Here is a 43,518-nt window from a genome sequence, read left to right on the forward strand (position 1 = left end):
CGCTTAATTTTAACCACAAGCCATTCGGAAAGGGCGTTGACGACAGATGCACCAACACCATGAAGTCCTCCGCTCGTCTTATAGCCTCCCTGGCCAAACTTTCCCCCGGCATGAAGGACAGTTAATATGACTTCTGGAGTCGGCTTGCCCATTCTATGCATTCCTGTAGGCATTCCTCGTCCTTTATCTTGCACACTAATTGAATTATCTTTATGTATTCTGACAATGATATGATTCCCGTAACCTGCCAGTGCTTCATCGACAGCATTATCGACAATCTCATATACAAGATGGTGCAAACCCCTTGCATCCGTGCTTCCAATGTACATCCCAGGGCGTTTCCTAACTGCTTCAAGCCCTTCGAGTACCTGTATGGCATCATCATTGTAGTCAAAAGCTTCCTGATTTCTTGCCACGAACATACCCCTTTCATTTCCTGCAAAACACTTGCCGCCGAAATCACGGCAATGGAACACCCTAATAAGAAATCGGCATACAGCCAATTTTCTTTGAAAAAAAACCGACGTTCGAACAGGTGTTCTATATTTATATTTTACCATATAATTTAGGATGGTCTATGCTTTATTTTATCTATTTATTTGGTTTTGGCAAATAAGTTCTTGAGATTTAAAAGATTTATCCTGATTATTTCCGTTATTTAAATCCTTTATTTACAGGCTTTCTGAAAAAAATTAAAAAACATGAGATCTTATAGAGACCTCATGTTGTAGTTTACTTTGTCAGAGCATGTTCAACTTTAATGCAGCGGTCCATTATGACAGTGTACCCTTTTTCTCTCAGAAAGTCATATGCTTCCTCGTTTGCCACTCCGAGCTGTGCCCAGAAAATATCAGCATCTATTTCAGCAAATTCCCTCGCGATTTCCGGAAGAAACTCCGATCGCCTGAATACATTAACAATATCTACATGACCCTCGATATCTTTAAGACTTGGCACTGCTTTTACACCAAGTACTTCATCAACAGACGGATTAACCGGAATGATTTCAAATCCAGCTGTTTGCATCGCTTCTGATACCATATAGGATGTACGCTCAGGATTTCCGCTTAATCCTACAACAGCTATCCGTTTTGCCTTTTTTAAAAGGACACCGATTTCGTCCCTGCTTGGGTTTTCAATAGCCATTATGTTCCCTCCATTTTTATCTGGTTAAATATATCTTACCTAATAACACAAAGGCACACTAATTTATTGCTCTTATTCCCGAATATCAAGCTTATAAAAATTCAATGATCTCTCAACTTTAAACCCTGCTTTTTTGTAAATAGATAACGCTTTCTCATTTGTTGTCCCTACACAAAGCTTAATGTTTTGGGCTCCGCTATTTACAAAAAGATCATGGACCGCCATGTCCAGCAAATTCTGTCCAATACCCTTCTTCCGCTTCCCGGGATCCACACCAATGAATTCAATGCTTCCTTCTTTTTCTTCACGATTGTACTCTGCATATAAATAGCCATTTAATCCATCCGCATCTTCAGATGTATAGACTTTGTGATCAGCATTGATTTTTTCGATAATCTCTTTTCCTGAATAATAGGTATGAGGAAACACAGTATCATGCAAATGAATAAATTCTCCATGGCTGCGAAGGGACAATAAATTGACCTCATTTAAATCATTGCATGAATGTTCTTTCAATTCCATGTAGGTTTGAGCCGATTGCAGCCTGAATCCGTTTTTGGATGCAAATCCTGCTGCAGTATTGTTGTATGTATCAGCAAATAAATAGTATGTATGGAGATTTCCTTCAAAATAATGGAGTGCTTTTTCCCATAATAAACTCATTAGTTCTTTTTTCTGTACAAATGGGCCCCATAACTCCGCTGTCCCTTTATTTAGATCAGCATCTATACCCAGATATCCAGCAAGAGCCTCACCCTCCCGGATAATATACGCAGCTGATTCGGGATCATGATACATTTCTTCCAGACTTTGAAAAATATCGTTTTGGCTTGTCCCCAAATACCCTATATGACACTCTGGCAAGGCGTTCATTTCTGTAATAAACTCAGTTGCCTGCATTAGACTTGAATGATCTAAATTTTCAACAGCTTTCATACTATCACCTCCTTTAACTATATTTTACCATAAAAAAAACGGCTGATTTTCGCTGTCAGCCGAATTAGAAGATTAATAAACTGCTGTCTCTAATCTTTTGAGGAGCCTCTTTATGCTGGTGTTCGCTTCTTTTAAAACTATTTCTTTATCAACTGTATTCAGCTTCCGTTTTTCCATCACCATTTTCCCGTTAACAATGGTGGATTCTACGTCTGCACGAGTGGCTGAATAGACAATCCTCGAGATGGTATCGATATCAAAAGACGGATAGACATGAAAATCATTCAGATCAAGAATAGCAAGATCTGCTTTCTTTCCGGGCTCCAGACTTCCGATTTCCTGTTCCATTCCAACTGCCTTTGCTCCGCCAATCGTCGCCATTCTGAAGACGGTTCTCGCGTTCATTGCGGTCGGGCCGTGCACAGGCTTCTGAATGATGGCAGCCAATCTCATTTCATTGAACATATCGAGATTGTTATTGCACGGAGCCCCATCAGCACCAAGACTGACAAATGCCTGCTGATCCAATAAGGAAGGAACCTCTGCCACACCAGATGCCAGCTTCAGATTGGATCCCGGACAATGGCTGACCTTTACGCCTCGCTCTTTGATGATTCTTTTTTCTTCTTCATTAAGCCAAACACAATGGGCAAGTATCAGCCTTTCATTAGCAAGCCCTATGCTGTCCAGATAGACGACATTCCGCATGCCCAGTTCTCTTTCAACAAGGAGAATTTCATTGGCATTTTCAGAAGCATGAGTATGGACCCTCACATTGTATTGTGCAGAGAGGTCCCGGACATTCGTAAGCAATTCCTCTGTGCAGGAAACCACAAATCGGGGACAGAATGCATATTGTATGCGACCGTTATCACGGTTATGCCATCTTTCAAGGAGATCCACGCTTTGCTGGATGGATTTTGAGGTATTTTCCCTTAATGGAACAGGGACCTCATCCCCTTTATCCATCATGACCTTTCCTGCGAGTGCCCGTATGCCGCTTTCGGCTATGGCCTGAAAGGCATATTCGGTATGATTAACGGTTTCCATGTCCACTACAGTTGTAGTTCCGCTCTGGAGCAATTCGCCAATTCCTAGCATGGCAGAGTAATAGATGGAGTCTTCATCATGTGATGCCTCAAGCGGCCAGATCTTCTGCTTCAGCCAATCAAGAAGCTCCAAATCATCAGCCTGTCCGCGGAATAATGTCTGGCAAAGATGGATATGCGTCTGAATGAATCCAGGAATAACCGTCTTTCCGGTGGCATCGATTACTTTATCCGCTTTATGTGATAAGTTCTGTCCAATTTCGGCAATACGGTCATCTACAATATATAAATCTCCGAAAATGATTTCTTCAGCCGCATTCATTGTTATAATTTCAGCGTTTTTTATCAGGATACTGCTCAATTTCTTCCTCCCCCTCGCATCGGACTGACTTCTGACGGCTCCACCTTGCCATAAGTCATAATAAGCTGTCTGTAAAATTGGATGGAGCGCTGATATGCCGCCAGACTAACCCACTCATTTGGCTGATGCGCCAGTTTTTCATCACCCGGGCCATAAATCAAGGTAGGAATTTCACTCCTTGGATTAAGTACGGCACCATCTGTATAGTAGGACACCCCGTAATGGTCCGCTTCCGATTCGCCATTTATCGTCTGCGCAATTTTAATAATATCCCGGGCTGGGTCTGTTAAAATAGCTGGACGATCAAGAAGGGTCTCAACACTGTATTGATAAATCTCACCCTGATCCAATAGAACATCCAGTTTGGATTTTAGCTTGTTTATAAAATGGGAATGGGACTGAGGAGGAACTGTTCGAATATCTGCTCTTATGCTGCATTTATCTGGAATGACATTGGTCTGCACTCCGCCTTCAATCATGGTAACAGCCAGGCTGCTTTTTCCGAGGGGCTTCTTTTCTGTCTTCCATTCAATTTTCATTTCATCCAATACCCGGATTATTTTCAGCATATGATCTACTGCATTGATTCCCTGTTCCGGCATCGAACCATGAGAGGTTTTTCCATAGGCTGTAATCTCAAGCCAAAGAGCTCCCTTATGGCCAATCACAATTTTTTCATTTGTCGGTTCGGCAATGACAAGTGCATCGATTTGTCGACCATCATTTTTTTCTAAAAAAGCCCTGGCACCACAGCTGTCGACTTCTTCGCCGGCAGTTGCCAAAAAGGTAACGCCAACAGGCGGAACAGAATTGGTGAGATACAGATCCTCCAAAGCAAGGAACATTGCTGCAAGCCCGCTTTTCATATCAGAAGCTCCTCTGCCATAAATCCGCCCATTTACGATTTCCCCTGAAAAAGGGGAGTGTACCCATTCTCCTTTCCCAGGTGAGACCGTATCCATATGGCCGCATAAGAATAGCTGTTTACCGCTTTTTCCGGGAAGCGTAACTTCAAAATTGCTTCGGGTCTCATTAAGCATGGTCACCTTAAAAGGCAGACCTTTTTCTTTGCATCTATTAATAAAAGCTTCCGTCACTAAATGTTCGTTTCCGGGCGGATTGGAGCTGTCAATCTGGAGCAGATGCTGAAGAAACTGAATATCATTCATGAATCCGCCTCCATAATTTGCATTTTAATAGGAGTCACTTTATACCCATTAACAGGCGCCATGTCCTGGGAACACGTTGTACAGGCAATGACAACATCACACAATGCTTTCAGCCTTATGTAATCACCAGGCTTGGAAAGAGGTTCTGCAATGACATAATCCCCCGCTTCATCAAGGACATTATTCATAAAGATATTAATAGGATCGGGAATAACTGAAGGATGAATATTATACTTTTTTAAGGCAGAAGCGATATTATCATGGCAATTAGGATGGTCCTCTTTGTCGAAATCAACTTTGTAGCGGTAATAATCACATGCCGGAAAGAAGAAATCATGTTTTCCAACAGTATCTTCCAATAGCTGCATTAAGGGACGGCGGCGGTTGCTGTAGAGCCAGTCTCCCGTTTTAAGGCGTATACTGCTGAGTGAAGCCCGCATATGGACAGGTGATACATGTTCCGAGGGATCTTCATAGTTAAAGCAGACAAAGTCCCCAACCTGTTTTCCTTCCATATCAATAATTATTAGCTCTTCCCCTTTATGAATCAGTGCGCTTCTTCCTTCGTATGGCGGAATAATAATTTCGTCCCGGATTTTGCCTTTGTTAAAAACCTCTTTCATTTAGAACACCAGCCTTTGTTGTTATTCGATGAAAACTGCAACCGCACGAATCGGAGATCCCGTGCCTTTCCGAATTCTGAGAGGGAGTCCGAAATACAGAAATCGCATGCCTGCAATCTGGTCGAGATTGCAGAGGTTTTCCGTATTGGTTATTCCGTATTCTCGGCAAATAAGATGTCCGGAGTACTTTGGATCATCCGGATGATCAATAGCCGGGGCATCAATGCCTATATTGACTGCCCCTTTATCAGCCAGCCACTTTGCAGCCTGATAATTCAGACCGGTATACGTGGTGAGCCATTTGTCAGTACCATAAGACCGATTGTAATGGCCAGTATAGAGGAGAACGATATCTCCTTTTTCAATAAACTGCTGTGATTTCCTCAGTGCATCCTCTAGATCACGGTCTGTTATATATTGATCAGGCTGAATATGGGACACATCAAGGCAAACTGCCGGCCCGTAAAAATACTCAAGCGGCATTTCATCGATGTATTGGCCGTTAGGATCATACTCATAAGTTGCATCACTATGGGTGGGACCATGTTCATTAATTAATAGATTATTAGTTGCAAACATGAATCCAACTTGCTTTTCACTTTCTTCGTGAGACATATTCGGGAAAACCATCGTTTTCTGATGAAGAGGGAAAACAGGCATCCCCTGGTAAATTTCCTGCGTTAAATCGACAAGCTTTACTCCCATGTTATTCCTCCTTAACCTGCTGTATCTTTTACTATATGAAAAGCGGCGTTCTCTGCCGCTTTAATGATCAATTGATAATGGTCGGGATAACCTCAAATTTATCTACATCAATAAGCCCCATATCTGTAATTTTCCATTTCGGGCTTGTGACTAATGACCAGAATGATAAATGCATAAAGGGAACTTCCATACCGCAGCCAAGAACTTCTTTTACAAGATGCGATAATTCGTCAACCTTTTCACTCATTTCTTTTCCAGTTAATTCATCTGTCATTAAACCGCCGATCCGGAGAGGAAGGTCACCTACTACTTTGCTATCTTTTATCATGGCTATTCCGCCATCCATGGCAATGACACGGTTAACCGCCATGGCCATATCTACGTAGTTAGTTCCTGTTACAATAATATTATGTGTATCATGGGCAACGCTTTCTGCTATAGCTCCGCTTTTCAGATCAAAGCCATGAAGAAACGTCTTGCCGATTTTTCCGGTTCGACCGTGGCGTTCTACTACCAGCAACGGCAGAACATCCTGCTTTAAGCACGGCTGCACAATGCCGTCTTTGACATTCAGCATATATTCGCTGCCGCCGGTTAAGTTCTGGAAAGGTATCGCTTCAATTGCCCTTACTTTTGCACGGCTTCCCGGGGCTTCAATGGCGAGTTCCTTGACTGTTACAGACTTCCGCTTCACTGACTTTTTCACACTTTCCGGATATATGTAAGGAGCAATATCTATAGTTAATTCGCCTTTTTCAGCTGCTTTTTTCCCTGCCAAGTATACCTGATCAATTGTCATATTGTTCAGATCGCTGATCACGACGACATCTGCTCTTTTGCCTGGTGCAATTACCCCCACATCTTTAAAACCAAAGTGGGTAGCAGGATTAATGGTCGCCATTTGGATGGCTTCCACTGGATCAATCCCTACAGCAATGGTTCGGCGGATGATATCATTCATATGACCGTAATTTAACAGATCAGCAGGCACCATATCGTCAGATACAAGGATTGCACGGCGGGAATCCAGTCCATCCTCTGTAATCGCCTTGATGCAGTCTGCCATATTTCGCTGGGAAGAGCCTTCACGCATGAATACACTTACGCCATTGCGAAGCTTTTCGACCGTTTCTTCTTTCGTCGTAGTTTCGTGACATGACACATGGTTGCCTCCGCTGATTATATGGGCGGCAAGCTCTTTGCCAAACAATCCCGGTGCGTTCCCTTCGACCGTTTTCCCAATGCTGTTTGCATATGAAACTGCGGCAACAAGGTCGTCTATTAATTCCGGGGCATGCTCATATACCGGACCAATATTGCTGAAACTTTGGATTTCCCCAATGCCCTGCACATATGGGTCTTCCAGGAGTTCCTTCATATCCTTGGATGTCACATCAAAACCGGATGTTTCCAGACCTGGAGCATCAGGTACAGCACAAGGCACCGTGAATAATACCCGGTTTGGAAGTGTCTTAGCTTCTTCAATCATTGCCTGCATCCCGTGAACACCGAGGACGTTCCCTATTTCATGGGGATCTCCTATCAGCGTAGTTGTCCCTGTCGGAATGGATAGCTTGGAGAATTCCGTACAAGTCAGCATCGCACTCTCAAAATGCATATGAGAATCAATGAACCCTGGACAAACGAATTTACCCTGAATATTTTCCACTGTTGTTTTTGGTCCAATTAAGTCTTTTGCGTCTCCCGCCATTAAAATGTATTCGCCTTTCATCGCAACATCTGCTTCATAGATCTCACGGGTGATCACATTAATAAAGTATCCCCCTTTCAGAACTACATCAGCATACTGGCTGGAATCAAGCAACACATCAATAAGTTTGCGGTACTGCACTGCCTTTTTGATATTTTTTGCATCCATTTATTAACCCCCTGTTTCCATTCCTTCTACACTGTCGATAATTCCGATAATGGCAGCATCGATAGGCGCATCTTTATTCTGAACTGCTCTTGATGCCATGCTTCCAGTCACATAGATGACTTTCTCGCCAATGCCGGCACCAACAGTATCAACGGTTATAATGGGGTTCGGTAACATTGAGCCGTCCAATCCTACAGGCTGGGTAATTAATAATTTTGTGCCCACCAGATTATCATCTTTTCTAGTGGCAGTTACACGGCCAACCACTATTCCCATTTGCATAAAGACCTACCCCTTAATGTAAAATAATTTCGATCTTAAGTTCCTTTGCTGTATCTTTTGCCAGGGGGGTTATGATAGCCCCTTTTGGAACAGTCAGCAGATCAAGATTGTTCAAATAGGCAAACCGGACTGTCTCCTCGGATATAACCGTTTTCTTCTGATGAACAGCAAAATCTGCGCTATCATTGAAATCTATTAATCTGATTCCAAGCACCTTCAGCTCTGCCATCTGCTGATTGAGCTTTCTTTTTAATAAGTCCGGACCTTTATCCATTCCTTTCAGTTTCCAATATTGGCTGAAAGGATCACCTCCAGCCTTCAAAGCCGTGACCCGTTTCCCTTTCAATAAACCCATTAAGATGATTTGCACCAATGGCCTTTTTTCGTTAAGATTCAATAGATCTGCTATTAAAGAAAATGATAGAATTGGCAAAAGTATTTCATCAAAATGATCAAGGAACTGATCATTAATCATAGAAACAGAGATCCAATCGTCATTCCCGGTCAGAGAGACTAAGTCCTCAAGCGGAAATTGGGTCAGCATTTCTTCTTCTGCAGCCATTCTAAGTGTAATATCTTCCATTGTTAGCTTTTTCAAGTAAGAAAATCCCGGATCCATTCCTATCAAATGAGAGGTTAATAGAGCCAGGATATGAGGTTTTCTGTCTCTGCAGTTTTCATTCCGCATATAAAGCGCCTGCAGAGTGTTTTTCGCCATAACACTCTGCTTTTTGCTCCTCATGCTTATTCACCGATATTTTTTGATAATAGAGCTCTTTCAACTTCGCTGTGCGGTCTCGGAATGACGTGTACCGAGATTAGTTCTCCTACTCTGCTGGCAGCTTCGGCTCCTGCATCGGTCGCTGCTTTAACCGCTCCCACATCTCCTCTGACCATAACTGTTACAAGACCGAATCCCACTTTTTCATATCCGCAAATCTCCACATTTGCTGCTTTAACCATTGCATCTGCTGCCTCTACTGCGCCGACAAGGCCTTTCGTCTCGATTAATCCCAATGCTTCACCCATTGTGTATTTCCTCCTTAAGTTTATTAAACTGATGGTTTATCATTCTCATTTTCTTCAGGCTCATTTTGTCTTTTAGCTTTCTTTTTGTCATGCGGTTTTTTTACGGATTTAACTTCTTTTTCAGTACCGGCTTCCGGTTGTATGTCTTTCAGTTTAAAATTCGGAAGCAGCTTCCCTGCCACTTCACTGTGTGCACGCGGAATGACATGAGCAGAAATTACTTTTCCTATTCTCTCTGCTGAACTCACACCTGCATCGACTGCAGACTTTACAGCCGCCACATCACCGTTGAAATGGATTGTGACGCCAAGGTAGCCATCCACTCCTATTACTTTTTCAATCCCTACAATTTCTACATCTGCTGCTTTTACGGCTGCATCTGCAGCCGAAACTGCTGTTGAATAACCAACGGTTTCAATCAAACCCAATGCTTGCAACTGAAGAATCCTCCTCCTATGAAATTATCAGAACGGCTAAATTTCCAGGAATTATTGAGCTGATCTGTGACTGTGCTGCTGATCAAGCCTTATTTAATCCTGTCGAATTCCTTACTAAGCAGATCCGTGATTCGGGATACCTCATCAAACTGGCCGAAAAGAAGCAGATATTTTTTCTCTATCAAAAATTTGATAGGTTTTGCTGTATTTTTTTTCATGTGCCGGTCAAGGAGCAAAATGCTGGAATAATAGTCGATTCCTTCAATGACACTGACACCGCCAATTAACGAGTTTAGTCCCAATTGTTTTGTAAGCCATGGACTGGGGGACTTTTCTTTAAGCGCTGTAATCGTTTTAAAATTTTTTTGGGAAAGTTTTTTAAAGAAGCTCTTTAAAGCGTTTAATAGTATTCCATCATCCTCTTCATAAAGCTCAAGCGAAAAGGGTTGCCCGTTGTTTTTGTCCCAAGACAGGCAATATCTTAAAGAAGGAAATTCTCTTAAAAGGTCATTCAGTAAAAATAGCTGTCCGGGCGTACATTTCTCTGAAGTAACTACCCCGATTGAGGCTGTTTTCAATTCCCTCTGAAAGGAACCTTCCAATGCAGGGTGAAGATCTGAGAACATCCAAACTTTAACACCCTCCGAAGTTTGACCGATAAGCTTGCTTTCTCTAGCATTTCGGCCGGGTTTCATTTCAGCGGATTCAGCCCTGCCAGAAACCCTCTGTTTCCCTTGAATCAGGGACAGGGTTTGAAGCTGTGCAATTTTTTCTTTAGCGGAAGGCGCAGGTGAAGAAAGTGAAACTGTCTGCCTCCTCAGGTTGGGTTGTGGATTAGCAGCCTGGGGCAGCTCTGCATGCTTAACAGCTATTCTTTTATTCATTTTTTCTTTCTGATAATTTGGCCGGCTGATGCCCGGTATACCCGACTCCAATACCGGCTGGCTGCGGGGCGTGGAAAAATTGGCAGCTCCCTTAATAGGGTTCATTTTTTGATTGCTGTAGGGCTTCATTACTTCTTCTACAACACTTTTGATAAAATCAGACACACATTATGCACCTCCACTTATGGAACAACTTCTTATAGGATTTTGCGAAGTTCTGAATGAGGACGGGGTATCACATTAGCCGAAACCAATTCTCCTCCAGCCACGGTATGAGCAGTCTTTCCAACCTCAACAGCAGCTGTGACCGCCGCCACATCCCCTTCAATAATGACGGTGATAAGTCCGGATCCCACTCTTTTTAAATCAACTAAGCTGACATTTGCTGCTTTTGCCATTGAGTCCAGCGCTGCAACAGCTGCTGTCAAGCCTCTTGTTTCTATTAAGCCAATTGCCTTCATTTTTGACCTCCTCTACTGCAAAATCTTAAAGATAGTCTTCGAGATTCACTTCAATGGGGATTGAAGTTCTTTTAAATAACTCTTCTTTTCCAAGCGGATAGGTTGCATCGATGCCCATCTTATCACTGACTCCTTTTAAATGATGGGAAGACTCGAGCGGTGATCCCTTCGCACCCTGTACGATGAAAATATCCTCCCCCGCCTGCACTCTTGTCGCTATGGCCCACTCAACATCATCCGAATCAAAAATATCGACGTCATCATTCACAACAACCACATGCTTTAAATCCTTATCACTTGCAAAAGCTGCAAGTGCCGCCTGTTTTCCGTCACCATCATGTTTCTTTTCAATTTGTATGACTGCATGATAGCGAGCGACACCGCCCATCGGAATATGTACAGCTTTAATATTTGGAACAACCTGCCTGACAGTGCTTAATAGTGTAGCTTCCCTGACAAGTGCCATTGGTAGCCTTTCTTCATAGCTTGATGGAAAAATAGTCTGTGAGATAGCGTTATTCCGGTAAGTAACGGCTGAAAATTCTACTATCGGCTGTGGCGTTCTGGTACCATAATAACCGGCCAGTTCGCCAAACGGTCCTTCCAGTTCCCTTTCAAATGGCAGCATTTTGCCTTCCAGAACGATTTCCGCATCAGCCAGTACTTCCAAATCTACCGTTTTGCATTGAACGACATCCAGTGACTGGCCAAGCAGTGCACCTGCTACATCCAATTTGTCGGTATGATACAGATGCGTACTGATCTGGGAACTTAGTACAACAGCTGGAACGACACCAAACATAACAGCAACTTCCATCGGCTCGCCGTTGCTCTCATAATGGGAATATTGCTCCATCAGCTCGGGGGAGGTTATGAGAATGTTCGTTCGATTACCGCCAAGGTATTGCATCCTGCGAATCGAGGTATACCTTTTTCTTCCGGATAAGTCTTTAACCACCAGGATTCCCGCTACATAATAGGCTCCTGAGTCTTCTGCATGATAAGTTGGAATAGGAAACAAATCTGCCAGGTCAAATTCCCCGGTTACAAGATTCTCCTGAACAGGGCCAGTTTGCCTTAAAGTCGTCGGAATAGGATTAACAATTGATTCAATGATTTTAGGAATAAGTTCAGAAGAGGGGATTCCCATGCTGTCTGCCATCAGCTCTCTGTCTCCTCCGAGTCCGGCAGCCATGGAAGATTGGTAACCTTTGATTTTTTCAAATAAAAAAGGCTGGCGACCATTTTTCGTATTAATTACTGCTCCCAATTCGTAAAGTGGATCCACCTCTTTTTTAACCCGATGGAGAATTCCACTGCTTTCCCATCTATCCAGCAAAGCCCTCATTGTTACAGGGTTCATGCCTTTTCCCCCCATCTCTCCAGGAGCTCATGGTCAATATCCAGCATGTCCAATATCCTCGCAACCATAAAGTTTGCCAGCTCCCAAATCTCTGTTGGCTTATGGTAAAAGCCTGGTGACGCAGGCATTATGCATGCACCGCTCTCAGCAAGAAGAGTCATATTGCGCAGGTGTATCAAATTAAAAGGCGCTTCTCTCGGAACAATAATAAATTTTCTATTCTCTTTTAAAACCACACTGGCAGCCCTGCTTAGAAGTGTATCGCCTACCCCGTTCGCAATCGCCCCCAATGTATTCATCGAACATGGCACAATCACCATTCCGTCAGTTTTAAAAGAGCCGCTCGCAACTGCAGCGAAAAGATTTCTGTTGCTGTGGATAGCGGCATACTCCTTCAGCTCGTCCATCTTGACCCCGCATTCAAATTGCATGACTTTTTCTCCCATCTCCGTAGCAATTAAATGCGTTTCGATCTCTAATTGATGAAGAGCGCGGATCAGTGTATATGCATACAATGATCCGCTTGCCCCGGTTATGCCCACTAAAATTCGCTTTTTCCTTGGAACTGATGAAGAATTAGACAACGGATTCGTCTTGGGAGAATTTCTTTTTAGCCAGTTCTTTGTATTCTTCTGTAGATAATATATCTCCGAAAATGTCAATGTCTCTTAGGCCTGATACGTGCATATCATCATCCTGCGAAGCAGTGGCATCTGATACGCAAATCACATTATAGCCATGATACAAGGCATCAGAGGCGGTGCTTCGTACACATACATTGGTCCAGACCCCAGTGAGGACGACCGTATCAATTTCTTCTTCTCTGAGGAAGAGATCAAAATCGGTATAGCTGAATGCACTATGCCGCCTCTTTTGGACCACATAATCTCCTTTGCTCTCGTCCGGCTGAAGCTCTGGAATGAATTCCGAACCCCAGGTTCCCTTTACGGCATGGACAGGCCTTACACGGAAATCACGATCATTTTTTCTGTGAGCCTCCTGAACATGCACAACCTGAATATTATTTTCATGTGCGAACTCAATAAGCTCTTGAATTTTAGGAACAATTTTTTCGCCATTTTCACACCTTAATGCTGCTTTTTCGCCGATAAAGTCGTTTAACATATCAATAATGACTACACAGTGTTTTTTTCCCCTAAGTTCCAATCAGTTCTGCCTCCCTCATAATATATAATTATTGCTGTGCTACTGGATCTTTAGTTTTCACATTTACCGCTTCATATTTTTCATACTTAAATGTTCTCTCAAGCCTCTGGATGCTTTGGCGTGGAACATATTCACCATATCCCGCTTCTCCGACAATCCCTTTGTCTTCCTCATAAACCACGTTTCCGCGGATAATGGTCTGGACTGGTTTACCTTTTAGTTTCATGCCATGGAGCGGGTTGTACTTAGCCATTGATTCTGTTTTCTGCTCATCAATTACATATTCTTTTTCAAGATCTATAACTGTGAAATCTGCATCACTGCCAATTTCCATTGAGCCTTTTTTAGGGTAAATGCCGTAATGAATGGCGGCATTTCGGCTCGTTACTTCTACAAATCTGGATAGTGATAAACGGCCCTTATTTAAGCCTTCACTGACAAGGATTGGCACCATCGTTTCTACCCCAGGGATGCCAGGGAAGGTGTTCCAGATTGTTGCACCTGGATAATCCTTTTCGGTGGCAATTTCATATGGAGCATGGTCAGTTCCGACAAAGTCGATTGTTCCATCAGCCAAAGCCTGCCAGTGAGATTCGTTATCCTCTTTTCCACGCAATGGAGGAGCAATCTTTGCATAAGAGCCTCGTTCTGACATGGAATCCTTAGCATTAAGGACAAGGTAGTGAGGGCAAGTTTCAGCTGTAACCTTGACACCACGCTTCTTAGCAGCTTTAACCAGCTCGACGCCTTCCTTTGTGCTCATATGTACTACATGTACACGTGCGTCTGTAGCTTCCGCGAAGCTGAGAATCAATTCAATGGCCACTTTCTCAGCGAGGCTTGAACGAGCTTCAGCCCATGCCGGTCCGTCAAGGCGGCCTTCTTTTTCAAGCTTCTTCGAATTGAATGTGCAGATGTCATAGTTTTCAGCATGAACACCAATCGGAAGACCGGTTTTTGCCACGTTTTTGAAAATCTCAAGCATTTCTGCGTCAGATACTTTAGGGAAGGTAGGAACTGAAGGAGTCATATAAACTTTAAACGCAACAACTCCCTGGTCTATCTGAGGGTAAATATTATCAATCCAGCCTTCACGTGCATCTTCACCAGTCATGCCGCCCCAGAAGCAGTAATCAATATAAGCTTGATCTCTGATTGGTCCGATTTTTTTATTGAAGCTATCCCCATCGCGAACAGACGGCTTGCTGCAGCATGGCATATCAATAATGGTTGTCAAGCCGCCCGCTGCTGCTGAACGGCTGCCGGTTGCAAATGTTTCTCTGTGGGTAAACCCTGGGTCCATAAAATGTGTATGTGGATCAATACAGCCTGGGACAACTAATTTTCCTTGTATATCAATAACCTTGGAGGCATTTAGAAAAGATATGTCGTTCGTGTAGCCGACAATTTTTCCATCGTTTACTAGAATATTCGTTAAAACCTGACGATCTCCCTGCGGAATATTTGCATTTTTCAGAATTAAATCCATTTACCCTGCTCCTATCTATTAATTTGATTTCTGCCTCTAAATTAGAGGCAGATGGTTACAGCAGCTGCTATTAAATCAATTCAGCTGAGTGGTCTCCTTTCAGCTGCTCAATTCTTTCACTTTCACTTATATTTAATTCTTTATAATTAAATACCATATTTAATAAAATTGCTGTGATGCTTCCCAATACGATGCCATTTTCAACCAGCAGCCGTACACTTGTCGGCAGGCTCTCAAAAATCTGCGGTACAACAGCTGAACCAAGTCCGATTCCGATTGCACAGGCAACAATCAGCAGGTTTTCATTTTTGCTGAAATCCACTGCAGACAACATTCTGATTCCTGATGAAATAACCATCCCAAACATTGGAATCATGGCTCCACCAAGAACAGCCATAGGAATAATCGTTGTCAGAGCAGCCACTTTAGGCAAAAGGCCTAAAGTCATTAATATGAGACCAGCTGCGATAACGACATTTCTCGTTTTTACTTTAGTCAATGCTACCAGTCCAACATTCTGCGAAAAGGACGTATAAGGAAACGCGTTAAAAATGCCTCCTATAACAACAGCCAGTCCTTCTGCACGCAGCCCTTTTTTTATATCTTTAGAGTCCAGCTTTCTTTCACAGACATCTCCGAGAGCAAGAAAAACCCCAGTGGATTCAATCATGCTCACTATCGCTACTAAAGTCATCGTAAGGATGGCTGAAGCATTAAATGTCGGGAATCCGAAATAAAACGGCTGAACGACATGAAACCAGGAAGCCTGGCTGACTTCAGCAAAGCTGACAAGCCCCATAAAATAAGCTGCTATTGTCCCGGTCACCAATGACAGCAGGACAGAGATCGCTTTCATATAGCCTTTAAAAAACCTGTTCATTAAAATAATTAACACCAGTGTAAATGCAGCCAGGAATAGATTCTTCGAACTTCCATAATCAGGTGATCCCAGCCCGCCTGCAGCATTATTCATGGCGACAGGAATTAGTGATACCCCGATAATAGCGACGACTGAACCGGTAACGACCGGCGGGAAAAATCTCATAATTTTACTCATAAATTGTGATAGGATCATGACGATAATACCTGAAGCAATAATTGCCCCGTAAATGGCAGTAATGCCCTGCAAATTTCCGATGGCAATCATCGGGCCGACTGCTGTAAAAGTACATCCCAGAATCACAGGCAGCCTAATGCCAAAATGCTTCCCCCCTATTACTTGAAGCAATGTAGCAATCCCGCAGGTAAACAAATCAATCGATATTAAGTAAGCAAGCTGCTTGGCATTAAGTCCAATTGCCGGTCCCACAATCAATGGGACAATGACAGCACCTGCATACATGGCTAGCACATGCTGAAATCCCAAAGTCCCTACCTTCCAAGGATTTAGCTTTTCCAAAGATTTTCCCCCCAGGTTTAATTCTTTGTTATGCCATAGCCTGCTCCAGTTTTTTTAGAAACGGCATCACCTCCCAAAAGAAATATTTGTATAAAAAAAACCGCAGCAATAGAAAACATCAAAATAAACCATAGATGTTCTATTACTGCGGTCTCATCCAGCTTCCGTTAAACAAAAGACAAAGGAACCGCTCCTATATTCAGGTTTAAGAAAACTGCGTCATGCACAGATCTCCCAAACATAATGTAAAACCGCTATTCTTCAAAATAAATAATAGTGCATGCTTCTTCAGTAACAGGATCATAATCTTTTAAAATCGTTTTGACTTTCAAATGAAGAGCATGTTCAATCAATCCTTTTAAATGCGATTTGAATTCAACAATCAATGCTGAATCAACCGAAATAGTCAGGTGTTGAAAGTTCCGGCTCAGCATCTGCAGTGCCTGAACACGCTTATGCTGGGCAAAGATGATCACTCTATCATCAAAAGTTTCAATACGCTGTTTTTTTACGCCTGTTCCATAGATCTCCTGGTTGACACGATTATAAAGAAAAGCGAGATCTTTTTTGATTGTCTGAGATAATTTTGAAGTTAGTACAGTCATGTAATCCTCCTGTAATCACTATATTAAACAAGGCAATTTTATTAGTCAATACCTTTTTCAGAAAATTCTTACTTGACAAAATATTGACCTAACTATTACACTACAAATCAACTCCCCCTCTATTTCTATAATAGTCCCAATAAAACCTCCCTTCAGCACCATGAAAAATTAAATAGAATTTTCGTATAACCTCAATAATCGGTTTGAGGGTTTCTACTGGGAACCGTAATTCCTATCTACGAAAGGTATATTTTCTGTGTACTTCCCACAGGACCTTTTGTGCAGGAATTTTTTTGTGCTTATTAGTCTATTTAGAAGAAGATGCATAATATCATAATTTAAATACCTCTGCTTGCTCGCCAGGCTAATATCCCTACAAACCGCTATCACTTTTTTCATTGCCATTATAGTTTCTTAATCTATGAGGAGGCGAAGATTTGAAAAGTATTCAATTTGTTGTGAATGGAAAGGAATGTACGGTCCTCTGCCCGCCTGCGAAACCGCTCCTTGATGTTTTGAGGGAAGATCTGGGGCTGACTGCCAGCAAGGAATGCTGCGGAAAGGGAGAATGTGGATCATGCTCTGTACTAATAAATAATGAGGTTGTATGTTCCTGTCTTATCCTCACTGGTCAGGTGGAAAACCAGAAGATCACCACTTGTGAAGGAGTCGGATTATCACCAAATTTGGATGTGATTCAGGAGTCATTTATTGCAGAAGGAGCAACACAATGCGGGTACTGTACTCCGGGAATCATCGTATCAGCAAAAGCTTTCCTGGACGGAATTGACCATGTTCCATCCGTTGGGGAAATCAAAACCGCATTAGGAGGCAATCTATGTCGCTGTACAGGCTATACCAAAATTATCAAGGCCGTTCAGACAGCTGCTTCGAAAAAAAGATCCGAGACGGAAACAATCGGATAATCCATGACACATACAGCTATTTTGCTTGCTGCGGGCAAGTCCAGCAGAATGGGTACTCTAAAAGGACTATTGCCATGGAATGGAACGACATTATTTGAGCATCAGCTAAGCACTCTTAGTAAATCGGTGTTTACTGATCTTGTCGTCGTATTGGGATTTGAAGCTGAAAAATTCTTTCCACACAGAATAAATCATTCTGCAAAAATCATAATAAATGAACATTTTCAAGATGGTAAATGCTCGTCCATTATTGCAGGGGTGAAAGCTGCAGACATTTTATCAAAAACGATTCTGATTACATCCGTGGACCAGCCGCTTCAAGCTGTCATCGCTAATAATCTCGCCGTGAATCTTACAAAAAGCGGCTGCCTGATTGCAGTCCCCACCCATCAGGGCAAAAGAGGCCACCCTATCCTCTTTTCCGCAAAATTGAGACACGAGCTTTTATCGGTCAAGGAAGAGAAAATGGGCTTGAGACATATTATCCAACAACATGAAAAATTTGTTCTAGAGGTGCCAGTGGAAAATGAGCAAATTCATCTTAACCTGAACCGTCAGGAAGATTATAAAAATGCTCTTAAAAAATATACCAGGAGGTAAGTCGATGCTTGTTTCAGAAATTGACATGATTACCCCTTCCTCTCTATCCGAATGTCTGATGCTGCTGTCAAAGAAGGGCAGAATCCATAGAGTGATAGCCGGCGGTACAGATGCTACAGTCCGGATGAAGGAAGGCAAATGGCGGCCGGAGGTTTGGATCAATATAAAAAACTTAAATGAACTGCGGTATATAGAGGAAAGTGATGATTGTATTCATATAGGCCCATTGACCACACATACAGATATTATTCATTCTCCGATTCTGCAAAGAAAAGCGGATGTACTTGTGGACGCTGCACGTGAGGTTGGGGCCACTCAAATGCAGAATATGGGTACAATCGGCGGCAATATTGGCACTGCTTCCCCTGCAGGTGATACCCTGCCTGCGTTATATGTTCTTGGAGCAAGGCTGGAACTCACTTCTATGTCGAATAAACGAACCCTTCCAATCGAAGAGTTTATCTTTGGTCCCGGCAGGACGGTATTAAAAGAAAATGAAATGATCACAAAAATTATTATAAAACCGCAAAGTCCAAATGAAATAGGCATTTTCCAGAAGCTCGGCCCCCGTAAAGCACAATCTATTTCCATTGTGAACGTTGCTATTTCACTCACAATGGAACAGGACCTGAAATGCAGGGAAGGAAAAATTGCCTTCGGATCTGTGGCACCCACTATTATCCGGGCACGCAAGTGTGAATCTATGCTTCCTCTCGGACAGCTTAATGATGAATTAATCCGAAATATCGCCAAAATTGCCTGGAAAGAGGTCATGCCCATCACGGATGGAAGGGCAACCGCTACATATAGAAGGGATATGGCAAGTGCTTTATTGGAAAGAGGATTATACCGTTTAATGAGGAGGTGGAATAACCAGTGAACACCAAATGGGTTGGGAAAAGGGTAAAAAGAATTGATGGCCCGGAAAAAGTAACCGGAGAATTAAAATATATGACGGATTACCATTTTGACAATATGGTTTGGGGCAAAGTGCTGCGCTCTGAATATCCGCACGCAAAAATTAATTCCATTGATATTGAGCCAGCAAAAAATCTGCCTGGAGTTATATGTGTACTAACCCATAAAGATATTCCCGGCTTTAATGGATTTGGGATTGTGGTTCCCGACCAGCCTGTTCTTTGTTCGGATGTCGTCCGGTGCACAGGTGACGCTGTAGCCCTGGTAGCTGCTGAAACACTCGAAATCGCCGAGCAGGCACTGAGTTTAATCAAAGTGGATTATGAGCCCCTTGAAGTTGTTGCAGATGCTGAATATGCACTGACAGATTCTGCTCCAAAGCTTCATCCCGATGGCAATCTGCACAGCCATGTCAAAATTAAAAATGGAAACATGGAGAAAGCCTTCGAGGAAGCTGACATCATTGTAGAGAATACTTATTATTCTCCCCGGCAAATGCATGCTTTTATCGAAACAGAAGGCGGCTGGGGTGTTATGGATGACGAAGGTTTCCTCACCATTCGCTGTCCTGGACAATATGCATATCGCGATCGAATGCAGATTGCGAGGTCCCTGGCTTATAACCCTGAAAGAATTAGAGTCATTTCGAGCCCAATTGGCGGTGCTTTCGGCGGGAAGGATGAAATCACGGTTCAAATATACCTTGCTCTCCTTGCGCTCCATACGAATGGCCGGCCTGTAAAAATTCACTTAAGCCGGGAAGAGTCTGTCATTGCGGGCATAAAAAGGCACCCTTTTAAAGTCCAAATGAAAACCGCTGCCAAAAAAGACGGGACACTCCTTGCCAATCAGGTGAAAGCCATAGGAGATACGGGGGCATATGCATCACTTGGCGGGGCTGTCATCGCCCTTGCGATCGAACATTCATGCGGCCCTTATAAAATTCCCAATGTGGATCTAGAGGGCTTCTGTGTGTATACCAACAATGGCATTGCCGGTGCCTTCAGAGGCTTTGGCGTCAATCAGGTATGCATGGGAATCGAAACACATATGGACATGATTGCAGAAAAGCTTGGAATAGATCCTATTGAATTGCGCAAAAAAAATGTCTATCACCAAGGGGAAGTTTCCAGTGTCGGCCATATTGTCAAATCCAGTGCCGGAACCTTCAAAACCCTGGAAACAGCAGAGAATTGCGATCTGTGGAAGAACCGGGCCAAGTATAAATCCGAAGTAAGTGAGCCATGGAAAAAACGGGGAGTTTCCGTTGCAACCTCCTTTCATGGGATCGGAATGGGTATTGGTCTTCCCGACTATGGAGCCGCCTCTATTGAACTACTGCCGGATGGAACATTCCTTGTGGGTGTAGGATGCGAGGAGATCGGAGGAGGAAACAGCACCGCCTATGCCCAAATAGCCGCTGAGATGCTGAACTGTGATATCAGCAATATCAGCATCGTTCAAGGTGATACACATAGAACACTTGATAGCGGTACTGTAACTGCATCCCGCTCCACCTATACCGGAGGAAGAGCTGTCGCGGCAGCAGCACCCAGGATGACTGAGCTTCTTATTCAAACTGCTGCTGAAATGCTGAATTTGGATTCATCTCAAATTGCCTTAAGACCGAACCATATTTCAGCTCATGGAGAGATCATACCTTATAAGTCTATCTATAAATACCTTCATGACCATCATCAGACTACAAGAGTAGAAGGACACTTCTACCTGCCGAAAGAAAAAGAAGAAATCAAAGGTTCAGGCGGTGCGCCCCACCATTTATACGGATATTTGACACATGTGGTGATGGTGGAAGTTGATACTTTAACAGGTGAAACAGAGGTTTTGCGGGTTGTATCTATCCCGGATGCGGGCAAGGTCATTAATCCGCAAGGGCTGGAAGGCCAGACTGAAGGCGGAGCCGTAATGGGCATCGGGTATACTCTGTATGAAGATATACTGATCGAGAATGGCTATCATAAAACGCGGAATTTCACTGATTATATCATCCCTACTATCCGCGAGACTCCTTTGATTGAGACCTTTCCGGTAGAAGAACCCGAACAATCAGGACCCTTTGGAGCTAAGGGAATTGGAGAAGTGGTGATGATTCCGATTATTGCTGCTATCATGTCAGCCATATATGATGCTACAGGGGCCAGAATTCGCCATCTGCCCGCTACTCCCGAAAGAGTGTTTAATGCCTTAAAAGATCTCAAAAAACAAAAAGTCCAATCCACAAGGTGATCCTATTGATGAGCAGCCATTTATTTTCCAGATTAGAAGAGTCAATCAAAAACCGAAAAGACACATTTCTGCTGACCATAACAGATTATCCTGATGAAAAACTCATTGGAGCGAAAGCTTTATTATGGCCAGGCGGAGATTTCTGTACTGAAGCCTCCCTTCTGCCGCTTGATGTGAGGGATTTAATAACGGTACATTGCAATAAATTAGTCACTAAAAAACGGTCAGGAACTGTGAGATTTATGTGGAAAGAATGTTTAGTTGAATGTTTTGCAGAGTACTTCCCTTCTCCTCTCCATTTGATAGTCGCCGGTGCCGGCCATGTGTGTGAACCCGTGGCAGAAATGGGACGAATGCTCGGATTTTTTGTGACAGTAATAGACGATCGGAAAGAGTATGCAAACAGAGAACGCTTTCCGAACGCGGATGAAGTGGTTTGCCAATCCTATCTGGAATACTTCAGGCATGTCGACATTTCTGAAAAATCGTATATTCTCCTTCTTACCAGGGGACATAAGTATGATGTTATCAGTTTGAATGAACTCTTAAAAAGAGATTGTCAGGCAGGATATATTGGAATGATCGGCAGCAGAAGACGTATTTCGGGTGTATTCGAAGAACTTCAGGAGGATTTTCGGGATGAAAGCTTTGAAAATCTATACACCCCTGTGGGTCTTGATATCGGTTCTGAAACTCCTGCAGAAATTGCTGTCAGCATCATGGCAGAAATTCTGAAAGTGAAAAATCAAAAATCAGGAGATTCCTTAAGTTCGCAAATTAAAAAATTTGCAAAAATGGGTTTCCATGAGGGGGCCGGAAAATGGACCAAATGCAGCTTATAAAGCGCACCCTTGATATCAGGAAAGGAGGTGAGAAAGCAGCACTCGCCACAATTATCCGCACGAAGGGCTCTACCCCGAGAAAAACTGGAAGCCGGATGATTGTGTTCCCCTGCGGAAGAATAGAAGGAACAATTGGCGGAGGCTGCGGTGAAGCAGAAGTAATTGAGAAGGCTTTCCAGGTCATCCAAACAAATACCCCAACTCAAAAGCGCGTAGATTTAACAAAAGGGCTGTTTTATGAAGATGGAGGAATATGCGGTGGAATTATGGATGTATTTATTGAACCCATCTAACCAGGAAAATAGATCTCCCGCCTGTTCCATGGTCGAGTCAGTTCGTGTCTCTGGATGAATCCATGAATAAGGAGTGATCTTTCATGTCGATGATTGAAAAGGATCTTGGGTCGGGCCTCCCGCCTGCCTCTAATGCGAACCTCTTAGAACGGCTCTTTAAGCTTTCCGCACGAAACACAAATGTAAAGACAGAAATTCTGGCAGGCATTACTTCGTTTATGACAATGAGTTATATCATCTTTGTCAACCCGATAATCTTAGCAGATGCAGGGATACCAAAAGAAGCCGCATTGGCTGCAACGATTTACGCAAGTGTTTTCTGTACCCTTCTAATGGCACTTTGGGCAAATTTCCCTGTAGCAGTTGCCCCGGGCATGGGGCTGAATGCCTTTTTTGCCTATACAGTTGTACTTGGCCAGGGTCTTTCCTGGCAAACAGCCCTTGGTGCTGTATTTATATCGGGGATTGTGTTTTTAATTTTGACAGTTACCGGAGTCCGGCAGAAGATCGTAGATGGTGTCCCGGATGTCTTAAAGTCAGCTATAGGTGTAGGGATTGGTTTATTTATTGCTTTCATCGGGTTAAAAAATGCAGAACTGGTAGTCGCAAACGATGCTACATTTGTCGGCTTGGGAAGTATCACCGCCAAAGGTCCGCTTCTTGCCCTATTCGGATTGATTATTGCCGCCCTCCTGATGGCAAAGAAAGTTAAAGGCGCCCTCCTGATTAGTATATTAGGTACAAGTGCAGCAGCAATGATTGTTGGCTTTATTGCCTACCCAAAAGCTGTAGGTGACATCGTGTCCCTTAATCTCCCTAGCATGTCTGAGACGTTTTTAGCTATGGATATTATGGGAGCAATAAAATATGGCATCATCTCAGTCATTTTCTCCTTTACGATTGTAGAATTATTTGACAATTTAGCTACCCTCATCGGATTATCAAGAAAAGCCGGCCTCACAGATGAAAATGGAAAAATTGAAAACCTGGATCGTGCTCTTCAGGCAGACGCAGTTGGAACGATGGCAAGTGCTGCCTTCGGAAGCACTGCCTTAAACGCTTACGTCGAAAACGCCACAGGGATTTCGGAAGGCGGACGCACCGGTTTAACTTCTTTAACTGTAGCAGTACTGTTTTTCCTGTCGCTCATTTTTGCTCCGCTTATCTATTTTATACCGTCCGTCGCAACTGCACCTATTCTCATTCTAGTTGGAGCCTTAATGCTTAGTGAAATTAAACATATAAGCTTTGATGATTTTACGGATGTGATTCCTGTCTTTTTAACGATTGTTCTCATGCCTTTAACGTTCAGCATCGCCCAGGGACTGGCATTCGGCTTTATCTCTTACACACTGCTCAAGCTTCTTACAGGTAAGCATCAGCAAATCCACTGGATCATGTATTTTGTAAGCGCCGCCTTTATTATTAATTTCATTATGGGCGGTCATTAATCTGTTGACTGATATTTTCTACAAAGTGGGGAGTCCATATGAAGCTTAACATTGAAACGTTACGAAAAAGAATTGATGTGGCGGCTAAAAGAACTCCTGCCGATCTGGTTATTAAAAACGGGAAGGTAATAAACGTATTTACACGTGAAATCATCGATGAAGACATAGCAATTGCAGATGGATTCATAGCTGGCTTAGGATGCTATGAAGGCAAAGAAATTATCGATGCTGGGGGCAGCTTTATCGCTCCCGGCTTCGTTGATGGGCATGTTCATATAGAATCGGCAATGGTTACTCCTGCAGAGTTCAGCAATGTTGTCCTCCCACATGGAGTAACTACAGTGATTGCAGACCCACATGAAATAGCCAATGTCAGCGGGACTGACGGCATTGACTTCATGCTTGGATCTTCAGAAGATATCCCGCTCGATGTGTTTTTTATGCTTCCATCCTGCGTGCCTGCTACTCCATTTGAAAATGCCGGCGCTTCCCTCAGTTATACGGATCTCGAAAAATATTACAGTCACCCAAGAGTGCTGGGGCTCGGTGAAGTTATGGATTATCCAGCTGTTATGAATAATGATGAGGGAATGCTGCAAAAACTGGAAGCAGCCTATAGTAAAGGAAAATGCATTGATGGGCATGCAGCAGGACTTAATGCGGATGAAATCAATATTTACTTGGCAGCCGGCATAAGAACAGACCATGAATGCATTAATCCAGAGGAAGCGCTGGACAGGATGCGCAAGGGGATGTATGTAATGCTGCGGGAGGGGTCTGCGGCAAGAGATTTATTGTCTCTTCTCAAATCTGTCAGCGAACAAAACGCACGGCGCTGTTTATTTGTTACGGATGATAAGCATCTGGATGATTTGATCAATGAGGGCAGCATTGACCATAATGTCAGAATGGCCATTAGCGAAGGGATTGATCCTCTCCTTGCCATTCAAATCGCTACTCTGAATGCAGCAGAATGTTTCGGCTTGAAAAATAAAGGGGCAATCGCTCCCGGTTATGAAGCCGACTTGGTTTTTCTTAGTGATCTAAGAAGTGTCAAGGTGGAGAAAGTAATAAAGAGCGGAAGATTTGCTGCAGAAAACGGGGTCATGAAGAATTCTGTTCCCAACAGCATTGCACCTGCAGGACCCATCCTGAACAGTGTCAAAATCAGCAGCATGTGCTATGAAGATCTAAGCATTCGGATTGGGAATGGTGACTGCAATATCATTGGCATTATACCGAACAGCATTGTGACCAGGCATCTGGTGGAAAAGGCAGATGTAAAGAATGGATATTTCCAGCCAAATCCTCATAGAGATCTCTTAAAGCTGGCGGTTGTTGAGCGGCACCACTGCACAGGCAATATCGGTCTTGGTATTGTAAAGGGATTAGCGATTACAAGAGGTGGGATTGCTTCAACAGTTGCCCACGATTCCCATAACATTGTCGCAGCAGGCACATCTGATAAGGATTTGCTGGCTGCCATTAAGCATACCGCAGCCATGGGAGGCGGCCTGGCTGTTGTCCAGGATGGAAAGATCCTTGCGGAACTGCCCCTGCCTATTGCGGGACTCATGAATGATCAGGATTCTTCATTTGTCCTTGCACGTTTATCCCGATTGAATCATGCACTTGTGACAATCGGGTGCAGCATGGAATTCAACCCGTTTTTGACGCTCTCATTTTTAGCGCTTCCGGTTATCCCAGACCTCAAATTAACTGATAAAGGTCTATTCTCCGTGAGATCCTTTAGCCATATTAAAGCCGAGGCAGAAAATTAAGGCAGGATCTTCTTAAGTAGTTCAGATAACGTGGAGAAAACTAAATATAACAGCCCAAAAAACATACGCTTTCGCAACGCAAATAGCAAGTGAACTATCAATACAATTAACGCAACAAAAAGCTTGGGATATCCCAAGCTTTTTGTTATTGAATGTGTTGTTCCAATTTAATTAAACCAGCTAATAGGAGTCAAGAACTTCTTATTAAAATATCTAATCCACCGTGTTATACTTTTGAAAGCAAGCCAAATAACCCTCCAAATTCTTTTTGGAAGGTTTTTCTTAATTTGCTGTTTTCTGTGGATTAAGCAAAATCCAGGAACTGTTCATTCCTTTTTAGCATTGCGTATATCCAGTGTAAAAGCTTGTTTACACAAGCTATCATTGCTACTTTTGAAGGCTTTCCTTCATTTCGTTTCCTATCATAATACTCTTTTAACTTCTTGTTCCTCGAGCTTCTTATACCGCATAAAACGGCCATATACAAAGCGTGCCGTATTCGGCTTGAACCTCGTTTAGTAATTTGATTTATAGTAGCTGTGAACTTACCTGATGAATGGATACTTGGATCTATCCCTGCGTAAGCCACAAGTTTTTTAGGGTGATTAAACCGGTCAATTTCTCCGATTTTGGAATTGATCGTTGCCGCGATTTTTCCTCCTATTCCGGGACTTAACTGATTATCTTACATTCTTCAATTTCTTCTGCTAGGACATCTATCTCTGCCTCTATACTGGATAGGTGTTCTTGATACTGAAGAAGCATAGTGATATACATATCCAAACGGAACAACTGACTTTGATACACACCTTGTTGGAAAGGATTTCGCTTAGCCGAATCTATTAATTTAGCTGCCCTCTCCCTGGCCCAACCCGCAGATCGTTTTATACGCATTTCCACAATTCGCTCCAGTATCTTTGCTTCACCAATCTTCAGAAGTAGGAAACTCCTTTAAAACCTGAAGAGCTTGAAAATAAATCTCCAAATACTCCCCTATATTCCGGAAATACCTGATCAAGAATTGTGTGGAATTGAAGTTTTGCCTGAATGTAAAGGTTCGTAACGGCTTCGTATTGCCTTAACAATGTTCTTAGGTTTAGCAGCCTTGAGCCTCTTTTTTTATAAGGCTCAAATTCTTCTTTGTAATACAGAATACAAAGTTGATATGCATCAAACGCATCCGTCTTTACCCTTCTTAGACTGGTTTTCTTAGCCTGATGAGAAATGATGGGATTTACCAAAATAAATAGATATTGACTTTCCTCCAGACATTGAATAATCGGTGTATGGTAATGCCCTGAAATACTGCTGGTCTAACACCAGTATTTCTTTCTATCTCTTTCAAAAAAGAGATAAAAGTATCTAAACCCTCACTGATATGTTTTATCTTGAAGCTCTTTCCAAATGGCTTGTCTTTATCTAGAAATGCCTGAGCTTCACTTCCCCCCCTTTGGCCACATCCTGGCCAACTACTGGATTCAATAATTATCTCTCCCTTTGTCGTACTCGCCAGTAACCCCTATACCTTCCTGTAGTTCCATAGCCTCGCTTGTTATACGAGATCATTTGTCCTAACCAGCCTCAAACATCATTCTACAAGTAGGGGGCGAACAGTTTAGTTGACGAGATCTAACTCCCACGCACCCGTACGTTCTACCCACGTTCTACCCTGGCTACTGAAATAATAGGTCCTATAAAAAAAGAGCAACAAGTAAAAACTGGTTAACTCAATAATACGAAAGCACCCTTTAGCTTAATATTAATCATTATTCAAAACTATTTTCGTATATATCAAGAAACTTTGATAATTCCACACCTTGTTCTTGAACATTTTTATCCTTCACAGTTATTTGCCACCCATATTTTTTGTATTCTTTATAGTTACTATCACTAAAGGGTTCTAAATCAAACTCCTTAGCTACTGCTTCAAAGGCTTCCTTGTATTCCAGCTTTGCCTGTTTTAATGCTTTTTTAGTATCTTTAAAAATAGGCATTCCTTCAACATTAGCTCCTATTTCGTATGCTTTTTTATTACCAAAATCAATACTTAATTTACTAACATCATATTCATTAACAACTGTTCCTAAGGTTTGGTTATCACAAGAAACTAACAATATGATTGAAAAGATAATAAATAAGCCCCTCATATCTACCTCCATTTATCATTCTAATTTGTAATGACCTTAATAACCTTATAGTATAGACGTATTTCCATAAAATAAGTTTCATAACTAATTTCAAACCTGCTTCGTTAGGTGAAGCACTAAAATTTTCAAGTGCATTTTACTACATAATGTTATAAATCCTTGGTTTTTCTCGAAAACAGACTGATAATAATATAGCAATTTACAAGTAAAATAGCACCATTATTCGCACAATGACAATAGCCATTGTCAAGTTGTTATTTTGGGTGCTATTATTATGATATTTTGTTGTTATTTTCTTATAAAACGTTGATATATCAGTGAAAACAGTTCTGCTAGTTACTGTGCTAAAAGGTATGATAATTTATGTACTATCTACGATGTTTCTCCACAAAAACTAAATTGTTTAAATCCTCTCCGGCCGTTCTTTTATTTTTTAGCTGCTTCCTTATTAGTTAAATTTAATGCAGACCATGCTGTTTCATCTGCAAAGTACCTGCTCCAGCTTGCAACACCGGCTAAATTATACTTCTTTGCTAATTCTGCCCGTTTTAATAGTGAAACTCCATCTTCAAGCCATACCCTGTATGTGACTTTATTTTTTTCGGAATAAGACTCCGCGTAATTTTGCCCGCTTGCCGGATCGTATACCGGAGTAATTTTATTTTTATTGAGCCATTCTTTCACTTTGCCCATTGATAGGGCTTTGGAAGAAACATCCCCATTTGATTTTTGTTCCTTAGTTATTTTAAGAAAGATACTTGATGATCATTTAGTTGACTTCTTCGAATATACAAAAACCATTTTAATGCATTGAAAAAGTTTAAAATAATATAATTATGTAAACTAATATTCGTAATAATTGTATTATACGAATATTTATTCCATTTTTTTACATCATTTGAACATACAGTTCTTTTCTTGCTTCATGATATAAACGAGCATACAGCTGTGTTTTGGTGCAGACCATTATGTCCTAATCGAAATAATGGCATTCCTTCCCGTGCTAAATAAGCAGCAAATGTAGGGCGAAATGTGAACACCTAGCCCCACGCTTCTCGTGTAATGGCACAATTCGCTCTTTTTTACGTTTCCCTTTTGGGATTGTTATCATGCGTTCCTTTCAATTAATATCCTCTTTTTTCATGTCAACTAACTATATAAGGCACACAGCCCTGGCATAATGTCATAATGAAAGTAAGTTGTACGCTAGAATAACGAAAGGAATGTCTCAATTTTGAAGACATTCCTTTTTCTAACTAGAAATATTTAGTTCCCTTCTTAAATAAAAGCACCCTATTGTTTAAGTTCAATTCTTTACAATCTCCTCTTTTGGTTTCACCAAATAACTTTTGATATTTGTATTTCTTATTTTCATTACCATAGTTTGTTTTCTGTCCCTTTTATCAATCTTTTGATATTTTGCCTGTGCAAAAATATCACTAATGCACTAATAAAAAATGAAGGGCAATAATGACTCTTTCCCCGAAAATAAGGCTGTAAATAATTATAGATATACCAGCTAACATTGAACTTAGTGAAACATACTTAGAAACTATCAAAGTTAATATAAATACAACAAAGCCAATCAAAGTCCCAATGGTGTCAGTTGATATTGATGATGTAATTTTAAATTTTATAGGTATTGTTATTGGTTTTTATTTGGTGATTTTATTAAAAAAGTTATTAGTTATTAAAAAATCGGAAAGTAAGGTTTACCAGGGGAAATAAGGTAAAAAATATACTCGTTTTTTAGTTTGACTACTAGTATATGAGTATATTTTTTCTTTTTAAAAATCCAATTCATTGTTTTTTATTAGATAACCATACACACCATACATAGTTTAACTACCTCTTGCAAATGCAACCGGCTTTTAGGGGCAGCCCCAAAAAGCCGACCGTTCCCTCACTTCTCATGAATCGGTAAGATCCATATAGTTAAACTGGTGCTTGAACAGAATATGAGTATATGCTTTTGGGGTAGATATTACTTCTATAGTTATTGGCTATCAAATCAAGAACCTTTAAGTAGTTTATGAATAGTAATTTTGGCGGTACCCATTATTGGGTATGCTTTATGATTTTTGCAGAAGCTTTAATGAAGATTATGACGAATTGCACCTAAACATACTGACACTTTTCCGGAGTAACAAAAAAAGGCCAATTTCGATGAGAAAACTTTGAACATCGGTTGCCTCTTACTTGATTACAAACAAGCGTTAATTCATAAATAAGCGTTAATCCTTCTTAATGCTAAATATGATATAATTATAAAAACGACCAAACCCTTATACACCAAGGGTTTGGTCGTTTACTAAGTCAAATTTATGTCTGCGTTAATTTGTATTATACGAACATTTATTCCGTTATTATACATCCGTTGATATATGATATTAAGTCGTTTCCCTTTTGGAATTGTTATTATGCGTTCCGGTCAATTAATATCCTCTTTTTTCATGATAATCAACTGCCCTGTCATAATGAAAGTAAGTTGTACTCTAGAAAAACCAAAGAAATGTCTCAATTTTGAAGACATTCCTTTTCTAACTAGAAATTTTTAGGTCCCCTTCAAATAAAAGCACCCTATTGTTAAAGTACAATTCTTCACATTGTTTATTGCAAAATAAAAGTGGTTCTTACGGTTGTTTGGTGAAGGCGGTTTCTGGATATTAGGTAAGTATAATATTCAGGAGGTGTAGATTTATAATGATCTTATGGTTATCGCCTGATCCTCATCTGGAACTTATTCATGTTTCTTCTTCAGCTGAATCTGACTCCTTACTCCTCACAGTTCAAAGCACCGTGTCATCTGCTTCTTGTCCACAATGCAATAAAAACACTTCAAAAATTCATAGCCGATATGCACGGATCATACAGGATCTCCCTGTCAGCGGTCAGCCGGTCGAGCTGCATCTCCTTTCAAGAAAATGGTTTTGTGACAAGGCGGATTGTTCGGTTAAGATATTCACTGAGCGGTATGAAGGAATCTCAGCCAATGGCCGGCGCACCTTTCGTGCGGAAGAGCTGTTAAGAAAAATAGCGTTTTCCACTAGCTGTCTAGCAGCTGAAAAGGTGGCGCACGCTGCACACATTCCGATAAGCCACGATACCTTATTAGCCATTGTTCGGCGGACAGCACTAAATCCGGAGGTGTCACCCTTTCCTCGGTTTGGATGATTTTGCTTTCAAGAAAGGGCATACTTACGGTACGATAATCTGCGACCTTCAAACCCATAAACCTTTAATTAAGGCATACAGCCCCTTTAACAAAAGAGGCGATTGTCTATAAGAACAACCGTCTCCCTAATAGCAATCATTTTCCTTTGTATCTTTTGTAAAGAAACATAATTATGACCATTATGAATGTAATAATTATTGAGTTTTTTAAAATCATAAAGAAAAACTCTGGATAAGTTGTTTCTGATGACGAAACCATTCCATTAACATCTTCTGTGGTTCTAACCCTTTGTATCAAAACTATCATTAATGAGAAAGAAGTAATAAAGGAATATATAGCCGTTTTCACTAAAGTTCTCTCCATAAAAATTCTCCTTATCCTAAATTTTGATTTTGCTTCTAACGCAATTGTAACATTTTGTAATTCATTTAGTGCCCGCTTCTTTATTCCACAAAGCTGCCCCGTTTGTTAAATAAGAAAAAGCCAGCTGGTTTGGCAGCTGATTAGCCTGCCCTTTCGTATAATTATGTTTCTGTCAATTGAGAGTATATGTGGTTTCTCGGAGAATTTCTTATTCAGATTATGGATTAATTCCCTATGATTCTGACGCCAATATATTCTTCATTTCGACAAAGAAAAAACGAGGCAGATGCCCTCGTTTTTTCTATTATTGGTATTTGGCTTTAATATATGTTTTCTTGGTATGGTAGGAAGTTTTATATGTAATATATTTTTCGCTACTGCAACCGCCCGTACGGGTTATTCTCTGATATTTTCTCCAAACGTCACCGTAAATTCCTGGACGGGACCATCTAGCAGGGTCTGCCTTGATAAATGTACCATTTCCAGGTGGTGCTACTGATACAGAAACTGAAGCCCCACTTGCTCCACTATAACCAATAGAATAACTTACAGTTGATTGACCAAAAAAGTATCCGTCTACTTTATCCCAGCTTTTAAATGAAGGATGATAGTTTATAAAGGTATTTGATCTATCTAGCTTATCTGAGAGTGTTTCATATTTGTATTGATAGGCACATGAGAATGTAGATACCCCACCGCTTTTAATGATATTTCCATTTTGGTCAGTAACAAAACTATCTGGTAGGCTAGAAGTTTCGGTTATTAAATTTCCCTCACCATCTATATATTGATTAATTATCTCTGGTGAAAATTCAACTTCCGGAACATAGATCGCTTCTTCTGCACTGGCATTAAAAGGTACAGTAAACAAAGAAATTACTAGTAATACAGCTAAGAACCAGTGACTGGTAGTTTTTTCCCTTTGCATTTTTCCAACTCCCTCTATAGTATTAATATTATAGTAAATTTTTCGGAAAAAATGGATTAAATTGGAAGGTTTTTTGATGAAGAAATATTCAATCTATACTTTGGTACTATTAGGGGCTCTAGTAATTGGGCTTGTAGTATATGAACTAGTATTTAAAGAAACAGATCCAAATGGAAACATCCTTTTGAATGCCTATGATGATTATATGAAACACAATGAATATGAAAGCTTAGAATTCCATCCTGATGAAGATCATATATATTCTTTATATGAAAATACTTCTGAGAATACGATAGGGTTAGTTGAGTACCGTAAAAATGGAGAAATGAAAACTGAAATGGGAAAGCAAAGGGGATTAGATTTTTATGTTCTTCTTCTTGAAGGGGAATATAATAATTATGTAGGAGTAAAGTTTGAAAAAGATCCTCAGGAAGTAGGTTATTTTGAGTTAATTTCACAAGAAGGAAAAACAGAAAAATTTGTAGTTAATTCAAAAAAAGAAAAGTCTTATACAGTGAGTTACATAGCTAAAACAGAGTTAGATCCTGACAACATTCAAACTATAAAAGTGTATACTAAGGATGGAGAGACCTTATACCATGAAAATATGTAAATAAGCTCACCATCAAGTTCATTGCTTCATACGTAACCATCAGCGGCACCCCCTTTCCTAATGGATTGGAGGCGGCCGCTGCCCACCCTGCTTATTTGCTGTACATAAAAATTATATCATATTGGTTTGTTCATACCTATATTAAGAAAGCACCCTTTTGTTTTTTGATAAGGGTCTATGAAGGAGTAACTTGCATATAATAAGACTAAAATCCACAATTCATTTGAATGCTGTCTGCCAGGAAAATCGCGGTCCATTAACAAGCCCATTCATTAGGGCACATGTACACCGTGTCCGAAGGACTGCTCAAACGAGATTGTGGATTCTTTATTTTCTCATGAGTATTAAAGCCTTATTTATTATTAACCACACTCTTATTATTGGAGATTAGCTGTTGGTCACTTTTGTAACAAACGCATCTGTCTCTGAATCCCAATAACCAAGTAACTCAATAATTTTATTTGAAAGTGTCTTATCAAACTCCATTTCATTAAGCCAGCTGCAATTATCATCATTATAATAATCCCCCTGTATAAATGCAGCGTACAGTTTAGAATTAGGATATAACCTTGAGTAATCTGCCATTTTATTTAAGTCATCGTAATAATCTTTAAATACGTTTGCTGCCTTATACTTTATTTCAATTAACGCCTCAATCCCTATTACAGAATCTTTCAAATGGGACGTTTTAGCTTTTTCTAAATCTATTTTTAATATAGCAATGTCTGCTCTTCTTCCACAAGGAAGTCTATATTCGGTATAAATTCGTAAATCATAGATGAATCCTCCATTGTTCTCTAGTTCAGTCCTAATATGGTAATAGAGTGCGCTTTTTAATGAATCTTCATATAAGAAGAATTTATAACCATAATCTCGTTTTATTTTCTCACACCAAATTTTTTTAATAATTGAATCAATATTTACTTCAACATTGTTATTAAAAAGGCCATACTCGGTTCTCATTCTACATCCACCTGTCCTTTTTTGATGCTTAGAAGTTAAAAAAGCAACCAAGAAATGGTTGCTCGTACTTAAAAACGTTTTTTATTTGCCTTTACTCGGTAAAATCAGGCTTACTATAAAACAAGCTGTAACCCCCAACACAACAATGCTAAAATTCCCCCAACCGCAAAATATTAAATCACCGATTAATAGATATGGTCTCTCGATTTCAAGCATTGCAAATGCTCCACCTAAAATAAATAACAAAAAATAAATACCCGCTTAAAAGAAAATAATTAATAATGCTAAGCCAAAAATTGTAGCGATTGCATATGTAATCATTTATCTGTACTCATTTCCTCCACCCCATAACTCTCTTCCACCTGTATGACCTGTCGCAGCTCAAGAGTGCCTGGCTCTTGGTTATGATGCCAAGTAAATCCTTCTGGAGTATCTCCTTTAGCTAACCCTTGAATGTCCTGTTTGGATAATCCTAAATCCTCTGCTAAGTCAGGATCCATTTGAATGTCATCATATAATTCTTGGTTAGCATAGCTAAAATGAACATAATCAGATTGAAGATATAAACTCTCATCTATGTATACTTCGAACTCAGCATCAAATTCCGGGAAGGTTCCTATTATTGAGGTTCCGTTAGGTAAATCAATAATTTCCTCTTCAAAAGGAACACCAGTTATAGGATGAACAGAACCAGCCAAGTCCTCATTTACAGTAGAGATTTGAGTGATTTCAGAGAAATCACTTGGACGGTCGGCGTCTGGAATATTGTCATCAGCATGAGCTACCTCGGCTCCATCTGCCACATCTATTACATCTACCACTCCAACAGCTAAAGCTCCAATAGCTACTGTTTTTACAATTGAGGTTGCTCCTCTAGGAGGGGATTTATGCCGGAACAAGCGATACTATGTCTCACCTGTCTTCACAACACAATAAACAATTTACAAATCGTGGATGATTGGGTTTGTCCTGATAAATTTGGCAAACGAAGACAATCCTACTTTTCGGAACCGTTTTTTCTTTTGTACAAGATACAATTCTCTTTTTAAATAAAAATCCCTGATTTTAACCTGGTGCAGGATGCCAAAAGATAGCTCTTTTTTTACCGTTAATTTTGGCATGATGCTGATTCCGAGACCAGCCTCTACCGATCCCTTTATGGATTGCATACTACCGAGCTCCATAAAAGCGTGGATATCCTGAAAAAAGTCATAGTCCTTTAAGTGATTTTCCACGGTTATCCTGGTACCGGATGAGGCTTCCCGCCAGATAAGTTTTTCGTCCTTCAATTCTTCCAGATTGATATCATCCCTGTTTTTCCATTTACAGTCAACCGGGGTAATCAGGATCAGCTGGTCTTCAGCAAATTTTTCTACTGTTAATTCGCCGTCCTCTTTATCCCTTTCAAGTATGCCCTCTACCAGGGCAATATCAATTTCGTTATGCTTTAGTTTTGACAGCATATCATTAGTATTGCCGAGGGACAGGTTAAATTTGATGTTAGGGTGTTTTTTCATGAATTTTCCCAGCAATTCGGGGAGAATATATTCACCGATGGTCAAACTGGCTCCAACATGCAGGCTTGCTTCCACTTTTCCGGAGATAGTCCTGACGGCTTCTTGGGATTGTTCATAATAAGCAATAATTTCCTTGGCATAGGGATAAAGGGCTGATCCTGCCTATGTAAGGACTAATTGATTATCAGAGCGGTCAAACAGCAAGGCCCCGTAACGGTCTTCCAGCTGATGGATCTGTTTGGTGACCGCTGGCTGCGAGACAAAGCCTTTTCTGGCAGCCTGGCTGATGCTTCCTTCCTCCACTACATAACAGAACATTCTCAAACTTTCTATGTTCATGAGAGATCAGTTCCTTCCAAACATCCTTAAATAGATTTTTTTATGATATCAATAGGACACAAGCGGGGCATCAGCAACACACCTGAACCCAGTATTGCCAGCGGAGCTGTCTGGAGTATTAGAGCTGCGAGCAGCCACCCGATAGCGATTGCAATAAGATTCATGGCATAAATAGGACCCTCCTCTGATAGCTTTTGCTTCCCCGCTTAGAGGTCCTGCTGGATTATTGGAGCCGTTCTTTTCTACGTCTCTTGTAAACCAATCCGCACACCATTCCCATACATTTCCGACCATATTAAACAAGCCATACCCATTTGGCGGAAATGACTTTGAAGGGGCAGTCCCTGCAAAACCATCCTCCAGGCTGTTTTCCACAGGAAAGGTCCCCTGCCAGATATTGCACAGGTGCTTTCCGCCAGGTGTTAGCTCATCTCCCCAAGGGTACTTTTTTTGTACAAGTCCTCCCCTCGCTGCAAACTCCCATTCTGCTTCTGTTGGGAGTCTTTTTCCTGCCCAATCACAATAAGCAGCTGCATCATTCCAGGAGACATGAATGACAGGGTGATCCAGCCGGTCTTCAATTAAGGATCCTGGGCCTTCAGGATGCTTCCAAGAAGCTCCTTCGATTGCAAACCACCAGGGGGTATGGGGAGATTGCCTTTTTCTTGTTTTCAGCTCTTTAGGAAGGAAAAGATGAAAAACAAATGACCAGTTATATTTTTCAGCGTCTGTCTTATAACCCGTATCATTGATGAAATCCTGGAATTTTTCATTAGTCACTGCGTAGCTGTCCATCAAGAAAGGATCAATCTTTACGGTACGGACTGGACCTTCCCGGTCTGCAGTACCCATCAGGTATTCTCCTCCAGGGAGAAAAACCATTCCGGCAGTTGATCTTATTCCATTATGTTTGAAGACTGTATCGCTCTGTTCTTTATAGTCTTGTATATAAAGGCACACCCAATAATAATTTCTCATTGGGCACAACCTCAAGCAAATGTTTCAGGTTTTCCTCGACCCAAGGGAGGCTTGCTACACTTCCCGCAACCTGTGAGCTGCCCCAATGTTCATCATAAGCCATGACTACCATATAATCTGCTATACCCGCCAGCTTATCCCTTTCATAAAAGGCAGACCAATTGCCGCTTGATGAAATGAAAGTGATATCCATCGACACTACTAAACCTGCTTCATGAAAGTAAGGAGTGGCTTCCCTTACAAACTGTGTTATGTAAGGACCGTCTGCAGGATTAACATTTTCAATGTCCAGATTGATCCCGTTTAATCCATTTAATTGACTGAAATGCAGAAGCTGGCGAATCATATTCTGCCTGGTATCAAAAGAACCAAAAGCTTCATGTGTCAATTCAGGGTCAAATGCATTTGAAAACAAGCCCCAAATTTGGTATCCCTGTTTTTTGGACCATTTTGCATAATCCTTTGAACCAAGATTATTAATAGTCCCTTTTCCGTCAGCCAGCTCAAACCATGTTGGTGAAATGACATTCACACCAGCCATCCTCGGGATGTTTGAAGTATTCGGGTTTTTAGTATATACAGCTTCCCATGTCAGCTGAATAGGACCATCTAATTTGGGGACTGTATATTCTGTTTCTTCCAGAGAAATAGCAATTTTCTTGCTCTCTCCCTTTTTTATGTATTTCTTTTTCAAATAGCCGGCTGTACCGTCTTCTATTCTAATAAAAAAGTAGTCTTCTTTTTCATGTTCTATAAAGACATTCTCTTTCGGAGATAAGGTGGATGTATACGGTGAATTCAGACTTGCTTTTGTCCTCAGCCGGAGCAATTCATCATGAATATCTTTTTCCGTCACTTTACCGGAAGCCAAAGTATCTCCATTCTTTTTAATCCAAACTGCACCTGTATCAGGGAGTATTGAATAAGCTATTGGGTAGATTTCCAATAGAGGCTCAATCGCTAAATACCTTTCTCCATCTATCTGTTTAACAGCAGAAAAGTCCAATTTAACAGCCTCCTCATTCACATAATAACTCGAAGAATCAGATGGAAGCTGCACTACTTTATTCTTAGTGGTAATGATGATAGATTGTGAATGTTCATCAACCATAATAGCTTCATCAACAAATTCCTGCAGAAATGGTAATGGCAGATATGTCGTTTCCCCTTCTAAATAAGCATTTCCCTCCTGCTTGCCCATAAATAAAATTGGATGATCTCCTTTAAAGTAATCTGCTTTCTCTTTTGAAGCAAAAGGGTATAAAAATAGGATTACGCTTGAGGTTATCAGTGTAAAAGCAAACAAAAGCCCCGCAAAAATAAATTTTTTAGCGGGAGCCTTTTTCTTACTTGTTTCTATTTCATACATTTCTCTTCCTCCCCTTATTTCCATTGTAACGAAATAGATCATGGGAAGAAATTTTAGAATTTCATCAATTATTCACCCCTTCCTATATTAACGAAATTAATACAGGAAAGGTTTCAACCTTTTTCAGTATGTTGTAAAGTGAGTAAGCTTCTGCAGTCTGTAAGTAATATACTTAACCCCCGGCATTTTCTCGTTAGATGAATAGTTCTTTGTATAAATGGCACCATCATTATTCCAAAGCTTATTAAAATACCTGTCAACATCCCTTATAACCTGGGATTGGGCTGGTGCACTGATTTTTAAATTTGTCTCCAGGTTTAAATCATCCAGATTTCTTCTTGTAAAATTAGCTGAACCAGCTATGATCAAGCTTTTTTCTTTGCCGGTAACATACATGATTTTCGGATGGTATTGTTCAAATCCAGTATTGTACCATTTGATTTTTATGTTTTCATGACCTAGTTTATCCAATTCAGCTGCAACAGGTATATTAGGAAGCCCAATTTTTTCAGATCCAAAAGCGTTCTGGTTGGGATCCAGGATCATTTGTACTATAACTCCCCGGTCGGCTGCTTCTTTAAGTGCGTCAACTACTTTCCTGTCAGCAAGATAAAACATGCCTAGCCAGATGGTTTCTCCTTTCTTGACTTTATTAATTTCTTGAAGAATATGTTTATAGATCTTGCCTTCAGTCAGCACCTGGACCTTAAGCGGGCCAGTTTTATTGCTCTTTTCAGGTTTGAAATCTGCTAATTTTCCGGATGCTGAATAATCGACCACTGCCTGCTCCGTTTTGACGAGATCAGCTAAGATTGGCCCTTTTACTTCAAATGCTATATTGGAATGAAATCCGCTCGCATTGTGCGGGTTTCCGGACGTTACAATTCCTGTCTTTTCCGTCACAAAAACCTTCCGGTGATTTGCTTTTATGTTCATTAGATCGAGATAGGACCTAAATGTCACCTTTGGAGCATTTTCTGCGAGCGGATTCGGCAGCCAGCCTTCTCCACTCTGGCCAAACCATTGAATAAATACACGCCAGAATGCCGAATAAATAGGATTTGAATCCCTTAAAGGAACTAGTGAAGTATAAACCACGTTTATGCCATTCTCTTTAAGGTCCCGGAATTCCGGAACTTCATGCGATCCATAGGTGCTGTTAATCCGATCCGTGATCACGGTAATTTCCATATTCGGGCGGCTGAGCTTTTTTTCTATTAGCTTATCAGCAATTTTACCGCTAATATCCGGATAATTTTTATCCCCATCATTAAAGCCATTAAATAAAAACATATCCATCACTATAAAATCCTCTGACTCGTCAATTGCTTCTATAATACGCTGAAAGATCTGCTGCTCACTTTCTCTTTTGCCATTTTCTTTTTCATAGGTTAAATCGTAAAGGAACTGAGCATCTTCTGCAGAATATACTTCCCCTTCAAACGAAAGACCCTTTGGCAGTGATTTATTGGATTGATAGATGATGGTTGCTGCCAATACCAGCACAAGGCTCAATATGGGTATCCATACCCTTTTTATTTTTACTTTTCCCAGAACCTTTTTCACCAAGACTCCCCCTGCTCCTTAGACTGAGATAACTATATATAGACCATTTTTGACTATTGTAAACTCATCTATGCGCGTTCAGGCAAAATAAAAGACGAAGGCAGGTGCCTTCGCCATTTAAATCTATTATTACCCAACAAGCTTTACAAGCATATGTGACAGCTTATGCTTTTCTTCTTCTGTTCCTACCTTCCACAATTCCTGAAGAAGTTTTTCTTCCCGGTTTCTCGGATCTTCTTTGGAAGCCAGATAATCTCCTACCTTTTGAGCAGTATTAGCAAGCTGCTCCTCATCCATGCCCATTTTCTGTCCCATGGAAACCTTTCCGCTTAAATAATCTTTAAACCCATCAAAGCTTGAAAGAATTTCATCTTTCTTCTCGCTCCCCATGTTATCGAGCTTACCCTCTACATTAGCTGCTTGTCCATTTACTTTATTATTTTGTTCCATGCTAATCTCTCCTTTAATTGGATTTGATTGCTGTGACAGTCTACTAATACCCGGTGACAAACATATCAAACAAAAGCGAGAGAGTTTGAAGCCCCCAGAAATAAATTGGTCTTCTTTTAAATTGCACATGGTATGCTGCTTTGCTCACATGGTACAATATACTAACATAGAAAGTATGAAGGAGAGTTTTTATGATTTATGGAATTATCATTATTTTAGCTTATTTACTTGGCTCCATTCCTTCAGGTTTAATTGTTGGAAAACTTTTTTATGGAGTGGATATTCGTGAGCATGGCAGCGGAAATCTGGGCGGTACCAATACATTCCGAACCCTTGGAGTGAAGGCCGGCATGATCGTTACCATAGCCGATATCTTAAAAGGTACCCTTGCTGCATCCCTTCCCTTTTTCTTTGATTCAGAAATGCATCATCTTATTGCCGGAGTTTTTGCCGTTATTGGACATATGTATCCGCTGTTTGCCGGTTTTCGCGGAGGAAAAGCAGTGGCAACTTCAGGCGGAGTGCTGTTAGCCTATGTACCGTTCATGTTTCTTATCATATTGGGTGTTTTCTTTCTAAGCCTTTACATAACTAAGTATGTGTCTTTATCCTCTATTCTAGCAGCAGCAGCTTCCATCATTTACGCTTTTATATTAGGAGACTTACCGCTGATTATTGTTGTGTCTATCCTGGGATTCTTTGTTATATACAGGCACAGGGCCAACATTAAACGAATCAGGGACAAAACCGAGCCCAAAATAAAATGGCTTGGCTAAAAGCCAGCCCGCACCGCAAAGCAGCAGATCTTATTTCTGCTGTTTTTTACTTTGCGAATAAATTTTTATACATAAAAGAACATATATTGATATCTTTCGCCATACATTAGTTTAGGCTTAACTTTTGCCGAAAACGCTAATGTTAGGATGAACAATGAGATGGAGAAGGAAAAAGTGAAATATATAAAAAAAGCAGAAATAGAAATCCGTGAAATCGACCGACAGCTGGCAGCAGTATTAGCCCATGAAATCAGAAATCCGTTGACAACAGTGAAAGGTTTTATGGAGCTCTTAAAGCCCTACTTAATTGAGATCGGCAAAGAACACTACGCCCAAATTGCCATTGATGAGATTAATAGGGCAAATGATATGATATATGAATTTCTAAATGCATCTAAGGCTGGATTTAACACGAAAACGGAAATAGACTTAAACAAATTGATTAAGGAAATGAAGATTTCATTCGACAATCAGGCAAATATAAAAAAAATAAACCTTTCTGTTAACCTATGTCCTAAAAAGCCCATCATCTATGGTGATTCGAATAAGATAAAGCAAGTACTGATCAATGTATTAAAAAATGCATTGGAGGCATGTGAAGAAGCTCATGCAGGAGATGGAAAGGTTTGCCTGACTGTCAAATCAAACAGCCTTAAAGCCAAAATCATTATTGAGGATAATGGAACGGGCATGTCAGAAGAAACGATTCACCGATTATTTTCACCATTTTATACAACAAAAGAAAAAGGGACTGGCATCGGTCTATCCATATGCAGGAAAATAATTGAGGAACATAATGGCAGTATTAAAGTCCATTCCACTCATTCACAAGGCAGTGTCTTTACAATTGAACTTCCTATGGCTTCGAACTGATAAAGGGATTGAAAACGATGAAATAATTGCAGAAAAATGATGAAAAATGCAAAGATCCATATTAAAATTAGACTATTAATATATTTTCTAATGCTCTATATTAAGGGGATAATTTTAATGAAAAACACCAAAGCCTTTATGCTATCCGCATTTTTCTGTACCACATTAGTATTTTGTTCGGGTCTCTTAATCTATAAAATGCACACTGAATACAAAGCTGAGGCTGCTGAAGCCAAACCTGTACAGCTGCATCCAGAAATCAGGGAAACTGCCGAGGGCAATAAAATCCTTATTGAAAGGGTGACCTTGGGAGCTATTGGCGACATCCTTATTCATGATTGGGTATATAATGATGCAAAAACAAAAACTGGCTACGATTTCAAACCAATGTTTGAACATGCAAAATCGCTATTAAATACTCCCGATCTCTTACTTGCCAATCAGGAGACTATTCTGGGCGGCCACAATATAGGTATTTCCAGTTACCCCATGTTCAACAGCCCTCAGGAAGTGGGGGATGCTTTGATAGATGCAGGCGTTGATATCGTTTCAACTGCCAATAACCATTCACTCGATAAGGGAGTAAAGGGCTTGGAAGCTTCTCTCGATTATATGGATCAAATTGGATTGCCGCATGTGGGAACGAGCAGAACACCGCGGGAGCAGCAAACCTTGAAAATACTCAGCAAAAACGGAATTAAAGTTGCCTATCTTTCTTATACCTATGGCACAAACGGAATACCCGTACCGGCAGGTAAAGAATACCTCGTTAATCTCATTGATGAAACCGCCATAAAAAAAGAAATTAAACGGGCTAAAGACGAAGCTGACATTGTTGTGATGAGTATGCATTGGGGGAATGAATATCAGCTTCAGCCAACAGAGGATCAGAAGAAATTAGCTCAGACACTTGTTAATGAAGGTGTTGACATTGTCTTCGGCCACCATCCACATGTACTGCAGCCTATGGAGTGGATTGACAGAAAAGACGGCGGCCGGTCATTGGTCGTATACTCGCTTGGCAATTTTTTATCTGGGCAGATGCGCGATTATAAAGATATAGGCGGGCTTGCCACTGTAGAGGTTACAAAATACATTGACCAAAATGGGGTCAATGTCACACTTACCAATCCGGAATTTGTACCGACCTATGTCAGCAATAAACAGCTAAGTCATTACCGGATCGTACCGCTCGAGGATGCGGGCAGCTTTGGTTTACCCCATGCAGAGTCCAAATATGCCGAAATTATGAAACATATGATGGGTAATGTTCAGTAAAGCGCTTATAGCGCTTCAGACTGTCGACAAACTCGATGAAAATCGTACTTGTCGACAGTCTTTTTTGATTTAAAATAGAAGTAATACAATGCTTGAGGTGATTAATATGCTTTCTAAACATAATCCAATTCAACGAGATCA

The 43,518-nt window shown here is 40.9% G+C and carries 45 protein-coding genes, 1 pseudogene and 1 riboswitch (1 of these 47 cut by a window edge); of the genes and pseudogenes, 13 read left to right on the forward strand and 33 right to left on the reverse strand.

The window, feature by feature from the left end; all coding sequences use genetic code 11:
* The 20 genes from parE to M3205_RS05295 form a co-directional block, all read right to left on the reverse strand.
* Nucleotides 1-416 carry the 5' portion of a DNA topoisomerase IV subunit B gene (gene parE / locus M3205_RS05200; RefSeq protein ID WP_311315706.1) on the reverse strand. The gene continues 1,567 nt to the left of window position 1, outside the view, so the window shows 416 of its 1,983 coding nt (coding positions 1-416); it begins with the start codon at nt 414-416; its stop codon lies off the left edge, out of view.
* Nucleotides 417-732: 316 nt separating this feature from the next.
* Complete coding sequence (locus tag M3205_RS05205) at nt 733-1,146, reverse strand: CoA-binding protein (RefSeq protein WP_251168940.1); 414 nt, start codon at nt 1,144-1,146, stop codon at nt 733-735.
* Nucleotides 1,147-1,218: 72 nt separating this feature from the next.
* Nucleotides 1,219-2,082 (reverse strand): GNAT family N-acetyltransferase, encoded by an 864-nt coding sequence (locus M3205_RS05210; RefSeq protein WP_251168941.1) that lies wholly within the window; start codon nt 2,080-2,082, stop codon nt 1,219-1,221.
* Between the two features lie 72 nt (nt 2,083-2,154).
* Nucleotides 2,155-3,492 (reverse strand): 5'-deoxyadenosine deaminase, encoded by a 1,338-nt coding sequence (locus tag M3205_RS05215; protein WP_251168942.1) that lies wholly within the window; start codon nt 3,490-3,492, stop codon nt 2,155-2,157.
* Nucleotides 3,489-4,661: a M20 family metallopeptidase gene (locus M3205_RS05220; RefSeq protein WP_251168943.1), complete on the reverse strand. Its 1,173-nt coding sequence runs from the start codon at nt 4,659-4,661 to the stop codon at nt 3,489-3,491. The genes M3205_RS05215 and M3205_RS05220 overlap by 4 nt, the downstream gene beginning before the upstream one ends.
* The gene (locus M3205_RS05225) at nt 4,658-5,284 is read right to left on the reverse strand and encodes a DUF1989 domain-containing protein (protein ID WP_251168944.1); all 627 of its coding nucleotides are present in this window, start codon (nt 5,282-5,284) and stop codon (nt 4,658-4,660) included. The genes M3205_RS05220 and M3205_RS05225 overlap by 4 nt, the downstream gene beginning before the upstream one ends.
* Before the next feature lie 21 nt (nt 5,285-5,305).
* The gene (locus tag M3205_RS05230; RefSeq protein ID WP_251168945.1) at nt 5,306-5,989 is read right to left on the reverse strand and encodes a cyclase family protein; all 684 of its coding nucleotides are present in this window, start codon (nt 5,987-5,989) and stop codon (nt 5,306-5,308) included.
* 67 nt (nt 5,990-6,056) lie between these two features.
* Nucleotides 6,057-7,868: an adenine deaminase gene (locus M3205_RS05235; protein ID WP_251168946.1), complete on the reverse strand. Its 1,812-nt coding sequence runs from the start codon at nt 7,866-7,868 to the stop codon at nt 6,057-6,059.
* A gap of 3 nt (nt 7,869-7,871) precedes the next feature.
* Complete coding sequence (locus M3205_RS05240) at nt 7,872-8,150, reverse strand: EutN/CcmL family microcompartment protein (RefSeq protein WP_095242684.1); 279 nt, start codon at nt 8,148-8,150, stop codon at nt 7,872-7,874.
* Nucleotides 8,151-8,163: 13 nt separating this feature from the next.
* Complete coding sequence (locus M3205_RS05245; RefSeq protein WP_251168947.1) at nt 8,164-8,892, reverse strand: hypothetical protein; 729 nt, start codon at nt 8,890-8,892, stop codon at nt 8,164-8,166.
* 2 nt (nt 8,893-8,894) lie between these two features.
* A complete protein-coding gene (locus M3205_RS05250) occupies nt 8,895-9,179 on the reverse strand; it encodes a BMC domain-containing protein (RefSeq protein WP_009334686.1) in 285 nt (94 codons plus the stop codon).
* A 23-nt stretch (nt 9,180-9,202) separates the two neighbouring features.
* Nucleotides 9,203-9,616 (reverse strand): BMC domain-containing protein, encoded by a 414-nt coding sequence (locus M3205_RS05255; protein ID WP_285886133.1) that lies wholly within the window; start codon nt 9,614-9,616, stop codon nt 9,203-9,205.
* Between the two features lie 89 nt (nt 9,617-9,705).
* The gene (locus tag M3205_RS05260) at nt 9,706-10,665 is read right to left on the reverse strand and encodes a hypothetical protein (RefSeq protein ID WP_251168948.1); all 960 of its coding nucleotides are present in this window, start codon (nt 10,663-10,665) and stop codon (nt 9,706-9,708) included.
* A 32-nt stretch (nt 10,666-10,697) separates the two neighbouring features.
* Nucleotides 10,698-10,961 (reverse strand): BMC domain-containing protein, encoded by a 264-nt coding sequence (locus M3205_RS05265; RefSeq protein ID WP_251168949.1) that lies wholly within the window; start codon nt 10,959-10,961, stop codon nt 10,698-10,700.
* A 25-nt stretch (nt 10,962-10,986) separates the two neighbouring features.
* Nucleotides 10,987-12,324: a UbiD family decarboxylase gene (locus M3205_RS05270; protein WP_251168950.1), complete on the reverse strand. Its 1,338-nt coding sequence runs from the start codon at nt 12,322-12,324 to the stop codon at nt 10,987-10,989.
* Nucleotides 12,321-12,866, reverse strand: a complete 546-nt coding sequence (locus M3205_RS05275; RefSeq protein ID WP_076256386.1) for a UbiX family flavin prenyltransferase — start codon at nt 12,864-12,866, stop codon at nt 12,321-12,323. The genes M3205_RS05270 and M3205_RS05275 overlap by 4 nt, the downstream gene beginning before the upstream one ends.
* 34 nt (nt 12,867-12,900) lie before the next feature.
* Nucleotides 12,901-13,491 carry a cysteine hydrolase family protein gene (locus tag M3205_RS05280; protein WP_251168951.1) on the reverse strand — a complete coding sequence of 197 codons (591 nt, stop codon included), beginning with the start codon at nt 13,489-13,491 and terminating at the stop codon, nt 12,901-12,903.
* A 28-nt stretch (nt 13,492-13,519) separates the two neighbouring features.
* Nucleotides 13,520-14,980: an allantoinase AllB gene (gene allB / locus M3205_RS05285; RefSeq protein ID WP_251168952.1), complete on the reverse strand. Its 1,461-nt coding sequence runs from the start codon at nt 14,978-14,980 to the stop codon at nt 13,520-13,522.
* Nucleotides 14,981-15,050: 70 nt separating this feature from the next.
* The gene (locus M3205_RS05290; RefSeq protein ID WP_285886138.1) at nt 15,051-16,379 is read right to left on the reverse strand and encodes a nucleobase:cation symporter-2 family protein; all 1,329 of its coding nucleotides are present in this window, start codon (nt 16,377-16,379) and stop codon (nt 15,051-15,053) included.
* Between the two features lie 254 nt (nt 16,380-16,633).
* On the reverse strand, nt 16,634-16,984 hold the full coding sequence (locus tag M3205_RS05295) for a Na-translocating system protein MpsC family protein (protein WP_251168953.1): 351 nt from the start codon (nt 16,982-16,984) through the stop codon (nt 16,634-16,636).
* A 161-nt stretch (nt 16,985-17,145) separates the two neighbouring features.
* A riboswitch (purine riboswitch) is annotated at nt 17,146-17,243 on the forward strand.
* A 178-nt stretch (nt 17,244-17,421) separates the two neighbouring features.
* Between M3205_RS05295 and M3205_RS05300 the strand changes: the two genes are divergently transcribed.
* From M3205_RS05300 to ade, 8 genes are all read left to right on the forward strand, one after another.
* Complete coding sequence (locus M3205_RS05300; RefSeq protein ID WP_251168954.1) at nt 17,422-17,910, forward strand: (2Fe-2S)-binding protein; 489 nt, start codon at nt 17,422-17,424, stop codon at nt 17,908-17,910.
* A 3-nt stretch (nt 17,911-17,913) separates the two neighbouring features.
* Nucleotides 17,914-18,510 (forward strand): nucleotidyltransferase family protein, encoded by a 597-nt coding sequence (locus tag M3205_RS05305; protein ID WP_251168955.1) that lies wholly within the window; start codon nt 17,914-17,916, stop codon nt 18,508-18,510.
* 4 nt (nt 18,511-18,514) lie between these two features.
* Nucleotides 18,515-19,390, forward strand: a complete 876-nt coding sequence (locus M3205_RS05310) for an FAD binding domain-containing protein (protein WP_251168956.1) — start codon at nt 18,515-18,517, stop codon at nt 19,388-19,390.
* Nucleotides 19,387-21,675 carry a xanthine dehydrogenase family protein molybdopterin-binding subunit gene (locus M3205_RS05315; protein ID WP_251168957.1) on the forward strand — a complete coding sequence of 763 codons (2,289 nt, stop codon included), beginning with the start codon at nt 19,387-19,389 and terminating at the stop codon, nt 21,673-21,675. Before M3205_RS05310 ends, M3205_RS05315 begins: the two co-directional genes overlap by 4 nt.
* A gap of 8 nt (nt 21,676-21,683) precedes the next feature.
* Nucleotides 21,684-22,517 carry an XdhC family protein gene (locus M3205_RS05320; RefSeq protein ID WP_251168958.1) on the forward strand — a complete coding sequence of 278 codons (834 nt, stop codon included), beginning with the start codon at nt 21,684-21,686 and terminating at the stop codon, nt 22,515-22,517.
* Nucleotides 22,496-22,810 (forward strand): XdhC family protein, encoded by a 315-nt coding sequence (locus M3205_RS05325; protein WP_163145019.1) that lies wholly within the window; start codon nt 22,496-22,498, stop codon nt 22,808-22,810. The genes M3205_RS05320 and M3205_RS05325 overlap by 22 nt, the downstream gene beginning before the upstream one ends.
* A gap of 83 nt (nt 22,811-22,893) precedes the next feature.
* A complete protein-coding gene (locus tag M3205_RS05330; RefSeq protein ID WP_251168959.1) occupies nt 22,894-24,261 on the forward strand; it encodes an NCS2 family permease in 1,368 nt (455 codons plus the stop codon).
* A 38-nt stretch (nt 24,262-24,299) separates the two neighbouring features.
* Nucleotides 24,300-26,042, forward strand: a complete 1,743-nt coding sequence (ade, locus tag M3205_RS05335) for an adenine deaminase (protein ID WP_251168960.1) — start codon at nt 24,300-24,302, stop codon at nt 26,040-26,042.
* Nucleotides 26,043-26,346: 304 nt separating this feature from the next.
* Here the strand turns inward: ade and M3205_RS05340 are convergent.
* The 3 genes and pseudogenes from M3205_RS05340 to M3205_RS05350 form a co-directional block, all read right to left on the reverse strand.
* A pseudogene (locus M3205_RS05340) lies at nt 26,347-27,524 on the reverse strand (IS110 family RNA-guided transposase).
* Between the two features lie 284 nt (nt 27,525-27,808).
* On the reverse strand, nt 27,809-28,201 hold the full coding sequence (locus M3205_RS05345; protein WP_251168961.1) for a hypothetical protein: 393 nt from the start codon (nt 28,199-28,201) through the stop codon (nt 27,809-27,811).
* Nucleotides 28,202-28,615: 414 nt separating this feature from the next.
* Complete coding sequence (locus tag M3205_RS05350) at nt 28,616-28,882, reverse strand: glycoside hydrolase family 18 protein (protein ID WP_251168962.1); 267 nt, start codon at nt 28,880-28,882, stop codon at nt 28,616-28,618.
* A 2,010-nt stretch (nt 28,883-30,892) separates the two neighbouring features.
* Between M3205_RS05350 and M3205_RS05355 the strand changes: the two genes are divergently transcribed.
* Nucleotides 30,893-31,363: a transposase family protein gene (locus M3205_RS05355; RefSeq protein WP_251168963.1), complete on the forward strand. Its 471-nt coding sequence runs from the start codon at nt 30,893-30,895 to the stop codon at nt 31,361-31,363.
* Nucleotides 31,364-32,031: 668 nt separating this feature from the next.
* Here the strand turns inward: M3205_RS05355 and M3205_RS05360 are convergent.
* Entirely contained in the window at nt 32,032-32,655 is a 624-nt protein-coding gene (locus tag M3205_RS05360; protein ID WP_251168964.1) for a hypothetical protein, read from the reverse strand.
* A 76-nt stretch (nt 32,656-32,731) separates the two neighbouring features.
* Here M3205_RS05360 and M3205_RS05365 point away from each other — a divergent pair, with 76 nt between their 5' ends.
* Entirely contained in the window at nt 32,732-33,268 is a 537-nt protein-coding gene (locus M3205_RS05365; RefSeq protein ID WP_251168965.1) for a hypothetical protein, read from the forward strand.
* A 387-nt stretch (nt 33,269-33,655) separates the two neighbouring features.
* On the opposite strand, the gene M3205_RS05370 is transcribed toward M3205_RS05365, so the two are convergent.
* The 9 genes from M3205_RS05370 to M3205_RS05400 all read right to left on the reverse strand — a co-directional run bounded on the left by M3205_RS05370 (nt 33,656) and on the right by M3205_RS05400 (nt 40,450).
* On the reverse strand, nt 33,656-34,231 hold the full coding sequence (locus tag M3205_RS05370; protein WP_251168966.1) for a hypothetical protein: 576 nt from the start codon (nt 34,229-34,231) through the stop codon (nt 33,656-33,658).
* 81 nt (nt 34,232-34,312) lie between these two features.
* Complete coding sequence (locus tag M3205_RS25565; RefSeq protein ID WP_285886141.1) at nt 34,313-34,447, reverse strand: hypothetical protein; 135 nt, start codon at nt 34,445-34,447, stop codon at nt 34,313-34,315.
* 101 nt (nt 34,448-34,548) lie between these two features.
* Nucleotides 34,549-35,130, reverse strand: coding sequence for an HNH endonuclease (locus M3205_RS05375; protein WP_251168967.1), 582 nt, complete (start codon nt 35,128-35,130; stop codon nt 34,549-34,551).
* Between the two features lie 42 nt (nt 35,131-35,172).
* Complete coding sequence (locus M3205_RS05380; protein ID WP_311315707.1) at nt 35,173-35,823, reverse strand: LysR substrate-binding domain-containing protein; 651 nt, start codon at nt 35,821-35,823, stop codon at nt 35,173-35,175.
* A gap of 87 nt (nt 35,824-35,910) precedes the next feature.
* On the reverse strand, nt 35,911-36,087 hold the full coding sequence (locus M3205_RS25800) for a LysR family transcriptional regulator (RefSeq protein WP_311315708.1): 177 nt from the start codon (nt 36,085-36,087) through the stop codon (nt 35,911-35,913).
* Between the two features lie 48 nt (nt 36,088-36,135).
* Nucleotides 36,136-37,065 carry a formylglycine-generating enzyme family protein gene (locus M3205_RS05385; protein WP_251168968.1) on the reverse strand — a complete coding sequence of 310 codons (930 nt, stop codon included), beginning with the start codon at nt 37,063-37,065 and terminating at the stop codon, nt 36,136-36,138.
* Nucleotides 37,022-38,434 (reverse strand): glycosyl hydrolase family 18 protein, encoded by a 1,413-nt coding sequence (locus tag M3205_RS05390; protein WP_251168969.1) that lies wholly within the window; start codon nt 38,432-38,434, stop codon nt 37,022-37,024. The genes M3205_RS05385 and M3205_RS05390 overlap by 44 nt, the downstream gene beginning before the upstream one ends.
* A gap of 123 nt (nt 38,435-38,557) precedes the next feature.
* Entirely contained in the window at nt 38,558-40,000 is a 1,443-nt protein-coding gene (locus tag M3205_RS05395; RefSeq protein WP_251168970.1) for a phospholipase D family protein, read from the reverse strand.
* A gap of 129 nt (nt 40,001-40,129) precedes the next feature.
* A complete protein-coding gene (locus M3205_RS05400) occupies nt 40,130-40,450 on the reverse strand; it encodes a DUF3243 domain-containing protein (RefSeq protein ID WP_251168971.1) in 321 nt (106 codons plus the stop codon).
* 191 nt (nt 40,451-40,641) lie between these two features.
* Between M3205_RS05400 and plsY the strand changes: the two genes are divergently transcribed.
* The 3 genes from plsY (at nt 40,642) to M3205_RS05415 (ending at nt 43,377) form a co-directional block, all read left to right on the forward strand.
* Complete coding sequence (plsY, locus tag M3205_RS05405) at nt 40,642-41,226, forward strand: glycerol-3-phosphate 1-O-acyltransferase PlsY (RefSeq protein WP_251168972.1); 585 nt, start codon at nt 40,642-40,644, stop codon at nt 41,224-41,226.
* A 159-nt stretch (nt 41,227-41,385) separates the two neighbouring features.
* A complete protein-coding gene (locus tag M3205_RS05410; protein WP_251168973.1) occupies nt 41,386-42,099 on the forward strand; it encodes a sensor histidine kinase in 714 nt (237 codons plus the stop codon).
* A gap of 117 nt (nt 42,100-42,216) precedes the next feature.
* Entirely contained in the window at nt 42,217-43,377 is a 1,161-nt protein-coding gene (locus M3205_RS05415; RefSeq protein ID WP_251168974.1) for a CapA family protein, read from the forward strand.
* Nucleotides 43,378-43,518: the final 141 nt, after the last annotated feature.

The sequence above is a fragment of the Cytobacillus firmus genome, from assembly GCF_023715565.1.
Classification (GTDB): Bacteria; Bacillota; Bacilli; order Bacillales; family Cytobacillaceae; genus Cytobacillus; species Cytobacillus firmus_C.

Excerpts from the sequence above, each read along its gene's own strand:
- M3205_RS05205 (WP_251168940.1), bottom strand. The coding sequence starts at position 1,146 with ATGGCTATTGAAAACCCAAGCAGGGACGAAATCGGTGTCCTTTTAAAA.
- M3205_RS05210 (WP_251168941.1), bottom strand. The coding sequence starts at position 2,082 with ATGAAAGCTGTTGAAAATTTAGATCATTCAAGTCTAATGCAGGCAACT.
- M3205_RS05220 (WP_251168943.1), bottom strand. The coding sequence starts at position 4,661 with ATGAATGATATTCAGTTTCTTCAGCATCTGCTCCAGATTGACAGCTCC.
- M3205_RS05225 (WP_251168944.1), bottom strand. The coding sequence starts at position 5,284 with ATGAAAGAGGTTTTTAACAAAGGCAAAATCCGGGACGAAATTATTATT.
- M3205_RS05230 (WP_251168945.1), bottom strand. The coding sequence starts at position 5,989 with ATGGGAGTAAAGCTTGTCGATTTAACGCAGGAAATTTACCAGGGGATG.
- M3205_RS05235 (WP_251168946.1), bottom strand. The coding sequence starts at position 7,868 with ATGGATGCAAAAAATATCAAAAAGGCAGTGCAGTACCGCAAACTTATT.
- M3205_RS05240 (WP_095242684.1), bottom strand. The coding sequence starts at position 8,150 with ATGCAAATGGGAATAGTGGTTGGCCGTGTAACTGCCACTAGAAAAGAT.
- M3205_RS05245 (WP_251168947.1), bottom strand. The coding sequence starts at position 8,892 with ATGAGGAGCAAAAAGCAGAGTGTTATGGCGAAAAACACTCTGCAGGCG.
- M3205_RS05250 (WP_009334686.1), bottom strand. The coding sequence starts at position 9,179 with ATGGGTGAAGCATTGGGATTAATCGAGACGAAAGGCCTTGTCGGCGCA.
- M3205_RS05265 (WP_251168949.1), bottom strand. The coding sequence starts at position 10,961 with ATGAAGGCAATTGGCTTAATAGAAACAAGAGGCTTGACAGCAGCTGTT.
- M3205_RS05270 (WP_251168950.1), bottom strand. The coding sequence starts at position 12,324 with ATGAACCCTGTAACAATGAGGGCTTTGCTGGATAGATGGGAAAGCAGT.
- allB (WP_251168952.1), bottom strand. The coding sequence starts at position 14,980 with ATGGATTTAATTCTGAAAAATGCAAATATTCCGCAGGGAGATCGTCAG.
- M3205_RS05295 (WP_251168953.1), bottom strand. The coding sequence starts at position 16,984 with ATGACTGTACTAACTTCAAAATTATCTCAGACAATCAAAAAAGATCTC.
- M3205_RS05305 (WP_251168955.1), top strand. The coding sequence starts at position 17,914 with ATGACACATACAGCTATTTTGCTTGCTGCGGGCAAGTCCAGCAGAATG.
- M3205_RS05310 (WP_251168956.1), top strand. The coding sequence starts at position 18,515 with ATGCTTGTTTCAGAAATTGACATGATTACCCCTTCCTCTCTATCCGAA.
- M3205_RS05320 (WP_251168958.1), top strand. The coding sequence starts at position 21,684 with ATGAGCAGCCATTTATTTTCCAGATTAGAAGAGTCAATCAAAAACCGA.
- M3205_RS05325 (WP_163145019.1), top strand. The coding sequence starts at position 22,496 with ATGGACCAAATGCAGCTTATAAAGCGCACCCTTGATATCAGGAAAGGA.
- M3205_RS05330 (WP_251168959.1), top strand. The coding sequence starts at position 22,894 with ATGTCGATGATTGAAAAGGATCTTGGGTCGGGCCTCCCGCCTGCCTCT.
- ade (WP_251168960.1), top strand. The coding sequence starts at position 24,300 with ATGAAGCTTAACATTGAAACGTTACGAAAAAGAATTGATGTGGCGGCT.
- M3205_RS05345 (WP_251168961.1), bottom strand. The coding sequence starts at position 28,201 with ATGGAGGTAGATATGAGGGGCTTATTTATTATCTTTTCAATCATATTG.
- M3205_RS05350 (WP_251168962.1), bottom strand. The coding sequence starts at position 28,882 with ATGGGCAAAGTGAAAGAATGGCTCAATAAAAATAAAATTACTCCGGTA.
- M3205_RS05355 (WP_251168963.1), top strand. The coding sequence starts at position 30,893 with ATGATCTTATGGTTATCGCCTGATCCTCATCTGGAACTTATTCATGTT.
- M3205_RS05360 (WP_251168964.1), bottom strand. The coding sequence starts at position 32,655 with ATGCAAAGGGAAAAAACTACCAGTCACTGGTTCTTAGCTGTATTACTA.
- M3205_RS05365 (WP_251168965.1), top strand. The coding sequence starts at position 32,732 with ATGAAGAAATATTCAATCTATACTTTGGTACTATTAGGGGCTCTAGTA.
- M3205_RS05370 (WP_251168966.1), bottom strand. The coding sequence starts at position 34,231 with ATGAGAACCGAGTATGGCCTTTTTAATAACAATGTTGAAGTAAATATT.
- M3205_RS25565 (WP_285886141.1), bottom strand. The coding sequence starts at position 34,447 with ATGCTTGAAATCGAGAGACCATATCTATTAATCGGTGATTTAATATTT.
- M3205_RS25800 (WP_311315708.1), bottom strand. The coding sequence starts at position 36,087 with ATGAACATAGAAAGTTTGAGAATGTTCTGTTATGTAGTGGAGGAAGGA.
- M3205_RS05385 (WP_251168968.1), bottom strand. The coding sequence starts at position 37,065 with ATGAGAAATTATTATTGGGTGTGCCTTTATATACAAGACTATAAAGAA.
- M3205_RS05390 (WP_251168969.1), bottom strand. The coding sequence starts at position 38,434 with ATGTATGAAATAGAAACAAGTAAGAAAAAGGCTCCCGCTAAAAAATTT.
- M3205_RS05400 (WP_251168971.1), bottom strand. The coding sequence starts at position 40,450 with ATGGAACAAAATAATAAAGTAAATGGACAAGCAGCTAATGTAGAGGGT.
- plsY (WP_251168972.1), top strand. The coding sequence starts at position 40,642 with ATGATTTATGGAATTATCATTATTTTAGCTTATTTACTTGGCTCCATT.
- M3205_RS05410 (WP_251168973.1), top strand. The coding sequence starts at position 41,386 with ATGGAGAAGGAAAAAGTGAAATATATAAAAAAAGCAGAAATAGAAATC.
- M3205_RS05415 (WP_251168974.1), top strand. The coding sequence starts at position 42,217 with ATGAAAAACACCAAAGCCTTTATGCTATCCGCATTTTTCTGTACCACA.